This window comes from Enterobacter sp. PL_is511, assembly GCF_055816065.1.
This window is the reverse complement of sequence record NZ_JBVPGP010000024.1, coordinates 1,419,062-1,475,772: the sequence shown is the minus strand read 5'-3', so window position 1 is coordinate 1,475,772 and position 56,711 is coordinate 1,419,062. Positions and strand designations below refer to the sequence as shown.

The following is a 56,711-nucleotide window of genomic DNA, read 5'->3' as shown; positions in this document are numbered from 1 at the left end:
GCAGAAGTCGCGCAAACCGGACACGCACGTCAGGTAATTAACTGCCCTTGCGTTTTGGCAGGGTTTTCATCAGGTCGTCCGGACTGACGGATGCCACAATACTGCCGGGCTGCGGCATTTTGAAGATGTGGTTTTTCATCTTGCCAATCACATGCATTTCGCAAGGACGGCAGTCGAACTTAAGGGTCAGAACTTCGTCACCGTTTACCAGCTGCATTGGGGTGGCCTTCCAGCTCTTAATGTTCCCTTTCGCCTGCTTAGGACACAGGTTAAACGCAAAGCGGAGGCAGTGCTTGGTGATCATCACCGGCACATCGCCCTTCTCTTCATGCGCTTCATAGGCCGCGTCGATCAGCTGCACGCCGTGGCGATGATAGAATTCACGTGCTTTATGGTTGTAAACGTTGGCGAGGAAGGACAAATGGGTGTCCGGGTATACTGGCGCAGGGACGGCTTCGGCTTTACGGCTACCGCGCGGATATTGTGCCAGGCGCGCGGCATCCAGCATCTCTGCCGTTTCGCGGCGGAACTGGTTCAGCAGGCTGTTCGGCACGAACAGCGCGTCCGGCAGATTCACGTCGATAGCTCGGGCGTAGTAAATCGTCTGGCCCAGCTTCGCCACGCCATCCTTCAGGCTGTTAAGCGCTTTTTCCGCGTTGTTTGCCACCTCGAAAAGACCATCGAGCGTATGCGTCACGCTGATACCGTCTTCACAGGTCATGGTCAGAATCAGCTGCTCTTCCCAGCCGCCCAGCTCAATATCCACGGCGATACGGCGTTCGCTGGAGGTTTTCAGCAGCGCCTGCTGCCAGTTATGATCGAGGTTACGGTTAAGCGCCGCGTTCGGTCGCGCCTTGTAGAGATCGGCCGGCATTTCATTCGGCCATACGCGGTAGCGGTTCTCGCCGGTTTTCTCGACCGTATTCGCACGGAAGCCCACGACTTCGCGCTTAATCATCACGTTAAGGCCATCGCCGTTCGCCAGCGGCTCCGTCACTGCAACATCAAGGTGATCTTTCGCCACTTTCAGCACTTCGCCGACCGGTAAACCGATAAACTTCGGTGAGTCAAACGCGCCGATATCCCCTTTACGGGCATTCACGAAATAGTCCGTGCTGCCGCGGTGGAACGTTTTGTCCGTCGACGGAATAAAGAAATGCTCGGTGCGGCCGGCCGACGCGCGCGCCAGGTCACCGCGATCCTCAATAATGGCGTCCAGCATCTGGCGATAGTGCGCGGTGATGTTCTTCACGTAGCTCATATCTTTATAGCGCCCTTCAATCTTGAAGGAACGCACGCCCGCGTCGATCAGCGCGCCCAGGTTGGCAGTCTGATCGTTATCCTTCATAGAGAGCAGGTGTTTTTCGAACGCCACGACGCGGCCCTGATCGTCTTTCAGGGTATACGGCAGACGGCAGGCCTGAGAGCAGTCGCCGCGGTTGGCGCTGCGGCCCGTCTGGGCGTGGGAAATATTGCACTGACCGGAATAGGCCACGCACAGCGCGCCGTGGATAAAGAACTCGATCGTCGCGTCTGTCGCCTGATGAATATCGCGGATCTGATTCAGATTCAGCTCGCGCGCGAGGACGATCTGTGAAAAGCCGACGTCGGAGAGAAATTTCGCCTTCTCGACCGTACGGATATCACACTGGGTACTGGCATGCAGTTCAATGGGCGGAATATCCAGCTCAAGCACGCCCATATCCTGAACAATCAGGGCGTCCACCCCGGACTGGTAGAGATCGGTAATCAGACGTTGCGCAGGCTCCAGCTCATCATCATGAAGAATGGTGTTCAGGGTCACGAACACTTTCGCCCCGAAACGGTGGGCGAACGGCACCAGTTCAGCAATATCGCTCAGGCTGTTGCTGGCGTTATGTCGGGCACCGAAGCCAGGGCCGCCAATGTAGACGGCGTCAGCGCCATGAAGGATCGCTTCACGGGCTATGGCGGCGTCGCGGGCCGGGCTTAAAAGTTCAAGATGATGGGATTGCAGGCGCATACTTCGTCGTTATCCGTTATGGTCAAAATGGCGGCTATTGTAGTCAGAAGTATGCGTCAGCGAAACAGTTTTGCGTAGCCTCAGCGGGGATAATGAATCAGGGAGTGAAAATGCACCGTCCGGTCGCTGCTGTTGCGGTAGGCGTGCGGTTTATCGCCGGCAAAACGGACGCCCGAATCGGCAGAAATCGTCTGCCACTTGCCGTCAAGCTTCATCTCCAGCTCGCCGCTGACCACCACCACATGTTCAATCACTCCGGCCTCATGCGGCGTGGATTCACTCAGCGCGCCGGGTGCCAGGGTAATGGAGAAATAATCAAATCTGAGCGTCTCGTCCCACGGAAAAAGCGGCTTGACGACCATCGCCTGCTGCTGGGGGTCAAATACCGCCTGCTGGTCCGCCTCCGGCGTGATGAAGGCGGAAAACGGAACGTTCAGTCCCGTGGCAATTTTCCACAGCGTCGACACCGTCGGGCTGGATTCATTGCGCTCGATTTGCCCGAGCATGGCCTTTGACACGCCGGTCTCGTCTGCGAGCTTCGACAAACTCCAGCCGCGCGCCTGGCGCAGCGTTTTCAATGTGGTTGCAAGATGTCGTGTGATGTCCATGTTCCCTCCTGGTGACGACCAGCATACCACTTGTACGCTATAGCGCACAGTGCTACCTTATCCCGGACGCTATAACGCACAACGGAGTTTTCATGCGCCCTTCCTCTCACCTTGTTCCAGTCGCACTGGCTGGATTTGTCGCCGTGCTGGTCGGTTACGCCAGCTCTGCCGCCATCATCTGGCAGGCTGCCGCTGCGGCAGGCGCCAGCGCACAGCAGATTGCGGGCTGGATGACCGCGCTGGGAATTGGGATGGGCGTCAGCACGCTGGCGCTTTCCTGGTGGTACAAGGCGCCGGTCCTGACCGCCTGGTCGACGCCCGGCGCGGCGCTGCTCGCCACCAGCCTGCACGGCGTCACGCTGGCGGAAACCATCGGCGTGTTCATCTTTGCGAACGCGCTTATTTTGCTCTGCGGCATTACCGGGCTCTTCGCCCGTCTGATGAAGCTGATCCCCCATTCGCTTGCTGCCGCCATGCTGGCGGGGGTATTGCTGCAGTTTGGCCTGCACGCGTTTGCGCATCTCGAAGGGCACTTTCTGCTGTGCGGCAGCATGATTGCGGCGTGGCTGATCGCAAAAGCGCTGGCTCCTCGCTATGCCATCGTCGTTACGCTGCTGGTCGGCGGTATTGTGGCCTGGGCGGGAGGTGACGTTGTCACCGATAAGATCACGCTTTCTCTGGTGATGCCTGAGTTTATTGCACCCGCCTTCACCTTCACAAGCCTGGTGAGTATTGGCGTGCCCTTCTTCCTGGTGACCATGGCCTCGCAAAATGCGCCTGGTTTCGCCACGATGAAGGCCTCCGGTTACCCGCTGGCGGTCTCACCGCTCATCATCGTCACGGGTGGACTGGCGCTGCTGTTTTCTCCGTTTGGCGTCTTTTCTATCTGCATTGCGGCCATTACTGCCGCTATTTGTCAAAGCCCGGATGCGCACCCGGATGCCGATAAACGCTGGCTGGCGGCCATCGCAGCCGGAGGGTTTTATCTGCTGGCGGGGATTTTCGGCGGCTCCATTACCGGGCTGATGGCCGCGCTGCCGCTTAGCTGGATCCAGACGCTCGCCGGTCTGGCGCTGCTGGGCACCATCAGCGGGAGTTTATATCAGGCATTAAGCCACGAAGCGGAGCGCGATGCGGCCATCGTTACATTCCTGATGACCGCGAGCGGCGTCACAATCCTGGGCATCGGTTCGGCATTCTGGGGGCTGGTCTTGGGCGGGGTGTGCTACGCCCTGTTTTCACGCGCTCGCCGCGCGTAGCTGCGAAGGCGTCATGCCCGTCGCGCTGCGAAAGCGGTTGCTGAAGTGGCTGGCGGAGTTAAACCCGCAGGCAAGTGCAATCTCCGTCAGCGGCGTCGAGGTGTGCTGGACGAGGGCTTTCGCTTTATCCATTCGCCTCTGCATCACGTACTGATGCGGCGCCAGCCCCGTCGACTGGCGGAACATGCGTGCAAAATGGTATTCGCTGAGGGCAGCCTGCGCCGCCAGTTCGGCCAGCGTCAGGGGCTGCCCGAGATTCTCTTCGATAAAGGCGAGGACGTTGCGCAGCACAAACGGCGACAACCCTCCCGTGACAACCGGCAGCTTCCACTGCACGTTTGAGTAGTTTTGCAGCAGATGGGTCAGCAGCAGCGTGGAGGCCGTGCTCAGGGTGAGCTGGTTGGCGTGCTGCTGCCAGTCGCAGCCCAGTAAAAACTGGCGATACAGCGTGGTAATCTTCGGATCGCTACCAAAAATGCGCTCGTCCAGGGTCAGCGATAGCGGGCGCTTGTCCCAGATTTTTTCCCCTACGTCGCGCAGGTGTTCATCGGTGCAGTAGAGATGCACAAACGACAGGTCATCACGGATATCCCACGTCGATTCGCTCTCTTTGGGCATCAAACAGAAACGGTCCGGACCCCCGCCGTTCTTCCAGCCGCCCGGCGTTTTTTGATAGCTTTCGTAGCCGTCAGCTACGTACAGGCTGAGGGTATGATGGTTGCTTTTTACCGTTATCGTATCGTGCTTGTTGTACCACGCTGCCAGCTGAATACCCGAATTCAGCGAGACGGTTTCCCGCAGGACCGCATTCTGTTGGCAAAGCGTTTCAAAGGTATCGTAAGCGTGAGACATAACCGTTAGCGCGTGATTGACCGGAATCTCAGTCTAAGAAGAGTTGTCTCTCGTTGCCAGTCCCCTCGGAAGAAAAAAGCGCAAGATTTTGCAAGTCACCCGCAAGCCGGTGAAAGCCCGTTACGCATCTCAGCGCCATACTGCGTGCTTTCGGGGTTTGAGAAGAGAAAAATATGAACGCATTACTCTATGGACTGGTGGTGGTCATCTGGGGAACCACCTGGATTGCCATTTTCCTGCAGCAGGGTCCCGTGGCGGCACCCGTCTCTATTTTCTGGCGTTTCGCCGTCGCCAGCCTCACGATGATGATGGTGTTAATCGCCCTGCGCCGCCTGCGCACGCTGGCGCTGCGGGATCACCTATATTGCATACTCCAGGGATGCTGCGTTTTCTGCTTTAACTTCTGGTGTTTTTACACCGCAGCCTCGCATATCAACACCGGGCTGGAATCGGTGATCTTCTCTATGGCCGTGCTCTATAACGCCATTAACAGTTTTATTTTCTTCGGGCAGCGCCCGCCCGCGCGTTTCTGGACGGCGGCGGCACTGGGGCTGGTTGGGATCATCACCCTCTTCTGGGACGATCTGCTGGCCAGCGGCTGGAGCGCGTCACTCCTGACCGGGATTGGGCTTTCCGCACTCGGTACCTACGGCTTCTCGCTGGGCAATATGATCAGCATGCGTCATCAGCGCAGAGGCCTTGAAACCATGACCACCAACGCCTGGGCGATGCTCTACGGTACGCTGGTGATGGGCTGCATTGCCCTGTTCAGAGGCGATAGCTTTGTGCCGGAATGGACGGTGAGCTATCTCGGCGCGCTGGTGTATCTGGCTCTGTTTGGCTCGGTGATTGCTTTTGGTGCCTACTTCACGCTGGTGGGACGCATTGGACCGGGCAAAGCGGCCTATAGCACGCTGCTCTTCCCGCTGGTGGCGCTCTCCATCTCCACGGTGTATGAAGGCTACGTCTGGCATATCAACGGTATCGTGGGGTTAGTGCTGATTCTGGGAGGAAATATGGTGATGTTTACCAAACCGGAAACCTGGTTCAGACGCTTACGGATGGCGTAAATAAAAAGGCCTGCATTACGCAGGCCGTTTTATTTTATTTTGCAGTCTTTTTCACATCAAACATGGTGGCATCCGTCGCCATGTCATCAACAACCTGCTTCAGCGTTGCAAAGGTCATTGGTGTGCTTTCGTTATTCAGCTCTTTACCTTCGCCTTTACGAACCACTTTAATGACCGGCTTGCCGGTTTTCGCATCAATTAACTCACCTTCAAAGTACAGGTGGGTATCCATTGTACGGTGACCCGTCGCCATTTGCGTACCCGCTACAACCAGCGCAACAGGCACCACTTCATAGAATTGCAGACCTTCTTTCTTCGAGCTTACCCCGGTAATCGCACCGCGGAAAATCAGGCTGCGCGGCCCTGGCGTCGTGACGATAGGTTTACGCTGGCCAATCGCGGTTTTCATTTTGTTATTGGTATAACTCAGCAACTCATCCAGCGTTTTTTGACCAATCTGCGTAGTTGGTTTTGGAACGGGATAATACGTAATCGGATTCCAGACGATACTGTCATAATTGGCTTCGTTATATGACGGGTCAACCCAACGCAATGTTGGTTTGCCCGTTGCTGACGTGGTTTCCTTCAAGCCAGAATAGTTTTTTAAATAGCCTGAGTATTGTTCCGGGGCGGCGACTTTTGAAGAACAGCCCGCTAACGCCAACAGACCAGTAAGCACTGCAACTTTAAAAAAAGTTTGAGTACGCATGATAGTTTTCCATGTTATCTGCAAGTATGCATTTGAAGTTATAGCAAAAGACTGGCGGGTTTGTTGTGACAAAAAATGATGCGGTGAGCACAAATTGCAAAAAGACTGCCCGGAGGCGCGCCGGGCAGTGAAAAATTACTGATTTATATCCAGTTGCCAGAACAGATGTTTGCCAAACGGGTCGATTTCATAGCCCGTCACCTCCTTGCGCACCGGTTCGAAAATGGTTGAATGCGCAATCATCACCGCGGGCATCTGGTCATGCATAATCTGCTGAGCCTCTTTATACAGCGCCACGCGTTTATCGCGATCGGTCGTTGATTTTGCTTCCGCAATAATTTTATCAAAGGGTTTATAGCACCATTTCGCCGAATTTGAGCCGCCGTTTGCCGAGGTACAGGTAAACAGCGGACCAAAGAAGTTATCGGGATCGCCCGTTGCGGTCGTCCAGCCCATCAGCGCGGCCTGATGTTCTCCGCCCTTCACGCGCTTAAGGTATTCACCCCATTCGTAGGTGACGATTTTGGTCTGTACGCCAATTTTCGCCCAGTCCGCCTGAATCATCTCCGCCATGCGTTTCGCATTCGGATTGTACGGACGCTGCACCGGCATCGCCCACAGGTCGACGCTCACGCCACTGGCAAAACCGGCCTCTTTCAGCAGCGCTTTCGCCTTTTCAGGATCGTAGTCGTAATCCTTAAGCTCGCTGTCGGCGCTCCAGACGCCCGGCGGCAGCAGATTCTTCGCCACGGTTCCGGTACCGTGGAATACCGCATCAATAATCGCCGGTTTGTTGATGGCCATCGCCAGCGCCTGACGGACCTTCACGTTATCCAGCGGCGGCTTCTGCGTGTTGAACGCCAGGAAGCCGGTATTCAGCCCCGCCTTACTCATCAGATTAATGTCTTTGTTGGCCTTCATGCGCGGCAGATCGGCCGGATTCGGGAACGGCATCACCTGACATTCGTTCTTCTCAATTTTGGCAAAACGCACGGAGGCATCCGGGGTGATGCTGAACACCAGCCTGTCCAGCTTCGATTTCCCCTGCCAGTAGTCGGCAAACGCCGTGTACAGGATCCGGGAATCCTTCTGATACTGCGCCAGCTTAAACGGCCCGGTGCCGATGGGCTCCATATCCACCTTCTCCGGCGTGCCCGCTTTCAGCATCGCGTCGGCATACTCCGCTGAAAGGATTGAGGCAAAATACCAGGCCAGATCGGCGACAAACGGCGCTTCCGGGTGCGCCAGGGTAAAACGCACGGTATGGTCATCGACTTTATCAATGCTGGTTATCAGGCTGCCAAACTCCAGGCTTTCGAAGTTGGAGTAGCTGCCGTTAGAGACGTTGTGGTAGGGATGGTTCACGTCTTTCTGCCGCATAAACGAGAAAATCACGTCGTCGGCGTTAAAGTCGCGGGTCGGCGTAAAGGATTTATTGCTCTGGAACTTCACGCCTTTACGCAGATGGAAGGTATAAACCTTGCCGTCGTCGCTCACCTCCCAGCGCTCTGCCAGGCTCGGCACCAGCTCCGTGGTACCGGGTTTGAAATCGACCAGCCGGTTATAGACCGGCACGGCGCTGGCGTCCACGCTGGTTCCCGAGGTGTATAATTGAGGATTAAAGTTTTCCGGCGATCCTTCGGAGCAATACACCAGCGTTTTCGCGGCAACGGCGGAACTGACCGTGAGTGCAGCGAGTGCCAGCGCTATAGTTGTGAGTTTGCTTTTCATCATTTATTCCTGTCTTTTTAATTCGACGGCTAATTAATTCTTTTGCCATTTCATAAATAACATTAAAGTGATGTGGCAAACACCTGAAAAATAAATAAGGAATAAATCACTATGGGCTCGCCGCTTTCCAGACAATTAACGCACCGTTTTTTCCGCTATCTCGCGATCACCAGCCAGAGCGATCCCAGAGTCAAAACCCTGCCCTCAACGCCGGGCCAGCACGACATGGCGCGGGAGCTGGCGCAGGAGCTGGCACAAATGGGGTTAGACGATATTGTGATTGATGAATTCGCCACGGTGACGGCGGTTAAAAAAGGCAACGTGCCCGGTGCGCCGCGCATCGGCTTTATTACCCATATCGATACCGTCGACGTGGGACTGTCACCGGATATTCATCCACAAATATTAACCTTTACCGGTGAAGATCTCTGTCTGAATAAAGAGAAAGACATCTGGCTGCGGGTTAAAGAGCATCCTGAAATTCTGGCTTATCCAAATGAGGAGATTATTTTCAGCGACGGAACCAGCGTATTGGGCGCGGATAATAAATCGGCGGTCACGGTGGTCATGACGGTGCTGGAAAACCTGACGGCGGAGCATCGGCATGGCGATATCGTCGTGGCGTTTGTGCCTGACGAAGAGATCGGCCTGAACGGTGCCAAGGCGCTGGATCTTACGCGCTTTGACGTCGACTTTGCCTGGACCATCGACTGCTGCGAGCTGGGGGAAATTGTCTACGAGAACTTTAATGCGGCAGCCGCGGAAATCCGTTTTACCGGCGTGACGGCGCACCCGATGTCCGCCAAAGGCGTGCTGGTGAATCCCCTGCTGATGGCGACTGATTACATTAGCCATTTTGACCGCCAGCAAACGCCGGAGTGCACCGAGGGGCGTGAAGGCTATATCTGGTTTAACGGCATTCAGGCCGGACAGAACGAGGCCGTTCTTAAGGCCAATATCCGCGACTTTGACAAGGACAGCTTTGCCGCGCGCAAGCAGCAGATTGCCGACGTGGCCGCGCTGATTGCCGCCCAACATCCAACGGCCAGAGTGGACTATCGCATTGAAGATACCTACAGCAATATCAGCAATGCGATTGGCGAAGACCGGCGCGCCATCGATCTGATGTTCGAGGCAATGGAATCGCTCGGCATTACGCCAAAACCAACGCCGATGCGCGGCGGCACCGACGGCGCGGCGCTCTCGGCTAAAGGGCTACTCACCCCGAACTTCTTCACCGGGGCGCATAACTTCCACTCGAAGTTTGAATTCCTGCCGCTGTCGTCGTTCGAGGCGTCTTACAAGACTGCGCTGCAGATCTGCCTGCTGGCCGCCCGTTAAGCGGGCTTGCGCGCCAGCATTGTGGCAAAGCGCAGCTTGATGCGGTTGCCGTTTTCATCGGTACGGTGCAGTTCGCCAACGTCTTCGTTGTATTTGAGCAACTCCCAGCCTTCGTAGTAGTTGCTCAGCTCACCGCTTTTAAACGCAAACGGGAAGCCGACGGTGCACGGGTAATCCGCCGTATCCATGGCGGCAACGATCAGGTTGTAACCCCCCGGCGTCGTGCAGCGCTGCATGTTGGCAATAAGGCCCGGGATGGTTTTTGCCTCCAGGAACATCAGCACCACGGTGGAGAGAATAAAATCGTACTCGCCGTCAAAGCTCAGGTTGTTCAGATCCTTAATCGCGGTATGCAGATTAGCGATCCCTTCTTCCGCCTTGATGCGCTCGATAGTATCGATGCTCATCGGGTTTTTGTCCCATGCGGTCACGTCGTACCCGTTGGCCGCAAGGTACAGGCTGTTACGGCCGTTGCCGCAGCCCAGATCGAGCGTTTTACCGGGCTTCACAATCTCCGCGCTGTACAGCACCTCTGAATGGGTACGGGTTAAGCCATATTTCTCTGTGAAGTAATTCTCATCGACGGTCATTGTTTTTCCTGCGTTCGCATAAAGTTAAAGTGCATTTTACATGCCATTTTAAGGCGTTTACCGTCTGGTTGCCAGCCGTTCTAAAACCGAAAAATTTGCTACGTTTAGTGAAGACGCATACCAGAGATCAAACGATGAAAAAATACCGGCTCAGCGATGAAACCCGCCTCTGGCAATGGAAAAACGGCGAAACCACCCACTCTGTGACGTTGCGGCAGATCGTCGCGACGGCGGACTTTAACGACGTGACGGCCGGCACGAAAGGCGGCTGGATTGACGATGAGCACGCCCTCGCGCAGGACGGCGACTGCTGGATCTACGACGAAAACAGCGTGGTGTTCGCGGGTGCAACCGTGTCCGGCAACGCGCGCCTTACCCTTCCATGCATCATCAGCCATGACGCGCATATCGGCGACAGCTGCTGGCTGGACGGCGCGGAGGTCAGCCACGGGGCGCGCATAAGTGACAACGTCACCATTCAGCAGTCCTGCGTACGGGGCGAGTGTCATATCTACGGCGAAGCGCGCGTGCTGCATCACAGCGTGGTGATTGCTGCCAAAGGGCTGACGCCGGACCATGAACAGATCCTGCAAATCTACGACAAGGCGACGGTGAGCCAGTCGCGGATTGTGCACCAGGCGCAAATCTACGGCGAGGCGATGGTCAATTTTGCCTTTGTTGAACACCGGGCCGAGGTCTTTGACAACGCGATCCTCGAGGGTAACGATCTGAACAACGTCTGGGTGTGCGACTGCGCAAAAGTCTATGGTAACGCCCGCGTGATAGCCGGGTTTGACGACGATGCTATCCCCACGGTGCGCTACAGCTCGCAGATTGCGGAGAATGCCGTGGTCGAAGGCAACTGCGTCATCAAGCATCACGTCCTGATTGGCGGTCAGGCCTGGCTGCGCGGCGGGCCGATCATGCTGGATGATAAAGTGGTGATCCAGGGGCGCGCGCGCATCAGCGGAGATGTGCTTATCGAACACCGGGTTGAAATCACCGATAACGCGGTCATTGAAGCGTTTGCCGGCGAGAGCATTCACCTGCGCGGCGAAAAAGTGATTAACGGCGAACAGCGCATCACCCGCACGCCGCTGCTGGGGGCGTTATAGGGTACAGATCCTGCCGTAGATATTCACATCGTCAAAGCGGCCATTCAGGTATTCCGCTTCCCGCAGGCACCCTTCCAGCGTAAAACCGTTGCGCACGGCAACGCTGTTGCTGTGCTGATTCGCCACCCGACACTTGATCACAAAACGGCGGATCTCACCGCGTTCGACGTAGTAGCGCATAAATGCCTGCAGAGACCGGGAGAGAATGCCCTGCCCCTGGTGGGCTTCATCCAGCCAGTAGCCGATGTAGCCAGTTTTGTTGGTCGGTTCAATCGTGTTGAACGACAGCACGCCAACCAGCGCGCCATCCTTGAAGATCATAAACATTTTGGCGTAGCCGCGCTGGTGCAGCATCTGATTACTCTGCACGTTACGGCGGGTATCCTCTTCGCTGCCCACGTGCTGCGCCCAGTCAAAGGCGGTTTGCAGAAAGGTTTTGTTTTTGACGACGAGATTGTGCAGGTCGGTGGCGTAATGTTCTTCGACGGAACGCAGTTCGATGTGTTGTGAAACGGGAATGATTTCTGAAGACATGGTGCCTCTCAATTGCCGGGTGGCGCTAGCGCTTACCCGGCCTACAGTATCGAAACACAGGCCGGGTAAGGCGAAGCCGCCACCCGGCACAAGGGTTAACGCATCACCCTATCATCAACATACTGACGTTTATCCGGCGCTGGCGGGAAATACTGGTACAGCCAGGTTTCGCTGATAGCATCTCCCTGGCAGCGCAGGAACAGGCGCATATCCACCGGCTCCGTCGAATCCGACGTCGGGTACCAGTCAAACAGAATGCGATAGCCGTCAAACGGCTCAACGTAGAGGATCTCCACCTGCTTCGCTTCGCCGCTGGAGAGCGTAATCACCGGCTCGATGCCTTTTGGCGCAGCGGCCTTCAGGTCGCCGCCGACGAAGTCGATGGCAAAGCGACGGGCCCACACTTTCGGGTAGTTTTCGCCCGGTGCCCAGCCTTCCGGGAAACCGCCCATGCCGGTACGGGTGGCATAGACGTTGGCCAGCGGGGAGCGCACCGGCGGCATCGCGCTCCAGTAGAGGCGATATTTGAAGTCCAGCTCGTCGCCCGCTTTCACCGCTTTTTCCGGCTGCCAGAAGCAGACCACGTTATCCAGCGTTTCGCCGGTGGTCGGGATCTCCATCAGGCCAACCGCGCCTTTACCCCAGTCGTTACGCGGTTCAACCCACAGGCTTGGGCGTTTGTTATACCAGCCCATCACGTCCTGATAGTGCGAGAAATCGCGATCGAGCTGCAGCAGGCCGAACCCTTTCGGGTTTTTGTCCATATAGGCGTTGAACTGCAGCTTCTGCGGGTTGTTCAGCGGACGACAAATCCACTCCCCGTTGCCGCGCCACATCGCCAGGCGGTCGGAGTCATGGATTTGCGGGTGAATAGTGTCACACATGCGGCGTTCGTTATTGCCGCAGCTGAACATGCTGGTCATCGGTGCGATGCCGAGCTGCTTGATGTCCTTACGCGCGTAGAGGTGGTTTTCCACCTCCATGATCACCTGGCTCTTCTCGCAGTGGATCACGAATTTATAGGCACCGGTGATGCTCGGGCTATCCAGCAGCGTATAGACGGTAAAGGTCGTGTCGCCGGGCTTGACGGTCTCAAACCAGAAGGAGGTAAAGTCCGGGAACTCTTCCGGCGTGTCGGTAAAGGTATCTACCGCCAGGCCGCGGGCGGAAAGGCCGTACTGGTAAGTGTCATCCACTGCGCGGAAATAGCTCGCGCCCAGGAAAGAGACGATATCGCGACGCGCCAGTTCAGGGGCCTTAAAGGCGCGGAAGCCCGCAAAGCCGAGATCGCTTTGCCCTTCCAGCTGTTTGGTATCCACACCCGTTTCGCCGTAGCTGAACAGCTCCGGGCGGAAGTGGATCTCGCGCGCCATAGCGGTGGACTGGTCCAGCGAGAACATCCGCACGCGGCGACGGAACCCCATCCCCATATGGAAGAACTGCACGTCCAGCTGACGCCCTTCAATGTTGTTCCACAGTGACTGTTTTTCATCGTAGCGGATAGCGTTGTACGCCTGCGGCGTCATCGTCGCCAGCGTCTCCGGCAGCGGACGCGGCGCGCCACCCCACGGGGTTTTCGCCAGGTCATGCGCCATGGATTGCAGTACGGAGAAGTCAAAACGACGGCTCTGGCCGTCAGCAATGTCAGAGTCGGCAGCATATGCCGCTTTGGAAAACAGGGAAGCAAGGCCGGATGTGCCGCTCAGGGCTGCCACTGCCAGCGAGCCTTTTAGAAAACGTCTGCGATTCATGCCTGGAAAAACGTCCTTATGGTCGTGTGAATGTGTTCCGCGCTCGGCGAAATGACGGCAAGAAAGAACGCACAGCCTAAACAAAAATGGTTAAGAATCCAATTGTTGGCCGGTGATTATATGAACAAAGTGAGAAATATTTTCTGTCGACCAGAACGGCCCGAAAGTGGTGTAAAGAAAGCCTGGAAATGTGTATAAAAATGCCCCGTCAGGACATCAGCTGACGGGGCGAATGAGGCGGTTATTTTACGCTGACATCGATACCCGGGAAGTACTTATCAGCGAGTTTAGCGATCGTGCCGTCGGCACGAACTTTATCAATTGCGGCATCAAGCTGCTTTTTGGTAGCCTCGTCACCCTTACGCAACCCAAAGCCGATCCCACTGCCGAGGATAGTGTCGTCAGACACCGGTTTGCCGATGAAGCCAAACCCTTTTCCCTGCGGCTTGCTGAGGAAACCTGCCTGCCCGGCCGCGGACATGACCAGCGAGGCGTCGATACGGCCATTCAGCAGATCGCCCCAGGCCATATTCTGATCTTTATAAGACACCACGGTGACACCCTGCTTTTCCCAGTGCTCTTTGGCATAGGTTTCCTGAATGGAGCCCTGCAGCACGCCGATGGTTTTGCCCTTCAGCCCTTCGGGCGTCGCCTCAACCGCCGTACCGGCCTTGCCGACCAGCTGTGACGGAATACGATAAATTGGCTGGGTAAAATCAATGCTCTTGCGGCGCTGCTCGGTAATGTTCATCGCCGAGTTGATGGCGTCGAATTTCTTCGCCACCAGCCCCGGGATCAGCGCATCAAACGAGGTTTCCACCCAGCTGCACTTCAGCGCTGCCGCTTTGCAGATGGCATTCCCCAGCTCAACGTCAAACCCTTCCAGCTCGCCTGCCGCATTGCGGCTTTCAAACGGCGGATACTCTGCTTCCAGACCGTAACGCAGCTCGGACGCCGCGAAGGAGGAAAAGGTACACAGCAATCCCATGCCGACAACTAGCGCGCGTAATTTCATCTCATACTCCTTAGCGTGGTTTAACCCGACACAGGGCCTGGGCACCTGCCCGTAACGTCGCCTCATCTTTCGCAAAAGAGAGACGAATCAATTTATTATCCGTACCGTCCGCATAAAACGCCGACAGCGGAATGGTGGCAACACCGTACTCGACGATCAGCCGTTTCACCAGCTCGCTGTCGCGCTCGTCGCTGAACTGGCTGTAGTCCGCCAGCATGAAGAACGATCCGGCACTCGGCAGCAGCGTAAACGGCGAATCGGCCAGCAGGCTGTGCAGCAGATCGCGCTTACGCTGGTAAAACGCCGACAGCGACAGCCAGGTTTGCGGGTCGACCATATGCTCAGCAAACGCGTGCTGCATTGGCGTATCGGCAGAAAACATTAAAAATTGATGGACTTTACAAATCTCGTCCATCAGTACCGCCGGGGCAACACAGTAACCCACGCGCCACCCGGTGACGTGATAGGTTTTTCCGAAAGAGGAAATAATTACGCTACGCTCCGCCAGCTGCGGGTGCGTGGCCATCCCGTGGTGCGGTTCATTGTCAAAAACGACGTGTTCGTACACTTCGTCAGACAAAATAATGATGTCGGTATTGCGCGTCAGGGCCGCCAGCTGCTGCAGGTCATTGGCGGAGAAAACCTGACCGCTCGGGTTGTGCGGCGTATTGATGATAATCATGCGCGTGCGCGGGGTGATCGCGGCGCGAACCTCATCCCAGTTGACGGCAAAATCCGGCACGGTGAGCTTGATGGCAATCGGCGTTGCCCCCTGCAGACGGACAATCGGCGCGTAGCTATCAAATGACGGCTCAAAGTAGATCACCTCATCACCTGGATGCACCAGCCCGCTTATTGCCGAATAGAGCCCTTCGCTGGCGCTGGCGGTCACCAGCACCTCGCTGGCAGGGTCATACCGCGTGCCGTAGAGCGTGGCAATTTTATCGGCAATACGTTCTTTTAGCGGCTGCAGGCCGGTCATTGACGCATACTGGTTATGCCCCGCCTCCATTGCGCGGGTGACGCCCGCAATCAGCTTCGGGTCGCAGGAAAAATTCGGTGCGCCCTGAGAAAGGTTAATCGCGTTATGCTGCGCCGAGAGCTGGCCGATAACGGTAAAAATGGTGGTGCCCACATCGGGCAGTTTGGAGCGCGTTTGCACAGGCGTTCGTAAAGTCATCCTCTTTCCCTTCTCATGGACATTGCATAACTATTCAAACAACATCTGTGCTGTCGGGACAATCGAATTGTTGTCATAATAGCCATGAGAAAAATGCATAGCTGAGGATTTTCCATGTCGCGCCGTTCGCTCCCGCTTAACGCCATCGACGCATTTTTAGTCACCGCGCGTCACCTGAATCTGACCCATGCCGCCGCAGAACTGTGTCTGACGCAGGGGGCCGTGAGCCGCAAGATTGCCTCCCTTGAGGCGTGGTTTGGCTTTCCGCTTTTTGAACGCCACGCGCGCGGGCTGCGCCTCTCACCGCAGGGCAGCGCTCTGCTTCCGGAGCTGCAGTCCGCTTTCGAGCAGCTGCTGTCCGTGGCCGACCAGGCCCGCAGCCAGCACACCGTGATCCGGCTCAAGGCCCCCACCTGCGCCATGCGCTGGCTGGTGCCGCGCCTGCTGGAGGTGGAGCGCGAGCATCCGGATCTGCAAATTGCGCTGACCACCACCACCGATCACAACGTCAATTTCAAAACCGAATCTTACGACGCGGCCATCGTGTTCGGCACGCACATGAGCGCAGGCGATCTGCTGTTTGAGGAGGCGCTCACCCCGGTGATAAGCCCGGTGCGGGCAGGAGCAGCGCTGGGCTCGCTGACGTTCCTGCACCCCACAAGGGATAAGACAGACTGGTCGCTGTGGCTGACGAAACAGGAAGGTCCGGGCTTTGTCATGCACAAAAATCAACACTTCGACACGATGGATCTCGCCATTACGGCCGCCATTCAGGGGCTGGGCGTTGCCATCGCCGACGAAACGCTGGTGGAAGAAGATGTCCGCGCGGGAAGGCTGCTACGGCCCTATGAAACCAGCATAAAAACCGGCGCAAGCTACCGGCTGGTGCTGCGCGAAACGCCAGGCGAGGAAAATGGACTGGCGGCGTTTCGCGCCTGTTTGCTTAATCGAGGCTGACGTGGTGCTTCATCACCCGTTTGAAGAGGCTCATGCGGGCACGCATAAAGCGGTTTTCAAGCCTGAAAGCTGCATGTTTATTCACACCAATGCGTAACAGAACGTCCCGCCCTTTGCGACACGCGGGCCAGTGCGTCGGCCCGGGCAGGGTGTCGCGAAGCCCTGCGTATCGCGCGAAGCTCACCCAGTAATCCGCCACCTGGGCTGCAAACTGCAGATCCCGTTCGTTGACATACTGGCGTGAAGGCTCCACCTGGCCGAGGGTATCGAAGACGTAGGGCACTTCGTTGCCGTGCCAGGCGCCGTTGATATACGTGCCATGTTCCGCCTCGGCGACATAGTCAAACCAGTAACGCCAGCACAATCCACCCACGCGCTGCTGAGCCTGCATCACCACATAGCCCATCGTGGTGAACGCCATGTCGCGGCACACCTGTCTGCCCAACTCTTCATCCCCTTTCACGCCCGGATAGAGCAGCTTAATCAGCCCCAGCCCGAAGCGACGCTCCCGGCGAAGCTTCTGAATTTGCCCCGCGAGATCGATGCCAAACACCGCCATCACGCTGGCTTCATCGCTGTTGGAGCCAATCATCACCGGCACGGGATGCTGACGGGCGGCAAAAAAGACGTCCAGCATGGCTTCGGGCAGAACGCAATCCCCGACGATGGGCGCCGGGGCGACGTTCAGCGGTGCGGTTAACGGCCAGAACGCCTCCGGCGGAATGGCGCGCAGCTGCTCAGCAGTCGCCTTCTCCAGGCCAAAATGGGCGGCCAGCGCCTCCCCTTTTTGCAGCGCCTGTTCACGCGGCGTGTCCGGCAAGGTGTATCCGCTTTGCACTATCGCCTTATGGAATAATCCTGCTGCCAGCGGCGAGGCCAGCAGAGAGAGCACGCTGCGCGCGCCGGCAGATTCACCAAACAGGATCACATTGTCTGGATCGCCGCCAAACCCGGCGATGTTCTCCCGCACCCATTCGAGGGCGGCGATTTGATCCAGCAGGGCAAAATTATGCACCACGCGCCCTTCCTCGCCTTCCAGCGCGGGATGGGCGAAAAAGCCGAGATGACCGAGACGGTAGTTGATCGTCACGACAACCACGCCGCGCGTGGCCAGCGCTTTGCCGTTATACGGCGGCAGGCCTCCGGCACCAATCGTAAACCCACCCCCGTGCAGCCAGACCATAACCGGAAGCGCCCCGGTGCGCTCTTTGGGGGACCAGACGTTAAGGTAGAGACAATCTTCGGAAAACTGGCCCGGATCGCCGCCGCCTAACTCCTGACAATACTCGCTGCTTTGCCAGCTTGAGGGCGAGAAAGCCGTAGCCTCGCGCAGGCCATCCCAGCGTTCAGGCGGTCGAGGAGAGCGCCAGCGCCACTCCCCCACGGGCGGTGCGGCGTAGGGAATACCGTACCAGACGTGGACATTTTCATCGGTTAAACCAGACAGTGCGCCCTGGCGCGTTTCAACCACAGGGGCGGAAGGATTTTGCATAACGACCTTATTTTTTCCATCACACCCCAGCAGAGTAACGATTTCAGAACAAACCGCAACGCTGTTTGCTGCGGGTTTCAGCCTCCTGATAGAGCGCAAACTCGTCATACACCGGACAGCCCAGCGCGTCTTCAAACGCATCGCGGCTGGCGTTACCGTGGCTGCGGGCCTGGGTTTCGTTCCCGAGATTAGACTGGAAAATCCCCGCAGCGCTGACCGGGAGGAAATCTTCGTAGGTGATCGGCTGGGCAACCACCCATCCGCGCTCAATCAGCGGCTGCGGATCGTCTCCCGGCCGGAACGCGTGGCGATGCGCTTCACCCGCAGGCGTCAGACGGTAGCGGAAATACGCCAGCTCCTGACGGCGCATTAACAGCTCGCTGTCCGGGAAAGCGCCAAAGATCTCCCGCAAATGCAGCTGGTGCGTGAGGTTATCTTTGCCGGTACCGGCCTGGGCGAGAAGGCTATCGTACAGTTCCCGGCCTTTCGGCGTCAGCGCCACGCCGCGCTGCTCAATCTCACCGAAGCGCGCGGTGTGGGTGCCCTTATGTTCCCCGGCAAACAGCACCGGCTCTTCCAGTGCCTTAAAGCTGGTTTGACGCAGTAAGACGGGCACCTCGCGACGCGGCGGGCCTTCAATCAGAATTTTTGGCTCGATACCGTACTTCGGCATCAGCTCCTGCACCCGGTCAATATCCAGCGTGCGCGGCGTGAGGTGATTAATATGGCAGCCCGGGAAGCAGACCACGTCGGCAATCAGGCGATGCTCGTTGCTCAGGGCCAGATAGGTCTCCTGATCGACCGTCGCATGGCGGTGCCAGCGGAAGGTTTCCAACGCTTCCTGTACAAACTCGTGGGCCTGTGCGTCAGTAAAGTGCCCTTCCGACTCGTGGAGGTCGATCAGTTCCAGACAGCGGGGGGTAAAGATGTTCCGGTGAGAGAGGATCTCTGCGGCACGTTCGCGCAGCGCGACGTTTTCAATCAGCTCAAGGCGCAGCAGCGAGGTAAAGATACGAAACGGATTTCGACACAGCGCCGCATCATCGATCGGGCGAAACGCCGTTGAGTGGACCGGTACCCCCGCCTGAGAGAGATCGTAATAGCTGACCGGGTACATGCCCATAATGGCAAACATACGGCGCAGGGTTGAAAGTTCCTGTGCCGTGCCGACGCGGATCGCCCCGTGACGCTCAACGTTCAGGCGCGCAAGCTCATCGGCGTTAGCCAGTTGTTCATGTAATAGTGGATTATTTTCCAGAACCGCCAGGTTTACGTCCGCAACCAGTTCGAGCAAGGTGCCGTACTGCGGAACTTCCTGCTGGTACATCGCCGACATAGCCTGCGAAAAGTGTTCCCGAATGTCATCAGCCGTGATGGTGTTCGCCATGATGTCATGCCTCCAGTGAATATTACCTGGAGTGTAGAGAAACCCGTTCCTTCCGGGGGGAAGAATTTCTGATTTGTGATCTTAAGACGACAGTGGTCAAACCGTGTGCTACTGGCCCCCGAACGGAACCGCCCTTTCGACCTGAACGCTATTATCCAGGATTTTCCTTATAATTATTTAGGGTTCCGCTTTCTAGCTATAAAGGAGTATTTTTTGTTTTTCTCCTGACTGCAAATTAATCAATTTGAGCATGCCATTATTTTTATCCTCACCTTTCAAATTTTTAGCTCTAAGTTAGGATTAATCCGAATGGTCGTTTACAAGTCATTCCTGCCTATCCATATTTCCATTTTAAGCGAAGCGCAAATTTACAAATACTTAAAAATAACGCAACCGCAAATAGCAAAACGCATTTGACGGATGACGTACAGCGACTAGAGTTATTACTCGAACGACGAGTGATACGGAAATATTTTCGTATCGTACTGACATAACCAATATATGACTATGAGGTTTAATATGGCAGAGCATCGTGGTGGTTCCGGTAATTTCGCTGAAGACCGTGAAAAAGCATCAGAAGCTGGACGTAAAGGTGGCCAGCACAGCGGTGGTAATTTTAAAAACGATCCGCAACGCGCATCTGAAGCGGGTAAGAAAGGGGGACAGAACAGTCACGGCGGAGGCCGTAAATCTGATAACTCCTGATCTTATTTAAAACTCTTTTAATAAAACCAGAGAGCATGCTGCGGGCTGAAAAGCTCGCAGTACCCTTTCATTATTTTACCGGAGCGTAATTATTATGAATATGAAAAGTGTTGAGGATGTATTTATTCATCTTCTGTCGGATACCTACAGCGCAGAAAAGCAGCTTACCCGCGCGCTGAGCAAGCTCGCCCGCGCCGCGTCCAGCGAGAAGCTGAGCGCCGCTTTTACCGCACACCTTGAGGAAACGCAGGGTCAGATTGAACGTATTGACCAGATCGTCGAGCAGGAAGACGGTATTAAGATCAAACGCATGAAGTGCGTGGCGATGGAAGGCTTAATTGAAGAAGCCAACGAAGTCATCGAAAGCACGGAAAAAAACGAGGTGCGTGATGCCGCGTTAATTGCTGCTGCACAAAAAGTTGAGCATTACGAAATAGCCAGCTACGGTACCCTTGCCACATTAGCAGAACAACTGGGCTATAAAAAAGCCGTTAAACTTCTTGCCGAAACCCTGGAAGAAGAAAAAGAGACCGACCTTAAACTCACCGACCTGGCCGTTGGAAATATTAACCAAAAAGCGCAGAAATGACGCAATAATACAGGTTAAATAAAATGAGCATCAGTCCCAGGACAATTAAACGGTGCCATTTAACGGCAGCCATAATATGGTTCATTCTCGCCACCCCTTCCGTAATATGGTGGAAGAACAGCGTGCTGTGGGTCATTATCATCAGTATTTACGCCAATATTGTCGGCCATTTATCTGGCTACAGTGCCGCGCGTGCCGATCAGGCTGCTGAAAGTGAGACCAAATAAGCGAACCCTCCTAATGAGGATACAATGATGAATCACGTAGAACACTACCATGACTGGCTACGCGATGCCCATGCGATGGAAAAGCAAGCCGAATCTATGCTGGAATCCATGGCCAGCCGTATCGATAATTATCCTGATGTTCGCGCCAGAATTGAACAGCATATTAATGAGACAAAACGGCAAATCACATTGCTGGAGGAAATCCTCGACCGTAATGATATTTCTCGTTCGGTCTTAAAAGACTCGATGAGCAAAATGGCGGCGCTGGGGCAATCCATCGGCGGCATGTTCCCTTCAGACGAAATCGTGAAGGGCTCGATCAGCGGATATGTTTTCGAACAGTTTGAAATCGCCTGCTATACCTCCCTGCTGGCAGCGGCCAAAAAAGCCGGGGACACCGCTTCGATACCCGCTATTGAGACGATCCTCGCAGAAGAGCGCGAAATGGCCGACTGGCTGATTCGCCATATCCCGCAAACGACGGAACAGTTCCTGCTGCGCTCAGACGCATCGGGTGTCGAAGCGAAAAAATAATCCACAGGAGAGTGCCTATGTTTCGACACGTCAAACAGCTGCAATACACGGTTCGCGTCGCCGAACCCAACCCCGGCCTTGCCAACCTTTTACTGGAACAGTTTGGCGGACCGCAGGGTGAACTGGCCGCCGCCTGCCGCTACTTTACGCAAGGGTTGAGCGATGACGATCCGGGCCGCAAGGATATGCTGATGGATATCGCGACCGAGGAGTTAAGCCACCTCGAAATCATCGGTACCCTGGTCGGCATGCTGAATAAAGGTGCCAAGGGCGCGCTGGCGGAAGGGGTGGAAAATGAGGCCGAGCTGTATCGCTCCATGACCGAAAACGGGAATGACAGCCACATCACCTCCCTGCTCTATGGCGGCGGTACCCCGCTCACTAACTCTGCGGGCGTACCCTGGACCGCGGCCTACGTCGATACCATCGGGGAGCCGACGGCGGACCTGCGCTCAAACGTGGCGGCCGAGGCCAGAGCGAAAATCATCTATGAACGGCTGATCAACGTGACCGACGATCCCGGCGTAAAGGACGCGCTGGCGTTTCTGATGACGCGTGAGGCGGCGCATCAGCTCTCCTTTGAGAAGGCTCTGCAGTCCATCCGTAATAATTTCCCGCCGGGGAAACTGCCGCCAATCGAGGAATTCACCAACAAGTACTACAATATGTCTGAAGGTGGAGAGGTTCGCGGAAGCTGGAACAGCGATAAACACTTCGATTACGTTGAGTCCCCCCAGCCTGCGGTGGATGGCGGCGATGGCAGTGCCAGCGTCACGCTCACAACCGAGCAGGCAACCCTGGTCAAGGCGATGTCTGCCCGCACGAAATCCGATCCACATTCCGACCCGCTGACCGGTGCCGAGCTGGGTGCCGGTAAGACTAAACCGTAATCGGTTTGCCGGGCAGGCCTGAACTGCCCGGCAATTCGCGTGCCCCATCGTCTCAGAGGTACGGACCATGTTCGAACTCGATGCATTTCATCTGGCCAGAATTCAGTTCGCTTTTACCGTCTCGTTCCACATCCTGTTTCCCGCGATCACCATCGGCCTTGCCAGCTATCTGGTGGTGCTGGAGGGCATGTGGTTGCGCACCAAAAACGACGTCTGGCGATCGCTATACCATTTCTGGCTCAAGATATTTGCCGTTAACTTCGGCATGGGCGTCGTTTCCGGGCTGGTGATGGCGTACCAGTTTGGCACCAACTGGAGCGGGTTCTCGCAGTTCGCGGGCAGTATTACCGGCCCACTCCTGACCTATGAGGTCTTAACCGCCTTCTTCCTGGAGGCCGGATTCCTTGGCGTCATGATGTTCGGCTGGAACAAAGTCGGCCCCGGGCTGCACTTCTTTTCGACCTGCATGGTGGCGCTCGGCACGCTGATGTCGACCTTCTGGATCCTCGCCTCCAACAGCTGGATGCACACGCCACAGGGTTTTACTATCGAGAACGGCCAGGTGATCCCGCAGGACTGGCTGGCCATCGTCTTTAACCCCTCCTTCCCTTACCGTCTTATTCATATGGCTATCGCCGCGTTTCTCAGCAGCGCGCTATTTGTCGGGGCATCGGGGGCATGGCATCTGCTGCGCGGTAACGATACGCCTGCCGTCCGCACCATGTTTTCCATGGCGATGTGGATGGCGCTGCTGGTCGCACCCATTCAGGCGGTGGTGGGCGATATGCACGGCCTGAACACGCTTGAGCATCAGCCGGCAAAAATTGCCGCCATTGAGGGACACTGGGAAAATCCGCCCGGTGAGGCCACCCCGCTGCTGCTGTTTGGCCTGCCGGATATGGAGGAGGAGCGTACCAAATACGGACTGGAGATCCCCGCGCTCGGCAGCCTTATCCTGACGCACAGCCTGGACAAGCAGGTCCCCGCGCTGAAAGACTTTCCGAAAGAGGATCGCCCAAATTCGACCATCGTTTTCTGGTCGTTCCGCGTGATGGTCGGGATGGGGCTGCTGATGATAACTCTCGGCCTGTTTAGCGTCTGGCTACGCTATCGTCATCGGCTTTACCATTCGCGCCCGTTCCACTGGTTTGCCCTCTGCATGGGACCTGCCGGGCTGCTGGCGCTGCTCGCCGGCTGGGTGACCACCGAAGTGGGCCGACAGCCGTGGGTGGTCTATGGTTATCTGCGCACCATCGACGCGGTATCGCTGCACAGCACCCTACAGATGAGCATCAGCCTGCTGGCGTTCTTCGTTGTCTATTCTTCCGTGTTTGGCGTGGGCTATGTTTACCTCATCAGGCTGATTAAGAAAGGACCTCAGCCCGTCGATACGCTGACGTCAAACACCTCGGGCACGCCTGCCCGTCCGCTGTCTGCCGCTGAGTCTGTTCCGGAAGAGGAGAGAATCTGATGGGCGTCGATATCTCTGTTATCTGGTTTGCCATCATCGTCTTTGCCACGCTGATGTACATCATCATGGATGGCTTTGATTTGGGCATCGGTCTGCTGTTTAACTTTGTGGGCGATGCGAAAGAGCGCGATGTGATGGTCAACAGCGTCGCGCCCGTCTGGGACGGCAACGAGACCTGGCTGGTACTCGGCGGCGCGGGGCTGTTCGGCGCGTTTCCGCTGGCCTATGCGGTCATTATTGATGCGCTGACGATCCCCCTCACCGCGATGCTGATCGGTCTCATCTTTCGCGGCGTCGCCTTCGAGTTCCGCTTCAAAGCCACGCCGTCGCACCGCAAATTCTGGGACTACTCCTTTGCCGGCGGCTCCCTGCTTGCCACCTTCAGCCAGGGCGTGGTGGTGGGGGCCGTGATCAACGGCTTTGACGTGGAGGGCCGACGTTTTGTCGGCTCTGCGCTGGACTGGCTCACCCCCTTCAACCTCTTCTGCGGCATCGGACTGGTCGTCGCCTACACGCTGCTGGGCACCACCTGGCTCATTATGAAAAGCGAAGGCGCGCTGCAGGTCCGCATGCGCGAGCTAACCCGCCACGTGCTGCTGGCCCTGATGGTGGTTATCGCGGTAGTCAGCATCTGGACGCCGCTCGGCTGGCAGTACGTGGCCGACCGCTGGTTTACCTTGCCCAACTTCTTCTGGTTCCTGCCTGTTCCTCTGCTGGTCGGGCTTTTCAGCGTGCTGATCTGGCGCCTGACCCGCAATCCGGACAGCCACTCTCGCCCTTTCCTGCTGACGCTGGGGCTTATTTTCCTCGGGTTTAGCGGGCTGGGCATCAGCCTCTGGCCGAACATTATTCCGCCGCGCATCACCCTGTGGGAAGCCGCAGCCCCGCCTGCCAGCCAGCTGTTTATGCTGGTAGGAACATTACTGATTATTCCGGTGATCCTGGTGTACACCGCCTGGAGCTACTACGTCTTTCGGGGAAAAGTTTCGGATACTGAAGGCTATCACTGAGGAACGCTATGACGGACTGGCATACACGAGCCATTATTTATCAGATTGATACCGCGCTATTTTATGATTTGAACGGCGATGGCTGCGGGGACATCGCCGGGATCGCGGCCAAGCTGCGCTACATTCGCCGAATGGGGGCGACGGTCATCTGGATCACCCCGTTTTACCTGACCCCTTTTCTCGATGAAGGCTACGACGTCAGCGACCATCTTCAGGTGGACCCCCGCTTCGGAAAATTGGCCGATATCATCGCCTTTATCGAACAGGCCCGCGAGCTGGGCATGCAGGTCATTATCGAGCTGCTGATCCAGCACACGTCGGACGCACATCCCTGGTTCCAGCAGGCGCGCCGCAACCCGGCGTCACCCTATCGTGATTATTACCTCTGGTCGGATAACGACGAGGACGATACGCCCCCCATGTTCCCCGGCGTGGAGAAGAGCATCTGGAGCTGGGACGACGAGGCGGGACAGTATTACCGGCACATGTTTTATCACCACGAGCCGGATCTGAACCTCACCTCGCCCGCGGTGCTGAAAGAGATTGAGAATATCATCCTCTTCTGGCTCAAGCTGGGCGTGTCGGGGTTTCGCCTCGATGCCGCCTCCCACCTGACCACGCAGGCGGGAAACGGTGATGAAAAAAAGGGCCTGTGGATCCTCGAGCATATGCGCCGTCTTATCGAACAGCGGAATCCGGACGCGATCCTGCTCGGTGAGGTGGACGTCGAGGTAGAGGCCTATCAGGACTACTTTGGCAATAATGACCGCCTGAATCTGGTGCTGAATTTCTGGCTCAACAAGTATTTCTACGTCAGCCTGGCCCGCAAAAGCGCCCGCCCGCTGCGCAACACGGTGAAGAAGATGATCGTCCCGCCTGACGCCTGCTGTTTTGCCAACTGGCTGCGCAATCACGACGAGCTGGATCTTGAAGGTATCAGCCAGAAAGACAAACAGTTTGTCCTCGATACCTTCGCCCCTGATGAGGAGATGAACGTCTATCAGCGCGGGATCCGCCGCCGCCTGGCGCCGATGCTTAATGGCGATCGGAAGCGGCTGGCGTTCTGTCACGCGGTGCTGTTTTCCCTGCCGGGTGTCCCGGTGATGCGCTACGGCGACGAGATAGGTATGGGTGACGACCTGGAGCTGGAGGAGCGCTACGCCGTTCGCACCCCGATGCAGTGGGCGGGGTCACAAGGGGGCGGTTTCTCCGCGGCCGACCCTGAAAAATTTATCGCCCCAATTATCGACCATGGCCCTTACCGCTATCAGAAAGTCAACGTCGCCGATTCGCTGCTTCACCACAACTCGCTCCTGCACCGGATAATCGATATTGCCAATACCCGCTCGGAGTTCCCAGAAATTGCCGTTGCGCCTTTTCGACTTATCACAATCGATGATGACGCGGTGCTGGGGATCTATTACGAGACCGACGAGCGCAGCATCCTGACCTTCGTCAACTTTAGCGACCAGCCGGTGCAGTTCACCACAAAAGGGATCCACAACGCCACCTGGACCGCCTGTCTCGAGGACAAGCGCTACGATGACGCGCTGATTTGCGGCAAAACCGTTGAGCTCAGCCTTGGCGGCTACGGCTATCGCTGGTTCTGGACGCACCGTAGCGCTCTGCGCTGATTACGGTTTCCGGCGGGTTATCAGACGCGTCAGCACTATCCCTGCCACCGCGAGGGCGCCCAGCGCCATTTTACCCGGCATGCCGGAGGTGACGGACGGCGCGCGGGTTTTCGCCTCGTCAGTAAAGCGGCCATGGATTTTATGCAGATCGTTAACCGGCTGGTCTAGGTAGTCCCGGCGATCCGGCGCGTTCAGTTCGTCGGTCATCTGGCCTTCCCAGGCTTTCCTGACCATCAGCCGGTCCAGAAAACCCGGGAAGAGAAACTGCCCGACAATCGACTGGATGGTGCTGCTGCCTACCCACAGCTCGCGAACCGGTTTTTGCGCCACCCTGAAGATAGCGCTGGCGGCCACCTCAGGCTCAAAGACCGGCGGCACCGGCCGCATCGCCCAGGCGAACTTGTTCCTCGCCCATTCGAACTGCGGGGTATTGAGCCCCGGCATCTGCACCATCGAAAGCTGAACCCGGCTGTTCTCATGCATCAGTTCCGTACGCACCGCATCGGTAAACCCGCGGATCGCCGCTTTGGCACCACAGTAGGCTGACTGCAATGGAATGGAACGGTAGGCCAGCGCGGACCCCACCTGGATAATCACGCCCCTGTCGCGCGGAACCATCAGTTCGAGAGCGGCGCGGGTGCCGTTCACGTAGCCGAGGTACGTCACCTCAGTCACGCGACGAAACTCGGCCGGCGTAAGGGTGCGAAACGGTGCCAGCGCGGCCCCCATGGCGTTGTTCACCCAGACATCAATCGCGCCGAGGCGATACTCAATTTCGTTAGCCGCATCCACCACCGCCTGACTGTCGGCAACGTCAGCCTGCACGGCGTGCGCATTCACGCCGAAGCGGCGCAACTCTTCCTGGGTGGAGTGCAGGCTTGCCTCATCGCGGGCGATGAGGCCAACATCGTAACCTGCCTTTGCAAAGTGCAGCGCCGTGGCTTTTCCCACGCCCGCCGTCCCACCGGTAATCACTACGACCGCCATAGAACCTCCTCGTGAAATCAACCGTTATGCCCGTCCGACAATGCTGCCAGCAGCTCGGCCAGCGAGAAATGCACCGCTTTTTCCACCACGTCCTGACAGTCACCGGAGAAAAGCACGGTGCGAGTCTTCGTCTCGCCGCGGATGTTCCACGCAAAACAGACCGTCCCCGCCGCCGTGCCGTCGTCGCCCCCTTCCGGGCCTGCGTAGCCGCTGATGGCGATGCTGATATCCGCCTGGGCGAAGTCGCGAATACTGGCAGCCATCTCGGTCACCGTCTGTTCACTGACGGCGGTATACCGCGCAAGCGTTTCAGGGCGCACGCTGAGGATCCGCGTTTTGGCTTCGTCGCTGAACACGACCAGGCCGACGTCATAAAATTCGGCGGTGTTTTCCTCTGCGCAAAGCGCCACCGAGAGCTTGCCGCCCGTGCAGGATTCCGCGGTGGTTAAGCGAAGTCCGAGATCGGTTAATTTGCTTGCCAGCTTTTTTGTTAGTACATCCACGGTATAATTGTTGTCGTGAAAAAGATTGCTCATCTTTCCGCCTCTTATTTCTCGAAAGGAATGATCGAAATATGTCCATTGCGTTCAAGTATGGCATATTTAATATCGCTTATTTCCGTAATGCCATTATTTTGCCTGGCTGACACCAGAATATCATCGCAGGAGACATCCACTTTTTTCAGTTTGTCGGCTAACGGCACGCCGTTCTCAACCAGAATCACGGGAGTGCCATCCAGAATATTCTCAACCGGGGAAAAATATTTCTTCATCAGTCCAAATATAATATCTACCACCACCAGCGTGGTAATGGTAATCATCGCACCGGTGACGGAGAAATCTTGTCCGAGAAGCGCCTGCTGAGTAGCTTCACTAATTATCAGGAGCAGAATGAGATCAAAGCTGGTCATCTGCAACAGCGCGCGACGTCCGGCCACTTTAAATACCACCATGAGGAACAGATAAATCGCCAGCGCGCGAAAGACCATATCCATATCAGCCTCCTACGGGTAAATGAATTGCCAGATGTTAATCTCCGGCTCGCTGTTGACGCGGATGACTGTGTTCCATTTACCGGCTCTGGAAGGCGTGGTGAAGAGTAACACAGAGAAGCTGTCTGACTTTTTCAGATTGTTATAGACAAAATAGAGGGTCTTCCCTCGGCTGAACATGCTGTCAGGCTGCGGCCAGACGCTGCCAGGCTCGTAAACCTCGCTGCTCTCGCTGGTCATGCTGAGGACATACTTTCCCTCTGCCTGCACCGGGAACGCCAGCTCCATTCGCGTTTCTGTCTCCCGCCGTCCAAAGCGTTCATAGTTTATGGTCAGTGATTTAGCGGAATTCATTTTGACCGTGTCGCTGACCATTCCGCTGGAAAACAGACCGGCAATCGCCGCGACGATAATAGCCAACAGAACAATAAAACCGACCTGACGAAACGCGTATTCAAACGTCAGCAAACGATAACGCTCATCTATCCCGGGTAACTTTTCATTTTCACGCTTCATGGTCATCGTCACCGTTTCGCTTATTATCAGATAAGTTTGATTTTTCACGCGAATGTTTTTAGGACTTATCACATTTGCCACATAAAGGAATAGCAACAATACTTAATAAGTCAAGACACCCAAAATGAAGGATATCGGATGAAATTATCACTTATTTCCGCTTTATTGATATTTCTGGTTCCAACCGCATGGGCTGATAATAACGGCGGGTTACAAAAAGGTGAAGCCCCGCCGCCACCGCACGCGCTTGATAGCGGATATCGCGGAACCGACGATGCGCGTATTATGACCATCGATCAGGCAAAACAAATGCACGACGGTGCGACAATATCATTACGCGGTAATCTTATTGATGGTAGCGGCGATAAGTTTGTATTTCAGGATAAAACCGGAAAAATCGACGTTATTATTCCCCAGGCAGTTTTCGACGGCAGAACGGTAAAACCCGACCAGATGATCAGTATCAACGGTTCGCTCGATAAAAAATCATCTCCTGCCGTCGTCCGTGTTGATCGTTTGCAGAAATAATTCAGCGAAGCGTTAACGCTGCAGTTATCCATCAAATCTCACCCCTTGGCTTAAGGAGTCAGCTATGAGTGATACAAAACAACGTACGAACGCTTACCCGCAGCCCCCGTTCCCGGAACAGCCGCAAACGCCGCCGGGACTGGCATCCGAAATGCAGCCTGTACCCGACCACGGGGAAAAAAGCTATAAAGGACATGGCCGCCTTGCCGGCAAAAAAGCGCTGATTACCGGCGGAGACTCCGGTATTGGTCGCGCGGTTGCTATCGCCTATGCCCGTGAAGGTGCTGACGTTGCCATCAACTATCTGCCTGAAGAAGAAAAAGATGCCTCTGAGGTCATCGACCTGATCGAAGCGGAAGGTCGCAAGGCCGTCGCGCTGCCGGGGGATGTACGGGACGAAACCTTCTGTCAGAATCTGGTCGAAGAAGCCGTGTCGAAACTGGGCGGGCTGGACATTCTGGTCAATAACGCGGGGCGTCAGCAGTTCCGTGAATCGCTTGAAGACCTGACCACCGAGGATTTTGACGCGACGTTTAAAACCAACGTCTATGCCCCTTTCTGGATCACCAAAGCGGCCCTGCGCCACCTGAAAGCCTCCTCCGTTATCATTAATACCTCCTCCGTTCAGGCGGTGAAGCCCAGCCCCGTTTTGCTGGACTACGCCCAGACAAAAGCCTGTCTGGCGGTATTTACCAAATCCTTAGCCAAACAGCTGGGTCCAAAAGGCATTCGCGTCAACGCGGTTGCTCCTGGGCCTTACTGGACGGTACTGCAGTCCAGCGGCGGGCAACCGATGGAAAAAGTAAAGGAGTTTGGCGGAGATACACCGCTGGGGCGTCCAGGTCAGCCCGTCGAGATTGCCCCGCTGTACGTCACGCTGGCCTCGGATGAATGTTCATTTACGTCCGGCCAGGTGTGGTGTTCTGACGGCGGTGACGGCGTGATCTAACCGCTTAACCCTTTCCCCTCAGTAATGAGCGATAAATGAACAAGGACGTTCGCTCTTATTCCCCTGCCGAAAAACATGTTGTAACTCAAACAGATCAAATGTTAAAAATATTTTGCTATCAGGTTATCAAAATTAAACAACTTAACTTGTCACCCGCATCGCTCTGTTTTTAACATCGCCTATGGAAAAAAATGGTCTGTTCAGTCAGCGCATACGCTTGCGCCATTTGCATACATTTGTGGCCGTCGCTCAACAGGGAACGCTGGGGCGTGCGGCTGAAACTCTTAACCTGAGCCAGCCTGCGCTCTCGAAAACCCTCAACGAGCTGGAACAGCTGACCGGTGCCCGTCTTTTTGACCGCGGGCGGCTGGGCGCACAGCTTACCATCGTGGGCGAACAGTTCCTTACGCACGCCGTTAAAGTGCTGGATGCGCTCAATACCGCGGGCCAGTCCCTGCATCGAAAAGAAGCGCAATCCAGTGAGGTGGTGCGCGTGGGCGCCTTGCCTACCGCAGCGCTGGGTATTCTTCCGCCGGTTATCGGCCAGTTCCACAAGCAGCAGCGGCATACCACAATTCAGGTTGCCACCATGAATAACACCATGCTGCTCGCGGGGCTGAAATCAGGCGAGCTGGATATCGGTATCGGTCGCATGTCCGACCCTGAATTGATGGGCGGTCTCAATTACGAACTGTTATTCCTGGAGTCCCTGAAGCTGGTGGTTCGTCCCAATCATCCCCTGCTGCAGGACACGGTGACGCTAAGCCGGGTCATGGAGTGGCCGGTAGTGGTGTGCCCGAAAGGGACCGTCCCCCGCCAGACCGCAGAATCCTTGCTGCAGATGCAGGGATGTACGCTGCCTTCAGGGTGTATCGAAACGCTGTCGGCCTCGCTTTCACGCCAGCTCACCCTGGATTATGACTACGTCTGGTTCGTTCCCTCCGGCGCGGTAAAAGATGATCTACGCCAGGGAACGCTGATCGCCCTGCCGATTACCTCCCCAGGTGCCGGCGAACCCATCGGCATTTTGACCCGGGTGGATACCCCCCTTTCCACGGGCGCACAGACGCTGCTGAGCGCTATCCGTAAATCAATGCCGGTATAACACCTTTTTCACCCCTCACCCTAACCCTCTCCCCTTAGGGAGAGGGGACTAGCCCGTGCGTTAATCAATTAATGCGGAATAATTCATTAACAATTGCGTAAAACAATTTAACAGTTTTATCATAACGGTGAATTCACCAAATGGTTCGCAAATCATTTTATAAACCCGAATTCACTCGTATTAATCATTATTCCTCCCGCAATTATTACCCAACTGGTACATACCCGACGCTGCGGGGGATCGAAAGGAGAAAGACATGGCATTTGGCAGCGCGCCGCGCGGGATACCTCGTATTCTGCAGTGGCTTCTTGCCGGACTGATGATGCTCATCGGTCTGGCGGTCGGCGGGTTGGGCTTTAAGCTCGCCACCGTAGGCGGAAGTGGATACTTCCTGATCATGGGCGTGGTGATGGTGGTTGCCGCGATCCTGATTTTCCTCAACCGCACCAGCGGGATCCTGCTATACGGCATCGCGTTTATTGCCTCGCTGTTCTGGGCGGTAAGCGATGCAGGCTGGGATTTCTGGCCGCTCTTCTCCCGCCTGTTTACCTTTGCCGTGCTGGCGTTCCTCTGCGCCATCGTCTGGCCCTTCCTGCGCGCAGCAAACCACACTGCCCCGAACAAGGCGCCCGCCTTTGGCGTCGCGGCCCTGCTCGCGGTCGCCATGCTGGTCAGCCTGGGCTGGATGTTTAAGCCGCAAACCCTCGTGGCAGCGAACGAGCCCGTGCCGGTGAAACCCGTTGCACCCGGCGAGCAGCAAAAGAACTGGGAACACTGGGGCAACACCACCCACGGCGACCGTTTCGCCGCGCTGGACCAGATTAACAAGCAAAACGTCAGCTCGCTGAAAGTCGCGTGGGTTGCGCACACCGGCGATATTCCGCAGAGCAACGGCTCGGGCGCGGAAGATCAAAACACGCCTCTGCAGATTGGCGACACGCTGTATGTCTGTACGCCATACAGTAAAGTGCTGGCGCTGGACGTGGATTCCGGTAAAGAAAAATGGCGTTATGATTCGAAAGCGACCGCGCCGAACTGGCAGCGCTGCCGCGGTCTGGGCTACTTTGAAGATCACGCAAACGTGACGGCGTCACAGACCGGAACATCGCCAGCGGCATGCCCTCGCCGCCTGTTCCTGCCCACCACCGATGCCCGTCTGATTGCCATCAACGCGGATAATGGCAAGGTCTGCGACGACTTTGGCGACCATGGCATCGTGGATCTGAGCGTCGGCATGGGCGAGATTAAGCCCGGATATTATCAGCAAACCTCCACGCCGCTGGTTGCCGGGAACGTTGTCGTCGTTGGCGGTCGCGTCGCGGATAACTACTCTACCGGCGAACCGCCGGGCGTGGTGCGCGCCTACGACGTTCACACCGGTAAACTGGCCTGGGCGTGGGATCCGGGTAATCCGAACCTGACCGGCCTGCCGCCGGAAGGCCAGACCTACACCCGCGGCACGCCGAACGTCTGGTCAGCGATGTCTTATGATGCAAAACTCAATCTGATTTATTTGCCAACCGGCAACGCCACCCCGGATTTCTGGGCGGGCGAGCGTACCGCGCTGGACGATAAGTACAGCTCCTCCATCGTCGCCGTCGACGCGACCACCGGTCAGGTGCGCTGGCATTTCCAGACCACCCACCACGATCTGTGGGATTTCGACCTGCCTTCCCAGCCGCTGCTGTACGATCTGCCAGACGGTAAAGGCGGCACCACGCCTGTGCTGGTGCAGACCAGCAAGCAGGGCATGATCTTCATGCTTAACCGCGAAACCGGCAAGCCGGTGGCGAAGGTGGAAGAACGCCCCGTTCCGGCGGGTAACGTTGAGGGTGAACGCTACTCCCCAACCCAGCCGTACTCCGTTGGCATGCCGATGATTGGCAACCAGACGCTGACCGAGTCCGACATGTGGGGCGCGACGCCTGTCGACCTGCTGCTGTGCCGCATCCAGTTTAAAGAGATGCGTCATCAGGGCGTCTTCACTCCGCCGGGCCTCGACCGTTCCCTGCAGTTCCCTGGCTCACTCGGCGGGATGAACTGGGGCAGCGTCTCCGTTGACCCGAACAACAGCCTGATGTTCGTCAACGATATGCGCCTGGGCCTGGCAAACTACATGGTACCGCGCGCGAACGTGGCGAAAAACGCCAGCGGCATCGAGATGGGAATTGTTCCAATGGACGGCACGCCGTTCGGCGCGATGCGTGAACGCTTCCTGTCACCGCTGGGCATTCCGTGTCAGAAGCCGCCGTTTGGCACCATGTCAGCCGTTGACCTGAAAACCGGCAAACTGGTGTGGCAGGTTCCTGTCGGCACGGTGGAAGATACCGGCCCGCTGGGTATTCGCATGCGCATGCCGATCCCAATCGGTATGCCAACCCTGGGCGCGTCGCTCTCTACCCAGTCCGGCCTGCTGTTCTTTGCCGGTACCCAGGATTTCTACCTGCGCGCGTTTGATACCGCCACCGGGAAAGAGATCTGGAAAGACCGTCTGCCTGTCGGTAGCCAGTCCGGCCCGATGACCTACGTGTCGCCGAAAACCGGTAAGCAGTACATCATCATTAACGCCGGTGGCGCCCGCCAGTCGCCGGATCGCGGTGATTACGTTATCGCGTACGCGTTACCCGATAAGAAATAAGATGTGAAAAAGGGACCGAAAGGTCCCTTTTTTGTAGGTCAGTTTTTGTAGGTCGGGTAAGGCGAAGCCGCCACCCGACACAACACGCCACTCAGAACGTCTCCCAGTTATCCCCGGAAACCGTCGCCGCCGGGCGCAACGGTGCATTCTTCGCCACTGGCGCAGAGATCACCGCGCGGCCCGACTTTGCACCGTTCAACCGAAACGCGCCAACCGCCTCGGTCAGACGCGCGCCCTGTTCTTCCAGAGACGCCGCCGCCGCGGAGGCTTCTTCCACCAGCGAGGCGTTCTGCTGGGTCACTTTATCCATCTCAGAAATCGCCTGGCTCACCTGGACGATACCGCGACTCTGCTCATCGGACGCCGCGGCGATCTCCAGCATGATGTCGGTGACGCGTTTCACCGCTTCGACGATTTCATTCATGGTGTTACCGGCGGCAACAACCTCGCCGGAGCCCTGGTCGATCAGCGATACCGATTCGTTAATCAGGCTTTCGATCTCTTTTGCGGCATTCGCACTGCGGCTTGCCAGAGTGCGCACTTCACTTGCCACCACGGCAAATCCGCGCCCCTGTTCACCCGCACGTGCCGCTTCTACCGCCGCGTTAAGCGCCAGGATATTGGTCTGGAACGCAATGCTGTTAATCACTGCGGTAATCTCAGAGATCTTCTTCGAGCTGCTGGAGATATTGCCCATGGTTTTCACCACGCCGGAGACCATCTGGCCGCCGCGGCTGGCTTTACCGGAGGCATCTTCCGCCAGCTTGCTGGCATGATGGGCGTTATCGGCGTTCTGTTTCACCGTCGCGGTCAGCTGTTCCATGCTCGCGGCGGTCTGCTCAATGGCCGCAGCCTGCTGCTCAGTGCGCGAAGAGAGATCGGTGTTACCGGCTGAAATCTCGCTGGTGCCGCGGTAGATCTCCTCCGCCCCCTGACGTACGGTGCCCACGGTATTTTCAAGCGAGTGCTGCATGGTTTGCAGATCGCGCGTCAGGCGTCCAATTTCGCTGCGCCCCGCCACGTCGTCCGGCATCGTCAGGTCGCCCTTAGCGATATTCTCGATACGTTTCGCTGCACGCTGCAGCGGATTGATTACCGTGCGGCGCAGCACGACAAAGGTCATCGCCGTCAGCACCAGCGCCAGCGCAAACGCGCCTACCATAAACATCAGGCCCAGCTGCGTGCGGCTGTGCGCCTGCGCCGTCAGCGCATTCGCACGGTCGGTACGGATCTTAATCGCCTTCAGCAGAACGGCGTTGTAAGCGTCATCCAGCGGGCGCGCCGTTTCGTTTTCGTGATTGATGATCGCTTCGAACATGCCATTTTTGGCAAATTTCACCATCGGCTGCATGCCCGCGATATAGGCGTCGTACCGCGCCTTGAGATCCTCATCCAGCGCTGCGCCCTCAGCGGTACGCACGGCACGATTCATATAGGCGGTAAAGCTCTCCTGGGACTGCTTAATACGCTTTTCAGCCTCGCTGATGTTCTGCTTCATCGCATCCATCTCCGCGATACGGCTTGCCGCACCGGCGTGGATCAGGTTGATACGCGCGGTTCGCAGATGGTTTGAGCTGTTCGACAGCCCCATACGCACCTGAATTTCGGAAGTGACATCCTGCTGATCGCGATCGGCCTGCAGCAGGAAATAACCCGCCAGACCCGAGCTCAAGGCAAACAGAAGAATAATGCCACCGAGAATGGAGGAAAACAGCGGAACCAGCCTGATGTGATGCAAGAAGCTCAGCTTGCGCTGCGCCAGCATCGAAGTAGTGTTGTCCATGACCGTCGACTCTCTTGTAGGTAAGATGCGTAAAAACACGCCTGTTAAATAGTCATCGGCACGGCACAGATTAAGATTACGGCTAAAAACGCCGCACTGGTCACACTTTAGAGAAGATTATTAAAGAAATGCCAGCGGCTAAAAACCGCTGGCAGAAGAGTTACTTGTCGCCGAAATGGATAACGGTACGGATGGATTTTCCTTCGTGCATCAGATCGAACGCCTCGTTGATCTGCTCCAGCGGTAAACGGTGGGTAATGAACGGATCGAGCTGAATCTTGCCGACCATGGCATCTTCAACCATACCCGGAAGCTGGGTACGCCCCTTCACGCCGCCAAACGCGGAACCGCGCCATACGCGCCCGGTGACCAGCTGGAATGGACGGGTTTTAATCTCCTGACCCGCTCCGGCCACGCCAATGATGATGCTCTCGCCCCAGCCTTTGTGGCAGCACTCCAGCGCGGAACGCATCACGTTCACGTTGCCGATACACTCGAAGCTGAAGTCCACGCCGCCGTCGGTCATCTCGACGATGACGTCCTGAATCGGCTTCTCGTGATCTTTCGGGTTCACGAAATCGGTCGCGCCCATTTCACCCGCCAGCCTGAATTTCTCCGGGTTGGTGTCGACCGCGATGATACGACCGGCCTTCGCCTGCACCGCGCCCTGAATCACCGCCAGACCAATGCCGCCGAGACCGAACACCGCCACGGTATCGCCCTCTTTGACTTTTGCCGTGTTATGCACCGCGCCAATACCGGTGGTCACGCCGCAGCCCAGCAGGCAGACTTTATCCAGCGGCGCCTGCGGGTTTACCTTCGCCAGCGAGATCTCCGCGCAAACGGTGTATTCGCTGAAGGTGCTGGTGCCCATGTAGTGATAAACAGGCTCGCCGTTATAAGAGAAACGGGTAGTGCCGTCCGGCATCAGCCCTTTCCCCTGGGTGGCGCGCACCGCCTGGCAGAGGTTAGTTTTGCCGGATTTACAGAACTTGCATTCGCCGCATTCCGCGGTGTACAGCGGGATCACGTGATCGCCCGGCTTCAGGCTGGTCACGCCTTCGCCCACTTCCACCACAATCCCGCCGCCTTCATGACCGAGCACTGCCGGGAAGACGCCTTCCGGGTCATCGCCCGAGAGCGTAAACGCATCGGTATGGCACACGCCGGTATGGGTGATTTTGATCAGCACTTCGCCTTTCTTCGGCGGTGCCACGTCAATTTCAACGATTTTGAGCGGCTGGCCGGGGCCAAATGCAACTGCAGCGCGAGATTTCATATGCCTTCCCTTTTTTGTCAGGTATGTGGATTTATTTTAGATAAGAGCGCAGTAAATGGCCGACTTCCGCCATGCGTACGGCTCGCTGATCCGGCGTGGTGTCCCCCGCTACCAGCTCATCTTTGAGGTGAATTTCAACCATTTCGCCCATCAGGCCATTGGCAGCCCCGCGCACGGCGGCTATTTGCTGCAGGATGGCCAGGCAGGGGTCGCCCGACTCCAGCGCGCGTTCAAGGGCATCAACCTGACCCCGAATGCGACGGACGCGGGTAAGAATACGTTTTTTATCTTCGGGTGAATGCGGCATACGCCCTCCTGATACTATAGGGGGGTATGGTATTTAACTTTCCTGTCGATGTAAACCTTCTGTTTTCGTTGCAACAGCAGCGTATCTACTGCATATCATCAACCAGGCAAATGAAACATCAAAAAGGTATAAGACACTGAAATATATAATTTTTTAATGACATTATTTGCCTAACCGGATTGTTGCTTCCGTTGTTTAGTGACGATTTCATATACAACAGGAGTTAACACATGGCATGGAACAAACACGCAGCAGCCCTGCACGCACGCCAGAATGCGGGAACTTCATCGCAAAGACGCTGTGGAGAATTTACGCGTAAGGCAATACGTGCAGGTGGCGTGGATATTGGCAATGCACCTAACGCAAAGGACTATGGCAGTAACCTTGAACGAGCAGGTTTTCGAGTTTTAGGGCAAGGTGAAACATTACAGGAAGGCGATGTGGTAGTTACTCAACCCTATGATGGCGGTAATCCTGCGGGTCACATGGCAATTTATGACGGCACTACCTGGTACTCTGACTTCAGACAAAGAGATATGTGGGGTGGCCCCGGATATCGCTCCGCACGCCCCGCTTACAAAATTTACAGGAAAAGCTGATGCGTTACGTTCTCTTGATGTGCCTGTTTCTTACGGGATGTTCAACACAAATGGATGCGCCGGAAAAACGTACTCATGACTTTTACAAGTTTTACCTCACTGCTTTCGTTACAGACAGCAAAGAAGATAATCTCGATTCACCAAAAATGCGTGACTATATTGCGCAAGACACACTCTCCCGACTGCAGAAAATTTCCTCTCTCTATGAACAAGAAATTATCGGTTCCGACTATTTTACCTATACGCAGGACTATGCGGCTGAGTGGATCCCTGACCTAAGCGTAAGCAATGCGATTAACTCTGCGTCCGGGAAAGTTGTTAACGTTCAGTTGGGTGTGGGTAATGAGCGGAAACTGCTGCTAAAAGTGTATCTGCGCATAGAAGACGGTAAATGGAAAATTTATCGCGTCACCGATGCGAGCCATCATTTCGAACAGTATATTTTTGACGACAGGGCGATTGCTGCCGCACAACGGTATGCTGCCAGTATAACTTCTCCATAATTAGCAAGATCGGTCAGGATTCTGGCCGTTCGCTGAGGCAAAGTGGGTCATCAGGAGGATGCAATGAACGATGCAATCAAAACGGCTTACCGCGAGCGCTTCACGATGGTGTGCGACTATATCGCCCGCCATCTCGATGAACCGCTCACGCTGGAGAAGCTCAGCGCGTTAGCCTGCTGTTCGCCTTATCATTTTCACCGGCAGTTTCTGGCATTTAGCGGTCAGCCTCTGTATCGCTATATCCAGTGGCTACGCCTGCGTCATGCGTCCTGGCGACTGGCGTTTAACCCTCAGGATAAGGTGATTGATATTGCGCTCAATGCCGGGTTCCAGAGCCCTGAATCGTTCAGTCGCGCCTTCAGAAATGCGTTTGGAAAAAGCCCGCGTCAGTTTCGGCAACAGCCGGACTGGCTGAACTGGCACCAGCGCGTACCGAAAATGACCTTTCAGGAGCAAAAAACGATGGAAGTTAAGATTGTCGATTTCCCACAGACCCGAGTGGCAATGCTGCAGCACCGTGGCAGCCCGGATCGGGTTAATGACAGCGCGGCGAAATTTATCGCCTGGCGTAAAACCACGGGCTTATCGCCAGTGCACAAAAGCAGCACGTTTGGCATTGCCTGGGATGACCCGGCAACCACGCCAGCAGACGCCTTTCGTTTCGATATCTGCGGCAGTATCGCTGAAGCGATACCAGAGAATGAATTTGGGGTTTCCAATGGTGAAATCGACGGCGGACGTTACGCCGTCGGCCGTCACACGGGTTCTCTGGATACCATTTCCGCCACGGTGTGGGCGATGTTTCGCGACTGGCTGCCGGCCAGCGGCGAAACGCTGCGCGATGCCCCGGTATTTTTCCACTACCTCAACTTTATTCACGAGGTGCCAGAACATGCGCTGCAAACGGATATCTACCTGCCGTTAAATTGACGATCCCTTGTTTACCACCTTATTTCCGTTTTATCACAAGCGCTGTTATATGCCTGACTCAGGAACCGCACGCATTACATAAATTATATTAGGATCCGTTACTTATGGGCCACCCGCGCCTGCCGATTGCTTGCGGCAGGCGCTACCCCGCGGCTGCGCGACCTGTGCAAAAAATCAAACACACCTTTAGATAAATGCCACTTACTCTGACGTATGTTCCCAGCTAGTATTCAGAAACATGACGAATTAAAGTCGCGACTTAATCGTCGCAGCACCTCTAATGCAGATAAGCCAACACGCGGAGATAAAATGCTGTTCATTTTCACAATGTTTATATTTTCACTGACGCTTTCATTTTCTCCTGGCCCCGTTAATATGGTAATTATATCGTCTGGGGCCGCTCACGGTTTTAGAAAGACCTTCTCATTTATCTCCGGTGCAACGATAGGGTTTACGTTATTACTTATCTTTATTTGTTTCGGTTTTTACGCTGCAATCGAAAAATATCCTGTGTTTTTTCGGTATCTTAATATTGTCGGCTCTTTATTTATTATGTATTTGGGCTATAAGATAGCGTCTTCCCGGCCCGATATGTCATTAACAAAAACGGATGCACCCGGTTTTGTTCAGGGTTTTGTTATGCAATGGATCAACCCCAAAGCATGGACAGCGTGCGCCTCAGGGGCAGCGATGTTTTCCGAACCCTCAAACCCTGCGGCAGCATTCATCTTTATAGCGGTCTATTTTTTAGTCTGTTATGTGTCGCTTTCTGCCTGGGCAATGATGGGAGAAAAAGTGTCGGTGCTGCTCAGGAGCACACATCAGATCCGTACGTTTAACGTGTTGATGGGCGGACTGTTGCTTATTACGGCGTGTTACATGCTCTCTTTAGCATTTTAAACTCGTTATAACGTATGGGACTCAATCGCGTTATAAATATCATTAATCAATTTGTAGGCAATACTGCTGGTCGACATATTAGAAGGCCATACGGCATAGACTTTCAGCGGTTCTAATGACCAGTCAGGGAGTATTTCCTGCATGTCTCCACGCTTAACGTCCTCTTCGCTTAAATAACGGGGAGGTGCTGCGAGACCAATTTGTTGCCTGGCAAGCGCATAAGCGGCTTCGACATTATCTACATACACGCCAGGCGTATACGTTACGACCGCCAATCCCCCATTTTTATGGCGAAATTCCCGGCTATTCTGCCGCATATTGAGTCCTATCCATGGCAGTTGCGCCAGGTCATCAGGATGCGTAATCGTCGGATAATGGCTGAGCAAATCACGGGAAGCAACAACCTGGCGCGGCAGCACAAAAAGATGGCGCGCTTTCAGTGAACTGTCCGGCAGTTCGCCGATTCTAAATGCAACATCAATGCCGTCGGCAATAATATCTCTGCGCGTATCACTGTAAGAGATATTCAGTAAAATGCCCGGATGTCGCTTTATAAAATCGGCCAGATGCCGGGTAAACGCACTCTTCAAAAAAACGGCAGGAAGTGAAACAGTAAGCTTATTCGCCGTTGATATCGAACGCTGCTTAAATTCAATAACCCCTTGCTCATACAGCGCCAGCATCGATTTGGCCGTTTCCAGCAAATTTGCACCATCGTGAGTCAGAGAAAGTTTGCGGGTGTTTCTGTAGAGCAGCGCGCAGCCAAGATTTTTTTCCAGCTTTGATAAATGCGTGCTTGCCGTTGCGGTTGTAAGCCCTAACGCTTCTGCCCCACCTGAAATGGATCCAGCTTCAGCAATCTTTGCAAACACTATCAGGTAACGGATGTCATCAATCATTTATCGTCCTGTCGCGACGGCGTTCCTGCGAACTCCTCATTCAATCATAGAGTTACGATATCGTACTTTCCTCCACGGCCGCATCTCTTTTTGTAGTGAGAGCTTTAGCGCCCTACCAATTTTAGTGTAAAACAATAAATGTTTATTGTTAAACGATAAACTCCAGGCTAGCCTGCACGCACTTCAACTTACTTTTTGCCTGGAGAGGCATCGAATGAAAAGAAGTCTGCTGTATGGCGTTTTGCTCGCGGGGATCGTGCTTTGCGCCCCCTTACACGGTGCGGAGCTGTCCGGTTACGCGGGTCTGGGCGTCGCGGTCAGTCCCGTTTATTCGGGATCGCGGCATTACGCACCCGGACCGCTACTGAAGGGCGGCCTGAGTCTGAAGAGTAAAGACTGGGGGCAATGGGATCTCTCCACGGAGGGGCTGGCATGGACATATCACCCCGACGCCCCGTTTGCCGTGAGCCTGCTGCTGGCCTCTGATGAGGGGCGAAAAGAGACGGTTAACTATCCCTTCTCCGCTCGAAAAAACCGTGATCTCCAGGGAATGGGTGATATGGCCGACATGCTGATGGCGGGCGCGGAAATGCGTTATCAACGCGAGGACTGGATGATATGGCTGCGCGCGTTAAGTGCAACGCAAAAACACCGGTACGGTGGCGAGACGCAGCAGCTGGCGAGGACCGTGAATAGCGGCGTAAAGTCCACCCTCTGGCGCGGGCAGGACGTCGAATTTTCGGTCGCAGGTGACATCACTTGGGCGAACAGCGGCTATCAGCAGCGCCATTATGGCGTCACCGCGAGCCAGTCTCAGCGCACCGGGTTTGAGGCGTATTCCCCATCTTCGGGTTTACAGGAAGCTGGAGTCGATAGCGAACTGGTCTGGCACATCAGTGAAAATCTGGCGGCTGGGGTGACCGGTCGCGCAGCCTGCCTGCTTGATGAAGCGGGTAAAAGCCCGCTGGTTAACAGCCGCATGCAGTACACCCTGTCATCAATGATCCAGTACGAGTTCTGAGGCGCAGACCATGAATAAACAGTATGTATACAGCCGCAGGCGAGTGTTAGCCGCAGGGGTGGTTTTTGTGTCGCTGATTGCCGCAGGCATCTACCTGCAGCCGGGCGTCAGCACGCCGTCCCCGCGCCAGACGGGTGATGCAACCATCGTCTCGTTCCTGACGCCACTCCTCAGCGGGGCGCGTGGCAGCGTTGCCGTCGCACTTATCACGCCAAAAGGCGTGCAGTACGCCCTGTGGGACAGCGATTTTACAAAACAGTATGAAATCGCCAGCCTGACCAAAACCATGACCAGCAGCCTGTTGATTGAGGCGCAGCGACGCGGCGAGGCGACTCCGCAAACCCGCGTCGGTGAACTTATTCCGGAGATCGCAGGCCCGGCGAGCGATATTACCCTGGCGCAGCTGGCTTCGCATCGCTCCGGCCTGCCGCCGCTGGCGACGTCGTTACCCGAGAAAGTTCAGGTTATTAAGTCCATCATCCTGCGAGACAATTTCTGGGACTTCGATGAGGAGACATTAATAGACATGGTGAATAAAGCCAGCGTCGAACGCCCGACCGGATTTGACTATTCCAACACCGGCTATGCGCTGCTGGGACTGGCGCTGGCGCGTGCGTCGCATCAATCTTTTGCTGACCTCCTGCAAACGCGCGTATTCGCTCAGGCGCACATGACAGGTTCTGTCGTCGCCAGTGATACAACGCCCGCCTCTTCCACGTTCAGCCGGGGTCGATCCGCTTCCGGCCTGAGCGAAGCGCCGTGGAAAATGCACGCATTTACCCCCGCCGGAGGCGTGCGTTCAACCATTGTCGACATGGCCCATTACGCTCAGTCGCTGCTGGCAGGACCGCTCGCATGGCGCGACGCAATGACGCCGCAGTTTGCAACTGACGATCCCGATTCACGCGTGGGCTATGGCTGGTTCACCACACGCATTCAGGGGCGCGATATCACCTGGCATGATGGTGAATCGTCGGGGTTCGCTTCCGCTATCGCCTTCGACCGACAGCGTAAAAGCGCCGTGGTGATCCTCTCCGACACCGCGTGGCCGGTGGTTGTCCCGGCCATGCGGCTGCTATTAACCCCGCCATCTCATACAGCAGAGGCGCATCATGAACTGGATTGATATTCTCTGGGCGATACTGACCTTCGTCTCGGCCCTGCTGTTTGGGTGCGGAACGTGGGCCGCGCAGTATAAACTTCGGCTGATGAACACAATGCTGACCGTTGGGCTCATTCTTTATTGCATGGAAATGATGCAGACCATCACCCATCTGAGCAGTTCAGGCTACCTGTTCAGAATGCTCACCTGGGTGATTCAGGCGTCTTATCTCGCCTTTTGCGTCTATCATGTGTGGCCAAAACCCTGGATGAAACGCGCCGCTAACTGGCTGAACGGCGGTAAGATTGCCATCGCGCTAATGCTTATGTCATGCTTGTGCGTGCTGGTCTTAAAATAATATGAAACACTCAGGAAGGTTCGATGTGAATGGTGCGAGGGGTAAACTCAGTCTGGTGTTCATCGCAGGGGTGCTGCCGCTATTTCTCATCCTGGCATTAATCACCCCTTTGTGGATTTATTTCACCGGCGAGTCGTTTTTTATTTCCACTCTGCTAAAGCTCGCCGAGGTTCAGAAAGACGATCTGGCTGTTGCAACGGTTTCGTCGCTGCGCCAGATACTCCTGCTGGCGATCCTTTATCTTCCGGCGGGGCTGTTTGCCTTTGCTGTCTGGCAGGGAATGAGCGTCACGCGTCAGGTTCGTCAAAAACAGATCCTCTCCCGGGCTCTGGCAAACAGCGTTCGCAAGATTGCCATCGCGATGTTAAGCCTTGGGATCGCACTGCCGGTCTGTCGCTTTTTGATCCCGCTGACGATCGCGTGGCCGGGACATTACTACCAGGTCACCCTTTTGCTTGGGGATTTTGTTCTGCTATTAACAGGCGGTTTGCTGCTGGTAACCTTTCACTCCCTGGTCGAAGGGATCAAAGCGGAAGAAGAAAATAAGGAGTTCATCTAATTATGGCTGTCGTGGTTCATCTGGACAAAATGCTGGTAGAGAAGAAAATGACGTCCAGAGCACTGGCAGCCTTTGTGGGGATCACTGAGCAAAACCTGTCGCTGCTCAAGTCCGGCAAGGTGAAAGGGATACGTTTTGATACGCTGGCGAAAATATGCGAGGCACTGCAGTGTCAACCGGGCGATATCCTCTCCTGGGAGCCGGACAGCCCGGAATGACGCGCCAACCCCCACTCTCTGTGGGAGTCCCCCGCACAGAGATATATCCGAAAACCACCCTGTTGGGTGCTGAAATTAACCTTTCGTCTCTCACATCCGCAAAGAACGGCTATCCTTTAATTATCAACAAAAGGAGGCAAAAATGTCTGATATCGGTACTGATAAAAACACCCAGTTTGCTGAAGACAAAGCAAAAAATAAACTTGATGAACTTGCAGGTTCGGCACAGCAGCAGTTTGGTGAGTTCGTTGATTCACCAAAGCATCAGGTAAAAGGTGCGGCAAAAAAATATGCCGCGCAGGCCAGCGATGCTGTTTCCGATGTTACTGAAGCGGTCAGAAATAACCCCCTCACCGGCCTCGTCGCAGCGGGTGCGGTCGGTATTGTTCTCGGCCTGCTGCTGGGTCGAAAATAATAAAAGGCCCTTCGGGGCTTTATTTTTGTTAACTGAACAACCTAACCATGCGGTCTAACTCTTCCTCTTTCACAGCACGCGATAAATAATAACCCTGAAAGTTTTTGACGCCCAGCGCGACTAATTTCTCGAATTTCTCTTCACTATCAACCCCCTCTGCAATGCAGTCTGCCCCGGTCATGTCGCTATAAATCTGTATCGCTTTAATCAAGTTATAGTCATTGTCGTTTGCCACAAAATGCTCGACGATGTCCCGATCCAATTTGAGTCCGTCAAAATGGACCTGGCGCACCGGGAACATGGTTTGGTGGTTAGAGAAACAGTCATCCAGAAACAATCGACACCCCGTATTGCGTAAATGCCGCATGGTTTCAGGGATCCTTTTGTCCTTCGTCACGTCAATATCTTCTGCAAATTCAAAGACCAGCTTTTCGGCCCACTGCGGTTTGAGCAGCATGCCGATGGCTTTTCTCGCCATATCTGGCAAGGCATTGCCGGAAGCCAGACGAGGCGGGATATTCACTGAAAAATAGTATTTCCCGTTATACTTATTAATTCCTGATACGGCGGCATGGATGACTAGCGCCGTTATTTTTAGCCATATCTCATAGCTAGAAATATCCGTAAGAAAACTGGTTGGCTTGACAATCTTACCATTCTTATTCCAGCGAATGAGTATCTCAAAACCTACCCCTTTTTTATCACGATCGGTAATGATCTGATAGGCAGGAAATATCTCTTTGTTATGCAACGCATTGAAGATTCCTGCTTCCTTATCCGTAAATTCCGTTTTTTGACTTCGCCGCTTAATACTTCCCTCCACTTTTAAATTGTGCGGATCGTGTAGCCATTGCTTAATTAACCTTAATTTCAGCACACCTTCCTTGCGGTGGGTGTAAACCGTTTTATTAGAGAGCCCCATTCTATCGCACATTTCTTTTACGGACATGCCGCGGTAGAAATTTAACAATACATCAATCTCTCTTTTTGTAAGCCATTTAATATTTTCATGCGGAGAAATATCCGTACTGCGTTCGAGTAATAACCGTGAGCGGTCCTTAAACCCGTTATGGTGGGTGTGAAAACAGGTTATTACATCTGAAACATGGGCTATACGAATTAATGACAATTGATAGCGGTTATTTAAAAGACTGCTAAGGGTGCGATACAACCAGCCATCCGGTATGTCACCATACAGGGTGACGCGTCGAATAACGGGGAGTGCATTGAGCACGAATGCCAGTCGCTTCAGGCTCTCCAGAAGATCGACAATACCTTTGCCGAGAAAAGCTACAATATGAGCATTCTGATTTATAAGGATATTTTGCAATTCCTGTTGGGAGACCTCATCCCCCTCAAAGTGAATATGCGTGGCCTGTACTCCGTACCTGCTAAGGATCTCACGATATCCCTGGAATGTGAACGCGCAGGCTGAAACGACAAATTTTTGTTCATCGCACGCCCCATTTCTGAGAGAAACTTTGTGGATCATAACCAGCTCCTGGGCACCAAAAGCGCCGTTTCCATTTGTGAATAAATTAAATTTATTGCACACGTTGAGAACAGTAATTTTATCCTGGAGCCTCAGGGTAAGATACAGTTATCAACCTGATTCACTGGAACATCTTTGCGTTAATCACCAGTTCGCAAATATACTTTTCTTTGCAAATAACAACGGCAAATATCTCATTCTCAGGGTATAATGAGAATTCCGAAAAAGAAGACTGAACACTTCATCTATCGGCTCATTAAAATACGAGAAAAATGCTATGGATAATCACATCTCATCCAGGGCCTTGCTACATCGAAGGGATGTTATAAAGAACAATCCGCGATTCGGTGAGGCAATATTAGAGCACTACACAATTAATGACACCATCTATAAAAAACAACCTCTTTTCTACAAGACAATGCTGCAGGAATCACGATTTAACATTATCCTCTCTATGTGTTGTTTTATTTTTGGAAATCAGGCGGAGTCAGTTTCAGAGATTAAAGATTTATGTTCTCGCTATAAGATAGCCAGCCCCAACAGCGTTATTGCGATCATTACGATACTGAGAACCACCGGGCGTATCAAGACCTGGCGCTGCACGGAAGACCGACGCAAAACGAGAATCGCTCCTACTGAAAAAGGCCTGAATGAACTTAAGCGTTATATGTCCGGCGCATTTTTGCCCGTCAGTATTCTTTACCCGACATTCAATATTAACGTAAACCTGCTGGACAATGATATTTTGAGAAATAACTTCTTCCGCCGCGCGGCAGAATATCTTTTTCGGGGATTAACGTTCAGGAAGGTGTTGCCTGAAGTGGGATTATTTATCGATAAAGATGGCGGACGTATGATTATGCTTTATCTTTACCTGCAGGCTATGAAAAATAAATCTGCCCATGGTGCCGTCATCGACTATTCAGCCAGCACGCTCGCAAAAGAATTTTTCGTTTCGCGTATCCACGTCAACCGGATTATCAAATCGGCTCAGGAGGCAGGCTACCTGAAAGATCGGGGTGATGGTCGGCTATCGATATACCCGGCGTTTATCGAACTCGTCGAAAATTATGCCGGGTTATATTTTGCCTATGTTACGCATTACATCAACGTAGTACCCAAAGAGCGACGCCACGCTAGCAACGCGACGTCAACCGTATAATCCTCCAGGCGTTCGGTCTCCCGAACGCCCTTCACCTATCGTTCCCGCAGCGCCTCTTTTGCCTTATTCAGCGGTTTCAACAGATAATCCAGAATGGTTTTGCTGCCGGTTTTAATATCAACGGTAGCAATCATGCCCGGAAAGACCGGAAATTCCTGCCCTTGCTTATTGGTCAGATGGTTACTGTCGGTACGAATATAGACGCGATAGTAGTAGACATCCCTTTTCACCTCATCCTGCAGGGTGTCCGGGGAAATCATGGTCACTTCCCCTTCCAGCCCGCCGTAAATGGAGTAGTCATAGGCCGTCACTTTCACCAGCGCCTTCTGGCCGGGATGGATAAACGCCACATCGCGCGGCGATATTTTCGCTTCGACCACCATCTGATCGTCAAGCGGGACCAGGCTCATCAGCTTGCCGTTCGGCGGGATAACACCTCCCACGGTCGTGACGTCAATGTCCTTCACGATCCCACGAACCGGCGCATTGAAGGTCAGCCGGGTCAGGGAGTCCTCACGCCCTTTCATCACCGAACGCTGGGCTTCAATCTCCGCGTTGGCTTTCGCCAGCTCTTCACGGGCGCGAACGTAATACTGGTTTTTCATCTCGGTGATTTTATTCTCAAGCTCATTCTTTTGACGCTCAAGACGCAACACCTCAACCTTGCTGGCCGCCCCCTGGGTCACCAGCGGCCGGGTTAACGACAGCTCGCGCTGCACCAGCTCGGCACCCTGACGCAACCCGGCCAGCCCTTTTTCGAGGCTTTCACGACGGGACTGGTAGAGTGCCGTTTCCTGCTTGACCAGCTCAACGTCGTCATCCAGCTCACCCGGAAACGCCAGTTCCGTGTCGTTCACCTCGGCCTTCAGGCGCGCAGCCGTGGCCATCGCCGCATTCAGACGAGACTCACTCTCCAGCACGCTCGACTCGGTTTTCGTCCGGTCTAGCTGCGCAAGCTGCTGGCCGCGTTCCACAATGTCGCCTTCGCGCACCATCAGGCTGTGGATAATGCCGCCTTCCAGGGACTGGATGACCTGCTCATGCGAAGACGGTATCACCTTGCCGCTGCCGGTCGTCACCTCATCAAGATGGAACAGGCTCGCCCAGGCGATAAACGCCGCCAGCAGGGCGAACAGGGACCATGCCACCAGGGTAGAGCGCGGAAGGCGAGGCTCCTTCAGTCGGCTATTGAAACGGGAGAAATCATTCATGCCGCGCCCTCCTCAGCAACCGCCGCCGTCTTCATGGTCACGGTGCGCTGTGCTGTCTTTTGCGGCGCCATACCGTGCTGGTGCAGGATGGCGTCGCGCGGGCCGTCCATCACCACCTTGCCGTTTTCCAGCACGATGATGCGGTCGACCAGGTCCAGGATCGGCAGGCGATGCGTCGCCACCACCAGCGTCCGGCGTTTACCCAGCCATGTGTGAAGATGCTGAATAAACTGCTTCTCGCTCATTTCGTCCAGCCAGGCCGTTGGCTCGTCCAGCAGCAGGATAGTCGGCGAGGTGATCAGGGCACGCGTCAGCAGCAGCGCCTGACGCTGTCCGCCGGAGAGGCCAGCCCCGCCCTCGTTGATGATATAGTTCAGCCCCATTTTCTGTTTGCGCACAAACTCCAGCGCGCCGCTGTTGACCAGCGCCTGATGAATTTCGTCATCGGTGGCTAACGGGTTCCCCATCAGGATGTTGTCCCGCACGGAGCCAAAGAACAGACGGGCCTGCTGGCTCAGCAGCTGCATGTCGCGACGCACGTCGGCCGGGTCGAGGTGATTGAGGGCAATATCGTCCAGCAGAATACTGCCCTGCTGCGGCTCCTGCATGCCCGCCAGAAGCTGTAACAGCGTGCTTTTGCCCGAGCCATTACGTCCGAGCACCGCCACGCGCTCTCCGGCGCGGATCTGCAGCTTGCTGATGTTAAGTACGGTAAGTTTCTCTTCCTCGTCGTAATAAAACCCGACGTCCTCAAGCGCGTAGTCGCCGCGCAGGTGGGCTTTGTGCACCTTCTTGCCGTGCTGCGGATCGTCAATCGGCCGCTGCATCAGATCGTCCAGCCCCTTGCGGGCCACTTTTGCCGACTGCCAGCGCGAGAGCACGCCTGAGATCTGCGACAGCGGCGCAATGGTCCGTGACGCCAGAATCGAGGTTCCGACCAGCGCACCGGTGGTCATGTCACCGCTGATGACCAGGTAACAGCCCACCAGCAGTACCACCGCATAGACGATAGACTGCACCTCCTGCGTCCAGGTGAGCAGCAGGCCCGTCAGCCAGCGCTGCTTCATGCCGACGCTGGCGGCGACGTCGTTGGTGTTATTCCACTGGTTCTGGAAACGCTGCTCTGCGCGCATCAGCTTGATGTCTTCAATGCCCTGCACCGCTTCCACCAGCGTGGCGTTACGGATGGCGGATTCACGCATCCCTTCGCTGGAGAGTTTCCCCAGCGGGCGCTGCACCAGCAGGCCGGGGATGAGCAGCAGCGGCACGGCGAGCAGCACCACCAGCACCAGCGGGCCGCCAATCATCCACAGAATAAAGACGAACAGCAGGAAGAACGGCAGATCGGAGATAGCCGCAATGGTGGTGGAGGTGATGAGCTCCCGCACCGACTCCAGCTCGCGGATCTGCGCGATAAACGATCCGGTTGATTTGGATCGCGCGCCGTTTTTAATCCGCAGCGCGTGGGCAAACACGCGTTCAGAGATACGCAGGTCGGCGCGTTTCCCCACCACGTCAGAAATGTGTACGCGCAGCATGCGCATGATGAATTCGAACACGATGGCAATCATCACGCCGCCAAACAGCACCCACAGCGTGGCTTCTGACTGCGACGGTACCACCCTGTCGTAGACCTGCATGGAGAAGACCATGCCGGAAAGCGCCAGCACGTTGGCGACCAGCGCCACCAGCATAATGTCGCTGTAGCGTCGCCAGTCCTTCAGCGCCAGCTGCCAGAACCAGTTTTTCTCATACGGTTTGATGTAGTCATCCACGCGGGCATCCGGCGTGGACTCGAGCGGGCGCAGCACCATCAGGCCCTTTAATCGCGACCCGAGCGCCTCGCGCGTTAGCGTCGTCTCCAGGCCGCCGTCGCCGCTGAACTGCATGCTGACGTTGCCGTCGTTGTCCATGCGGTTGATCACCGCAATCTGCCCGCCGGTGAATTCCGCCAGCAGCGGCAGACGCCACGGATCGAGGGAGACCGCTTCCGCCGCCACCACACGCATCCCCAGCCCAAGCTGGCGCGCCATCTCCTCCAGCACCAGCTGGCGCGGCGACTGGCTTTCATGGTTAATCGTGACCCGAACGTGCTCCACCGAAAAGTCCAGCCGGTAGTGCTTCGCGATGATGAGCATGCCCTGCAGCCAGGGTTCGTACTGTGGATGTGTCTTCATAATCTCCGGGTTAACGCAATTCGTGTAAAGAAACGCCAAAAGGCCGCGGGGATCGCTCCCCGCGGCGTTGTTTTACGCAATTAACAGTTGATGGTTCGCCAACAGCGTCGCCAGATCCGTCTGCACGCCGTTCAGCGTCACCAGGGTGGTTGGCGAGAACTGACCGCCGGTACCGTCCAGGTCAACCTGGATCTCGGTATTGCTGCCGTTCTGCACCACGCGGATGTAATCGCTGATATTGCCCGCGCTGCTGTCCAGCGTGGCCACGCCGTTCACATAGCTCGCCGAGCCCGTGCCGGTATAGCCGCTGCCGGAGAGCAGATCGCGCAGGTCAATCCGATCCGTGTCCGCCGTCCCTTCCCAGGTGCCGACCGTAAAGCCGTTCACCACGTCGTGACCGTTACCGCCCGTGGCATCCGAGGCGTTGATCAGCTTGTAGAGCAGCGTATCGTGGCCGCCGCTGCCGATGTTGAAGGTGTCGTTTCCGCCGCGGCCTTCGAACCGGTTATCACCGCTGTTGCCGGTGATGACGTCGTCGTAATCCGAGCCGTTAATCCCTTCAATGTTCAGCAGACGCGTGGTGCCGAAGCCGGTGTCCTGCGCGGTTGAGAGGCGCAGGTCCACGGTCACGCCGGAGGTCGCATTGCGGTAATCCACCACGTCCATCCCACCGGTGTTGCTCCAGGTGTCATGGTCGGAATGGGTAGTCCAGCCGCCGGAACCGTTGTAGGTATAGGTGCCATCCTCTGCGATAAAGGTGTCGTTATACCCGGTTCCGGTAATGGTTCCGCTGTGGCCGCCGGTGGCCGCTTCGGCCGTCAGGACGTAGCCCTCCTTGCCGTTGCCCGCCTCCAGGCCGCTCCAGGTGACGTTATCCGACACGCCGTTGGTGATCTTCAGGATCTCGGCCGAGTAGGTTTCATTCGGATCCAGCCCGTAGAAGCTCACCAGCGCAGAGGTATCGTTCGAACCGATACCGGACTGGGCGTTGATGATCTGCGAGGCCACCAGTACGCCCGCGGCGTTGTACAGATTGACCGTATTGCCGTAGTAGGCGTTGATGCCCTCGCTGTCGACAATGTGCAGGTGCATCGCGGTGCCGTCAGCAATGGTTTTGCTGTTTTGTACCAGCACCACCTTGCCGTTCTGCTGAGAGACCAGCAGATCCTGCGCACCGTCCCAGTTGTAGTCCACTGCCGCCACGCCGGTGACGTTCGCCAGTCCGGAAGCCAGCTGGCTTGCAGTCCAGGTCGAGCCGTAACCGTTGTTGGTGAACAGCGTCGCCGTCTGCGAGCCGCCATAGCTGCTGAGCTTGACGATGTCCATCTGCCCGTCACCGTTCCAGTCCACCGCCACCGACAGATACCCCGCCGTGGCGTTAGAGGCCTCGACCGCGCTCTTGGTGGTTGAGAGCTTCCCGGTACCGTCGTTGTAGTAGATCACCCCGCCGTTGTTGTTGTAGCTACTGCCCAGGTACAGATCCATGTAGCCATCGCCGTTGAAGTCCGCCCACGTCATGGACGCCGCCGTGGTGGTATTCGAGGCGTTGGCCACGAACACGTTCGTCAGGTTCTGACCGATAGAGAGCGTGCCGTTACCGTTGTTGTTGATCACGGTTAACGAGTACGCGCCGCTGCGGTTGGTGTGCTGAACCACATCCACGGTGCCGTCATTGTTAATATCGACGCCGGAGATTTCACGCATGGTGGTGAACTGTCCCCAGAACCCCGCGCCGCCGTAAGTGCCGTCAGGCGAGAGTACCCCGTTGTTGTTGATCAGATAGGTAATGGAGTCCGCGCCGGAGTCGCCGTACGCCAGATCCAGATAGCCATCCCCGGTTTTGTCGTACGCAATCACGCCGCCGTACCAGATGGTGGTCCCCATCGCCAGCTGGCTGGCGTTATAGGTGCTGCCATCGTAGGTCCACATCACCTGCGTGGATCCTGAGTAGGTGGTCTCCGTGGCGAAAATATCCTGCGTGCCGTTACGGTCAAAGTCGGCGGCGGTCTGGCTCACCACGTAATAGCCGCGGGTGTTGGTCAGGGTATTCCCGGCGTAGGTCGAGCTATCGCTGCTGGAATAAGACTGGCCGTTAGCAATGATGTTCCACAGACCGCTGCTGTTCATGCCGAGGGTCATGGTGGAGTTGTTGCTGTTCCCCGCCGTGGTCGCCCAGTCGGTATTCACCGAAGTGGTGTCAATCACCAGGCTGCCGGTTGCCGTACCGGTGGTATTGCCGTTACCCGCGCTGCTCTTCACCTGCGCCGTCACGCTGTAGCTCGACACGCTCAGCGCATCGCCGTCCGGGATCTGCAGATACCAGGTGTTGTGATCCGGATCGACCACCACCGCGCCGCCGGTCTGGGAGGTGTAGGTTTTGCCGTTCACCGTTACCACCAGGTATTCACCGTTCACCAGGTCAGCGGAGACGGTACCGGTGACGATCGGCGTAGTATCCGACGTGGTCTGCGCGGTAATCGCCGCCGTAGTGGTCGGGATGCTGGTATCAACGTTCAGCACAAAGCCGTCAGACTCGGTGTAGTTACCGGCCCTGTCGGTGACGCGCACAATGTAGGTGTGATTTCCGTCGCTCAGGCCGTTGTCCTGGAAGGACCAGCTTGCACTGCCGTTCATGGTCACCTGACCGAGCAGGACCCCGTCACGATAGAGCTGCACAATTTCACCGTCGTCCGGGGCGCGGTTAAGCGTACCGTTGATCAGCGGCGAGTTATCGTCCGTTGCCACCGCGCTGCCAAAGGTGCCCTGACGCTCGCCTTCACCGTCGGTATAGCTCACGACCGTACCCACCGTGGTTGGCGGCGTGGTGTCCACCGTCACCACCTGAGAGGCGGTGGAGCCGACGTTGCCCGCCTGGTCGATAATCCGCACCTGGTAGGTGTAGTCTCCGTCAGGCAGATCGCGGGTATCGGTGTAGCTCCAGCGCTGGTTGGTGACCGTGGTATCGAGCCAGGTGTTCCCGCCGTCCAGGCTTATCTGTACGCGCTCGTCGCTTGCCAGCGCGCTGCCCAGCGAACCGTTGATGGTCAGCGTGGTGTCCATGGTGATGAAATCACTCCCGGACTGGCCCGTATCTTCGCTGATGCTGTCGATGGTGACGCCGTACTGCGGCGCGTGGGTATCCACCGTCACCGCCTGCGCGGTGGTGGCCCCAACGTTCCCCGCCTGGTCAACGACCCGCACCTGGTAGTTATGGCTGCCGTCGGTCAGGGTACGCGTGTCGCTGTAGCTCCACTGCGTCCCGCTGACGGTGGCGTACACCCAGGTGCTGCCGCCGTCCATGCTCACCTGCACGTACTCACCCGCCCCTAACGCTGCGCCGAGCGTTCCGTGCAGCGTGTACGAGGTCGAACTGGTCAGGAAGTCGTTATTGTCGAATCCGGTATCCACGGTGATGTTATCCACGGTCACCGTAATCGCCGCATCCGGGGCGACCGTATCGACGGTCACCTGCTGATGGGCGCTGGCACCCACGTTGCCCGCCGCATCCACCACGCGAACGTAGTAGTCATAGGTCTGGTTACCCAGCGTGCGGTCATCGACGTAGTACCAGCTGTTGCCGGTGACGATGACGTTCTGCCAGGTCACGCCGCCGTCGATGCTGATCTGGGCATACTCGCCGTCGGCCAGCGTCGCGCCGAGCGAGCCGTGCAGCGTCAGGGACGTATCGTTGGTGATAAAGTCGCTGCTGCTCAGACCGGTATCGTCACTGATGCTGTCGATGGCGATGGTTTTGCTCGCGTCCGGCGCAACCGTATCAATGGTCACCACCTGGCTGGCGGTGGCACTGATATTGCCCGCGTCGTCAATCACGCGCAGCTGGTAGTTGTAATCCCCGTCGGCCAGCGTGCGGCCATCAACATACGTCCAGCTCAGGCCGCTGACGCTGACGTCGGTCCAGGTGACGCCCCCGTCAAGGCTGATCTGCGCGTGGTCGCCGCTGCCCAGCGCCGCACCCAGCGTCCCTTTCAGGCTGATCTGGTTGTCGCTGGTGATAAAGTCGCTGCCGGACAGGCCGGTATCCTGCGTAATGGAATCCACGGTAATGGTGGTTGCCGCAGGCTTCGTCAGGTCAATCACCACGTCCTGGCTGTCCGTGGCCCCCACGTTGCCCGCGTTATCAATCACGCGGACCTGGTACTGATACGTCCCGTCCGTCAGAGTGCGGCCATCGGCGTAGCGCCAGGTGGTGCCGGTCACGGTCAGGTCAATCCAGGTGACGCCGCCGTCGAGGCTGATCTGCGCCTTCTCGTTATTGCCGAGCTGCGCGGTCAGCGAGCCGTTGACGACGACCTGGCTGTCGTTGGTGATGAAATCCGTTGCGCTCAGGCCGGTGTCGTTTTGCAGCGAATCAATAGCGATCCCCATCGACGGCGCGGTCAGATCGACCGTGACGGTATGGTTATCGCTGGCGCTGTTGCCGATGGTATTGCTGACCTGCGCGTTAATCACGTACGAGCCGCCGTCTGCCAGCGCGGCCACGTCAGCGCTTCCCACCGTGTAGCTCCAGGTACCGTCATTCTGGACGGTAGCCGCATAAGTTTTACCGTTCAGCGTGATGGTCACCGTCTGGCCTGCCGGCGCATCGGTGGTGCCGCTGATAACCAGCGGCGTGCCATGCTCGGCGGCGTTGACGATATCGTCCTGCGCAAAGGTGTTAATGGTGATGGTTGGGACATCGCCGTTCAGCGTCACGTCGTGCGTTGCGCTGCCCGGGTTGCCCGCCCTGTCGCTTACCGAAGCGGTGATGGTGTACTCCCCGTCGCTCAGGCCGAGGAAATCACGGCCCGGCACGAAGACCGACCACGATCCGTCTGCCCCGACGGTCGCCTGATAGCTGTGCCCGTTGAAGGAGACGGTCACCGTCTGGCCCTGTTCCGCCGTGGTGGTGCCGCGGATGGTCTGGCCCGCCCGCTGCTCCGCGTTGTTGACGATATCGTCATCGGCCACGGTGCTGATGGTCACGGTTGGTGCGACGGTATCCACCGTTAAGGTGTGCGTGGTCTGGCCGCTATTACCCGCTTTATCGTTGACCGAGGCGGTGACCGTCAGCGCGCCCTGGCTCAGGGCCGCCAGGTCGGCTGCCGGCACGTCGAGCGTCCAGGTGCCGTCGCTGCCGACAAGCGCAGCGTAGGTTTTGCCGCCCAGCGTCACGGTAACGGTCTGACCCGCCTCCGCGCTGGAAGAACCGTGCACGGTCAGCGGCTGCTGCGCTTCCGCGGCGTTCAGCATGTCGTCAACCGACAGCGTCCCAATGCTCACCACCGGCGCAGTGGTATCCACGCTGATGCCGTGCGTTGCCGACGCGCTGTTACCCGCGCTGTCCTGTGCCGATACGGACACCTGATAGCGTGCGCCATCGGCCAGGGCGCCCACGTCGGCGGCCGGTACGGTGGTCGTCCAGGTGCCGT

The 56,711-nt window shown here is 56.1% G+C and carries 53 protein-coding genes (2 of these 53 running past the window's edge); 29 read left to right on the top strand and 24 right to left on the bottom strand.

Annotation, left to right across the window (positions count from 1 at the left end; all coding sequences use genetic code 11):
* A protein-coding gene (locus AC0TN7_RS22620) for a DUF2554 family protein (protein ID WP_024908433.1) crosses the window boundary here: on the top strand, positions 1 to 37 show its end. Its footprint begins 194 nt before the window's first position; only the last 37 of its 231 coding nucleotides appear in the window; its start codon lies beyond the left edge, outside the window; its stop codon occupies positions 35 to 37.
* Here AC0TN7_RS22620 and AC0TN7_RS22615 read toward each other — a convergent pair whose 3' ends face one another.
* Both AC0TN7_RS22615 and AC0TN7_RS22610 read right to left on the bottom strand, forming a co-directional pair.
* Entirely contained in the window at positions 38 to 2,002 is a 1,965-nt protein-coding gene (locus AC0TN7_RS22615) for a peptidase U32 family protein (protein ID WP_061715162.1), read from the bottom strand. It lies immediately after the preceding gene.
* Between the two features lie 80 nt (positions 2,003 to 2,082).
* Positions 2,083 to 2,610: a helix-turn-helix domain-containing protein gene (locus AC0TN7_RS22610; protein ID WP_048991135.1), complete on the bottom strand. Its 528-nt coding sequence runs from the start codon at positions 2,608 to 2,610 to the stop codon at positions 2,083 to 2,085.
* Positions 2,611 to 2,681: 71 nt separating this feature from the next.
* Between AC0TN7_RS22610 and AC0TN7_RS22605 the strand changes: the two genes are divergently transcribed.
* On the top strand, positions 2,682 to 3,869 hold the full coding sequence (locus AC0TN7_RS22605; RefSeq protein WP_473702530.1) for a benzoate/H(+) symporter BenE family transporter: 1,188 nt from the start codon (positions 2,682 to 2,684) through the stop codon (positions 3,867 to 3,869).
* Here the strand turns inward: AC0TN7_RS22605 and AC0TN7_RS22600 are convergent.
* Positions 3,849 to 4,721, bottom strand: a complete 873-nt coding sequence (locus AC0TN7_RS22600; protein ID WP_024908429.1) for a helix-turn-helix transcriptional regulator — start codon at positions 4,719 to 4,721, stop codon at positions 3,849 to 3,851. The genes AC0TN7_RS22605 and AC0TN7_RS22600 overlap by 21 nt on opposite strands.
* Before the next feature lie 173 nt (positions 4,722 to 4,894).
* On the opposite strand from AC0TN7_RS22600, the gene AC0TN7_RS22595 reads away from it, so the two are divergent.
* On the top strand, positions 4,895 to 5,791 hold the full coding sequence (locus tag AC0TN7_RS22595) for a DMT family transporter (RefSeq protein WP_032647160.1): 897 nt from the start codon (positions 4,895 to 4,897) through the stop codon (positions 5,789 to 5,791).
* Positions 5,792 to 5,825: 34 nt separating this feature from the next.
* Here AC0TN7_RS22595 and AC0TN7_RS22590 read toward each other — a convergent pair whose 3' ends face one another.
* A complete protein-coding gene (locus AC0TN7_RS22590; protein ID WP_024908427.1) occupies positions 5,826 to 6,500 on the bottom strand; it encodes a DUF3313 domain-containing protein in 675 nt (224 codons plus the stop codon).
* 135 nt (positions 6,501 to 6,635) lie between these two features.
* Positions 6,636 to 8,231, bottom strand: a complete 1,596-nt coding sequence (locus AC0TN7_RS22585; RefSeq protein WP_370884114.1) for an ABC transporter substrate-binding protein — start codon at positions 8,229 to 8,231, stop codon at positions 6,636 to 6,638.
* A 111-nt stretch (positions 8,232 to 8,342) separates the two neighbouring features.
* Here AC0TN7_RS22585 and pepT point away from each other — a divergent pair, with 111 nt between their 5' ends.
* Positions 8,343 to 9,572 (top strand): peptidase T, encoded by a 1,230-nt coding sequence (gene pepT, locus AC0TN7_RS22580; RefSeq protein WP_267216487.1) that lies wholly within the window; start codon positions 8,343 to 8,345, stop codon positions 9,570 to 9,572.
* On the opposite strand, the gene tehB is transcribed toward pepT, so the two are convergent.
* Positions 9,569 to 10,162: a tellurite resistance methyltransferase TehB gene (tehB, locus tag AC0TN7_RS22575; protein WP_024908424.1), complete on the bottom strand. Its 594-nt coding sequence runs from the start codon at positions 10,160 to 10,162 to the stop codon at positions 9,569 to 9,571. The two genes, pepT and tehB, sit on opposite strands and share 4 nt — an antisense overlap.
* Before the next feature lie 134 nt (positions 10,163 to 10,296).
* Here tehB and ydcK point away from each other — a divergent pair, with 134 nt between their 5' ends.
* A complete protein-coding gene (gene ydcK / locus AC0TN7_RS22570; RefSeq protein WP_473702480.1) occupies positions 10,297 to 11,277 on the top strand; it encodes a YdcK family protein in 981 nt (326 codons plus the stop codon).
* Here ydcK and rimL read toward each other — a convergent pair.
* The 4 genes from rimL to AC0TN7_RS22550 form a co-directional block, all read right to left on the bottom strand.
* Complete coding sequence (rimL, locus tag AC0TN7_RS22565; RefSeq protein WP_024908422.1) at positions 11,272 to 11,811, bottom strand: 50S ribosomal protein L7/L12-serine acetyltransferase; 540 nt, start codon at positions 11,809 to 11,811, stop codon at positions 11,272 to 11,274. The two genes, ydcK and rimL, sit on opposite strands and share 6 nt — an antisense overlap.
* 95 nt (positions 11,812 to 11,906) lie before the next feature.
* Positions 11,907 to 13,562: a glucan biosynthesis protein D gene (locus AC0TN7_RS22560; RefSeq protein ID WP_126533895.1), complete on the bottom strand. Its 1,656-nt coding sequence runs from the start codon at positions 13,560 to 13,562 to the stop codon at positions 11,907 to 11,909.
* A gap of 241 nt (positions 13,563 to 13,803) precedes the next feature.
* On the bottom strand, positions 13,804 to 14,577 hold the full coding sequence (locus AC0TN7_RS22555) for a transporter substrate-binding domain-containing protein (protein ID WP_021242531.1): 774 nt from the start codon (positions 14,575 to 14,577) through the stop codon (positions 13,804 to 13,806).
* Positions 14,578 to 14,587: 10 nt separating this feature from the next.
* A complete protein-coding gene (locus AC0TN7_RS22550) occupies positions 14,588 to 15,757 on the bottom strand; it encodes a pyridoxal phosphate-dependent aminotransferase (RefSeq protein ID WP_417927369.1) in 1,170 nt (389 codons plus the stop codon).
* Between the two features lie 114 nt (positions 15,758 to 15,871).
* Here AC0TN7_RS22550 and AC0TN7_RS22545 point away from each other — a divergent pair, with 114 nt between their 5' ends.
* Positions 15,872 to 16,714: a LysR family transcriptional regulator gene (locus AC0TN7_RS22545; RefSeq protein ID WP_024908419.1), complete on the top strand. Its 843-nt coding sequence runs from the start codon at positions 15,872 to 15,874 to the stop codon at positions 16,712 to 16,714.
* Here the strand turns inward: AC0TN7_RS22545 and AC0TN7_RS22540 are convergent.
* Together AC0TN7_RS22540 and hglS are read right to left on the bottom strand one after the other, a co-directional pair.
* Positions 16,701 to 18,206 (bottom strand): carboxylesterase/lipase family protein, encoded by a 1,506-nt coding sequence (locus AC0TN7_RS22540; protein ID WP_473702479.1) that lies wholly within the window; start codon positions 18,204 to 18,206, stop codon positions 16,701 to 16,703. The two genes, AC0TN7_RS22545 and AC0TN7_RS22540, sit on opposite strands and share 14 nt — an antisense overlap.
* Positions 18,207 to 18,249: 43 nt before the next feature.
* Positions 18,250 to 19,593 carry a 2-oxoadipate dioxygenase/decarboxylase HglS gene (hglS, locus tag AC0TN7_RS22535; RefSeq protein WP_473702478.1) on the bottom strand — a complete coding sequence of 448 codons (1,344 nt, stop codon included), beginning with the start codon at positions 19,591 to 19,593 and terminating at the stop codon, positions 18,250 to 18,252.
* 519 nt (positions 19,594 to 20,112) lie between these two features.
* Here hglS and AC0TN7_RS22530 point away from each other — a divergent pair.
* From AC0TN7_RS22530 to AC0TN7_RS22495, 8 genes are all read left to right on the top strand, one after another.
* Positions 20,113 to 20,298, top strand: a complete 186-nt coding sequence (locus tag AC0TN7_RS22530; protein WP_004150795.1) for a con-10 family general stress protein — start codon at positions 20,113 to 20,115, stop codon at positions 20,296 to 20,298.
* 94 nt (positions 20,299 to 20,392) lie between these two features.
* Positions 20,393 to 20,887, top strand: a complete 495-nt coding sequence (locus tag AC0TN7_RS22525; protein ID WP_023311678.1) for a YciE/YciF ferroxidase family protein — start codon at positions 20,393 to 20,395, stop codon at positions 20,885 to 20,887.
* 23 nt (positions 20,888 to 20,910) lie between these two features.
* A complete protein-coding gene (locus AC0TN7_RS22520) occupies positions 20,911 to 21,114 on the top strand; it encodes a hypothetical protein (protein ID WP_414670216.1) in 204 nt (67 codons plus the stop codon).
* Positions 21,115 to 21,141: 27 nt separating this feature from the next.
* The gene (locus AC0TN7_RS22515) at positions 21,142 to 21,648 is read left to right on the top strand and encodes a ferritin-like domain-containing protein (protein ID WP_014883791.1); all 507 of its coding nucleotides are present in this window, start codon (positions 21,142 to 21,144) and stop codon (positions 21,646 to 21,648) included.
* 17 nt (positions 21,649 to 21,665) lie between these two features.
* Complete coding sequence (locus AC0TN7_RS22510; protein WP_008502274.1) at positions 21,666 to 22,538, top strand: manganese catalase family protein; 873 nt, start codon at positions 21,666 to 21,668, stop codon at positions 22,536 to 22,538.
* Positions 22,539 to 22,605: 67 nt separating this feature from the next.
* The gene (locus AC0TN7_RS22505; protein ID WP_370883669.1) at positions 22,606 to 24,009 is read left to right on the top strand and encodes a cytochrome ubiquinol oxidase subunit I; all 1,404 of its coding nucleotides are present in this window, start codon (positions 22,606 to 22,608) and stop codon (positions 24,007 to 24,009) included.
* Positions 24,009 to 25,019: a cytochrome d ubiquinol oxidase subunit II gene (gene cydB / locus AC0TN7_RS22500; protein WP_048991113.1), complete on the top strand. Its 1,011-nt coding sequence runs from the start codon at positions 24,009 to 24,011 to the stop codon at positions 25,017 to 25,019. Before AC0TN7_RS22505 ends, cydB begins: the two co-directional genes overlap by 1 nt.
* Before the next feature lie 8 nt (positions 25,020 to 25,027).
* The gene (locus AC0TN7_RS22495; RefSeq protein WP_417927365.1) at positions 25,028 to 26,653 is read left to right on the top strand and encodes an alpha-amylase family protein; all 1,626 of its coding nucleotides are present in this window, start codon (positions 25,028 to 25,030) and stop codon (positions 26,651 to 26,653) included.
* Here the strand turns inward: AC0TN7_RS22495 and AC0TN7_RS22490 are convergent, their stop codons facing one another.
* From AC0TN7_RS22490 to AC0TN7_RS22475, 4 genes are read right to left on the bottom strand one after another with little or no spacing between them, the layout of a single operon-like run.
* Positions 26,654 to 27,640 (bottom strand): SDR family oxidoreductase, encoded by a 987-nt coding sequence (locus tag AC0TN7_RS22490; RefSeq protein ID WP_417927364.1) that lies wholly within the window; start codon positions 27,638 to 27,640, stop codon positions 26,654 to 26,656. It abuts the gene before it with no gap.
* Positions 27,641 to 27,657: 17 nt separating this feature from the next.
* Entirely contained in the window at positions 27,658 to 28,176 is a 519-nt protein-coding gene (locus AC0TN7_RS22485) for a 2-oxo-tetronate isomerase (protein ID WP_417927363.1), read from the bottom strand.
* Positions 28,177 to 28,187: 11 nt separating this feature from the next.
* The gene (locus tag AC0TN7_RS22480; protein ID WP_023335661.1) at positions 28,188 to 28,634 is read right to left on the bottom strand and encodes a DUF421 domain-containing protein; all 447 of its coding nucleotides are present in this window, start codon (positions 28,632 to 28,634) and stop codon (positions 28,188 to 28,190) included.
* Positions 28,635 to 28,643: 9 nt separating this feature from the next.
* Positions 28,644 to 29,147, bottom strand: a complete 504-nt coding sequence (locus AC0TN7_RS22475; protein ID WP_473702529.1) for a hypothetical protein — start codon at positions 29,145 to 29,147, stop codon at positions 28,644 to 28,646.
* A 138-nt stretch (positions 29,148 to 29,285) separates the two neighbouring features.
* Here AC0TN7_RS22475 and AC0TN7_RS22470 point away from each other — a divergent pair, with 138 nt between their 5' ends.
* From AC0TN7_RS22470 to AC0TN7_RS22455, 4 genes are all read left to right on the top strand, one after another.
* Positions 29,286 to 29,675: a YdeI family stress tolerance OB fold protein gene (locus AC0TN7_RS22470; protein WP_024908408.1), complete on the top strand. Its 390-nt coding sequence runs from the start codon at positions 29,286 to 29,288 to the stop codon at positions 29,673 to 29,675.
* A 64-nt stretch (positions 29,676 to 29,739) separates the two neighbouring features.
* On the top strand, positions 29,740 to 30,624 hold the full coding sequence (locus AC0TN7_RS22465; RefSeq protein ID WP_048991107.1) for an SDR family oxidoreductase: 885 nt from the start codon (positions 29,740 to 29,742) through the stop codon (positions 30,622 to 30,624).
* Between the two features lie 181 nt (positions 30,625 to 30,805).
* A complete protein-coding gene (locus AC0TN7_RS22460) occupies positions 30,806 to 31,729 on the top strand; it encodes a LysR substrate-binding domain-containing protein (RefSeq protein WP_024908406.1) in 924 nt (307 codons plus the stop codon).
* A gap of 256 nt (positions 31,730 to 31,985) precedes the next feature.
* On the top strand, positions 31,986 to 34,367 hold the full coding sequence (locus AC0TN7_RS22455; RefSeq protein WP_463726683.1) for a glucose/quinate/shikimate family membrane-bound PQQ-dependent dehydrogenase: 2,382 nt from the start codon (positions 31,986 to 31,988) through the stop codon (positions 34,365 to 34,367).
* A gap of 91 nt (positions 34,368 to 34,458) precedes the next feature.
* Here the strand turns inward: AC0TN7_RS22455 and AC0TN7_RS22450 are convergent, their stop codons facing one another.
* The 3 genes from AC0TN7_RS22450 to AC0TN7_RS22440 all read right to left on the bottom strand — a co-directional run bounded on the left by AC0TN7_RS22450 (position 34,459) and on the right by AC0TN7_RS22440 (position 37,736).
* The gene (locus AC0TN7_RS22450; protein WP_463726682.1) at positions 34,459 to 36,150 is read right to left on the bottom strand and encodes a methyl-accepting chemotaxis protein; all 1,692 of its coding nucleotides are present in this window, start codon (positions 36,148 to 36,150) and stop codon (positions 34,459 to 34,461) included.
* Positions 36,151 to 36,310: 160 nt separating this feature from the next.
* A complete protein-coding gene (locus tag AC0TN7_RS22445; protein ID WP_021242543.1) occupies positions 36,311 to 37,429 on the bottom strand; it encodes an S-(hydroxymethyl)glutathione dehydrogenase/class III alcohol dehydrogenase in 1,119 nt (372 codons plus the stop codon).
* Between the two features lie 31 nt (positions 37,430 to 37,460).
* Positions 37,461 to 37,736 (bottom strand): metal/formaldehyde-sensitive transcriptional repressor, encoded by a 276-nt coding sequence (locus tag AC0TN7_RS22440; RefSeq protein WP_008502288.1) that lies wholly within the window; start codon positions 37,734 to 37,736, stop codon positions 37,461 to 37,463.
* 230 nt (positions 37,737 to 37,966) lie between these two features.
* On the opposite strand from AC0TN7_RS22440, the gene AC0TN7_RS22435 reads away from it, so the two are divergent.
* From AC0TN7_RS22435 to AC0TN7_RS22420, 4 genes are all read left to right on the top strand, one after another.
* Positions 37,967 to 38,335, top strand: coding sequence for an NlpC/P60 family protein (locus AC0TN7_RS22435; RefSeq protein WP_157189152.1), 369 nt, complete (start codon positions 37,967 to 37,969; stop codon positions 38,333 to 38,335).
* Entirely contained in the window at positions 38,335 to 38,838 is a 504-nt protein-coding gene (locus AC0TN7_RS22430) for a YqhG/Tai3 family protein (RefSeq protein ID WP_407820807.1), read from the top strand. The genes AC0TN7_RS22435 and AC0TN7_RS22430 overlap by 1 nt, the downstream gene beginning before the upstream one ends.
* 63 nt (positions 38,839 to 38,901) lie before the next feature.
* On the top strand, positions 38,902 to 39,768 hold the full coding sequence (locus AC0TN7_RS22425; RefSeq protein WP_473702477.1) for an AraC family transcriptional regulator: 867 nt from the start codon (positions 38,902 to 38,904) through the stop codon (positions 39,766 to 39,768).
* Positions 39,769 to 40,077: 309 nt separating this feature from the next.
* The gene (locus tag AC0TN7_RS22420; RefSeq protein WP_473702476.1) at positions 40,078 to 40,668 is read left to right on the top strand and encodes a LysE family translocator; all 591 of its coding nucleotides are present in this window, start codon (positions 40,078 to 40,080) and stop codon (positions 40,666 to 40,668) included.
* Positions 40,669 to 40,673: 5 nt separating this feature from the next.
* On the opposite strand, the gene AC0TN7_RS22415 is transcribed toward AC0TN7_RS22420, so the two are convergent.
* On the bottom strand, positions 40,674 to 41,567 hold the full coding sequence (locus AC0TN7_RS22415) for a LysR family transcriptional regulator (RefSeq protein WP_473702475.1): 894 nt from the start codon (positions 41,565 to 41,567) through the stop codon (positions 40,674 to 40,676).
* A gap of 214 nt (positions 41,568 to 41,781) precedes the next feature.
* Here AC0TN7_RS22415 and AC0TN7_RS22410 point away from each other — a divergent pair, with 214 nt between their 5' ends.
* From AC0TN7_RS22410 to AC0TN7_RS22385, 6 genes are all read left to right on the top strand, one after another.
* On the top strand, positions 41,782 to 42,588 hold the full coding sequence (locus tag AC0TN7_RS22410; RefSeq protein ID WP_417927357.1) for a MipA/OmpV family protein: 807 nt from the start codon (positions 41,782 to 41,784) through the stop codon (positions 42,586 to 42,588).
* Positions 42,589 to 42,598: 10 nt separating this feature from the next.
* Complete coding sequence (locus AC0TN7_RS22405) at positions 42,599 to 43,714, top strand: serine hydrolase domain-containing protein (protein WP_090417034.1); 1,116 nt, start codon at positions 42,599 to 42,601, stop codon at positions 43,712 to 43,714.
* The gene (locus AC0TN7_RS22400; RefSeq protein ID WP_090417036.1) at positions 43,701 to 44,048 is read left to right on the top strand and encodes a hypothetical protein; all 348 of its coding nucleotides are present in this window, start codon (positions 43,701 to 43,703) and stop codon (positions 44,046 to 44,048) included. The genes AC0TN7_RS22405 and AC0TN7_RS22400 overlap by 14 nt, the downstream gene beginning before the upstream one ends.
* A 25-nt stretch (positions 44,049 to 44,073) precedes the next feature.
* Positions 44,074 to 44,607, top strand: a complete 534-nt coding sequence (locus tag AC0TN7_RS22395; protein ID WP_024908394.1) for a DUF2975 domain-containing protein — start codon at positions 44,074 to 44,076, stop codon at positions 44,605 to 44,607.
* Positions 44,608 to 44,609: 2 nt separating this feature from the next.
* Positions 44,610 to 44,825, top strand: coding sequence for a helix-turn-helix domain-containing protein (locus tag AC0TN7_RS22390; protein ID WP_024908393.1), 216 nt, complete (start codon positions 44,610 to 44,612; stop codon positions 44,823 to 44,825).
* Between the two features lie 142 nt (positions 44,826 to 44,967).
* The gene (locus AC0TN7_RS22385; protein ID WP_024908392.1) at positions 44,968 to 45,240 is read left to right on the top strand and encodes an ElaB/YgaM/YqjD family protein; all 273 of its coding nucleotides are present in this window, start codon (positions 44,968 to 44,970) and stop codon (positions 45,238 to 45,240) included.
* A gap of 28 nt (positions 45,241 to 45,268) precedes the next feature.
* On the opposite strand, the gene AC0TN7_RS22380 is transcribed toward AC0TN7_RS22385, so the two are convergent.
* Positions 45,269 to 46,732 (bottom strand): EAL domain-containing protein, encoded by a 1,464-nt coding sequence (locus AC0TN7_RS22380; RefSeq protein ID WP_024908391.1) that lies wholly within the window; start codon positions 46,730 to 46,732, stop codon positions 45,269 to 45,271.
* Between the two features lie 277 nt (positions 46,733 to 47,009).
* Between AC0TN7_RS22380 and AC0TN7_RS22375 the strand changes: the two genes are divergently transcribed.
* Positions 47,010 to 47,894, top strand: coding sequence for a MarR family transcriptional regulator (locus tag AC0TN7_RS22375; protein WP_473702474.1), 885 nt, complete (start codon positions 47,010 to 47,012; stop codon positions 47,892 to 47,894).
* Positions 47,895 to 47,929: 35 nt separating this feature from the next.
* Here the strand turns inward: AC0TN7_RS22375 and AC0TN7_RS22370 are convergent, their stop codons facing one another.
* The 3 genes from AC0TN7_RS22370 to AC0TN7_RS22360 all read right to left on the bottom strand — a co-directional run.
* Entirely contained in the window at positions 47,930 to 49,105 is a 1,176-nt protein-coding gene (locus AC0TN7_RS22370) for an HlyD family type I secretion periplasmic adaptor subunit (protein ID WP_024908389.1), read from the bottom strand.
* Positions 49,102 to 51,282, bottom strand: coding sequence for a type I secretion system permease/ATPase (locus AC0TN7_RS22365; RefSeq protein ID WP_473702473.1), 2,181 nt, complete (start codon positions 51,280 to 51,282; stop codon positions 49,102 to 49,104). Before AC0TN7_RS22365 ends, AC0TN7_RS22370 begins: the two co-directional genes overlap by 4 nt.
* A gap of 72 nt (positions 51,283 to 51,354) precedes the next feature.
* On the bottom strand, positions 51,355 to 56,711 hold the 3' portion of the coding sequence (locus AC0TN7_RS22360) for an Ig-like domain-containing protein (RefSeq protein WP_473702472.1). 12,649 nt of this gene lie beyond the right edge of the window; the window shows 5,357 of its 18,006 coding nt (coding positions 12,650-18,006); its start codon lies off the right edge, out of view; the stop codon is at positions 51,355 to 51,357.

Bases quoted from the DNA above. Each gene is read 5' to 3' on its own strand.
- AC0TN7_RS22390 (WP_024908393.1), top strand. From the start codon at position 44,610: ATGGCTGTCGTGGTTCATCTGGACAAAATGCTGGTAGAGAAGAAAATG.
- AC0TN7_RS22470 (WP_024908408.1), top strand. From the start codon at position 29,286: ATGAAATTATCACTTATTTCCGCTTTATTGATATTTCTGGTTCCAACC.
- AC0TN7_RS22545 (WP_024908419.1), top strand. From the start codon at position 15,872: ATGTCGCGCCGTTCGCTCCCGCTTAACGCCATCGACGCATTTTTAGTC.
- AC0TN7_RS22515 (WP_014883791.1), top strand. From the start codon at position 21,142: ATGAATCACGTAGAACACTACCATGACTGGCTACGCGATGCCCATGCG.
- AC0TN7_RS22485 (WP_417927363.1), bottom strand. From the start codon at position 28,176: ATGAGCAATCTTTTTCACGACAACAATTATACCGTGGATGTACTAACA.
- AC0TN7_RS22540 (WP_473702479.1), bottom strand. From the start codon at position 18,206: ATGCAAAATCCTTCCGCCCCTGTGGTTGAAACGCGCCAGGGCGCACTG.
- AC0TN7_RS22445 (WP_021242543.1), bottom strand. From the start codon at position 37,429: ATGAAATCTCGCGCTGCAGTTGCATTTGGCCCCGGCCAGCCGCTCAAA.
- AC0TN7_RS22410 (WP_417927357.1), top strand. From the start codon at position 41,782: ATGAAAAGAAGTCTGCTGTATGGCGTTTTGCTCGCGGGGATCGTGCTT.
- AC0TN7_RS22505 (WP_370883669.1), top strand. From the start codon at position 22,606: ATGTTCGAACTCGATGCATTTCATCTGGCCAGAATTCAGTTCGCTTTT.
- AC0TN7_RS22495 (WP_417927365.1), top strand. From the start codon at position 25,028: ATGACGGACTGGCATACACGAGCCATTATTTATCAGATTGATACCGCG.
- AC0TN7_RS22375 (WP_473702474.1), top strand. From the start codon at position 47,010: ATGGATAATCACATCTCATCCAGGGCCTTGCTACATCGAAGGGATGTT.
- cydB (WP_048991113.1), top strand. From the start codon at position 24,009: ATGGGCGTCGATATCTCTGTTATCTGGTTTGCCATCATCGTCTTTGCC.
- AC0TN7_RS22425 (WP_473702477.1), top strand. From the start codon at position 38,902: ATGAACGATGCAATCAAAACGGCTTACCGCGAGCGCTTCACGATGGTG.
- AC0TN7_RS22450 (WP_463726682.1), bottom strand. From the start codon at position 36,150: ATGGACAACACTACTTCGATGCTGGCGCAGCGCAAGCTGAGCTTCTTG.
- AC0TN7_RS22550 (WP_417927369.1), bottom strand. From the start codon at position 15,757: ATGACTTTACGAACGCCTGTGCAAACGCGCTCCAAACTGCCCGATGTG.
- AC0TN7_RS22465 (WP_048991107.1), top strand. From the start codon at position 29,740: ATGAGTGATACAAAACAACGTACGAACGCTTACCCGCAGCCCCCGTTC.
- AC0TN7_RS22435 (WP_157189152.1), top strand. From the start codon at position 37,967: ATGGCATGGAACAAACACGCAGCAGCCCTGCACGCACGCCAGAATGCG.
- AC0TN7_RS22400 (WP_090417036.1), top strand. From the start codon at position 43,701: ATGAACTGGATTGATATTCTCTGGGCGATACTGACCTTCGTCTCGGCC.
- AC0TN7_RS22385 (WP_024908392.1), top strand. From the start codon at position 44,968: ATGTCTGATATCGGTACTGATAAAAACACCCAGTTTGCTGAAGACAAA.
- AC0TN7_RS22455 (WP_463726683.1), top strand. From the start codon at position 31,986: ATGGCATTTGGCAGCGCGCCGCGCGGGATACCTCGTATTCTGCAGTGG.
- pepT (WP_267216487.1), top strand. From the start codon at position 8,343: ATGGGCTCGCCGCTTTCCAGACAATTAACGCACCGTTTTTTCCGCTAT.
- AC0TN7_RS22420 (WP_473702476.1), top strand. From the start codon at position 40,078: ATGCTGTTCATTTTCACAATGTTTATATTTTCACTGACGCTTTCATTT.
- AC0TN7_RS22610 (WP_048991135.1), bottom strand. From the start codon at position 2,610: ATGGACATCACACGACATCTTGCAACCACATTGAAAACGCTGCGCCAG.
- AC0TN7_RS22600 (WP_024908429.1), bottom strand. From the start codon at position 4,721: ATGTCTCACGCTTACGATACCTTTGAAACGCTTTGCCAACAGAATGCG.
- AC0TN7_RS22520 (WP_414670216.1), top strand. From the start codon at position 20,911: ATGAGCATCAGTCCCAGGACAATTAAACGGTGCCATTTAACGGCAGCC.
- tehB (WP_024908424.1), bottom strand. From the start codon at position 10,162: ATGACCGTCGATGAGAATTACTTCACAGAGAAATATGGCTTAACCCGT.
- AC0TN7_RS22440 (WP_008502288.1), bottom strand. From the start codon at position 37,736: ATGCCGCATTCACCCGAAGATAAAAAACGTATTCTTACCCGCGTCCGT.
- AC0TN7_RS22460 (WP_024908406.1), top strand. From the start codon at position 30,806: ATGGAAAAAAATGGTCTGTTCAGTCAGCGCATACGCTTGCGCCATTTG.
- AC0TN7_RS22490 (WP_417927364.1), bottom strand. From the start codon at position 27,640: ATGGCGGTCGTAGTGATTACCGGTGGGACGGCGGGCGTGGGAAAAGCC.
- AC0TN7_RS22595 (WP_032647160.1), top strand. From the start codon at position 4,895: ATGAACGCATTACTCTATGGACTGGTGGTGGTCATCTGGGGAACCACC.
- AC0TN7_RS22370 (WP_024908389.1), bottom strand. From the start codon at position 49,105: ATGAATGATTTCTCCCGTTTCAATAGCCGACTGAAGGAGCCTCGCCTT.
- AC0TN7_RS22380 (WP_024908391.1), bottom strand. From the start codon at position 46,732: ATGATCCACAAAGTTTCTCTCAGAAATGGGGCGTGCGATGAACAAAAA.
- AC0TN7_RS22590 (WP_024908427.1), bottom strand. From the start codon at position 6,500: ATGCGTACTCAAACTTTTTTTAAAGTTGCAGTGCTTACTGGTCTGTTG.
- AC0TN7_RS22480 (WP_023335661.1), bottom strand. From the start codon at position 28,634: ATGGATATGGTCTTTCGCGCGCTGGCGATTTATCTGTTCCTCATGGTG.
- AC0TN7_RS22585 (WP_370884114.1), bottom strand. From the start codon at position 8,231: ATGAAAAGCAAACTCACAACTATAGCGCTGGCACTCGCTGCACTCACG.
- AC0TN7_RS22365 (WP_473702473.1), bottom strand. From the start codon at position 51,282: ATGAAGACACATCCACAGTACGAACCCTGGCTGCAGGGCATGCTCATC.
- rimL (WP_024908422.1), bottom strand. From the start codon at position 11,811: ATGTCTTCAGAAATCATTCCCGTTTCACAACACATCGAACTGCGTTCC.
- AC0TN7_RS22530 (WP_004150795.1), top strand. From the start codon at position 20,113: ATGGCAGAGCATCGTGGTGGTTCCGGTAATTTCGCTGAAGACCGTGAA.
- AC0TN7_RS22555 (WP_021242531.1), bottom strand. From the start codon at position 14,577: ATGAAATTACGCGCGCTAGTTGTCGGCATGGGATTGCTGTGTACCTTT.
- ydcK (WP_473702480.1), top strand. From the start codon at position 10,297: ATGAAAAAATACCGGCTCAGCGATGAAACCCGCCTCTGGCAATGGAAA.
- AC0TN7_RS22415 (WP_473702475.1), bottom strand. From the start codon at position 41,567: ATGATTGATGACATCCGTTACCTGATAGTGTTTGCAAAGATTGCTGAA.
- AC0TN7_RS22430 (WP_407820807.1), top strand. From the start codon at position 38,335: ATGCGTTACGTTCTCTTGATGTGCCTGTTTCTTACGGGATGTTCAACA.
- AC0TN7_RS22405 (WP_090417034.1), top strand. From the start codon at position 42,599: ATGAATAAACAGTATGTATACAGCCGCAGGCGAGTGTTAGCCGCAGGG.
- AC0TN7_RS22475 (WP_473702529.1), bottom strand. From the start codon at position 29,147: ATGAAGCGTGAAAATGAAAAGTTACCCGGGATAGATGAGCGTTATCGT.
- AC0TN7_RS22615 (WP_061715162.1), bottom strand. From the start codon at position 2,002: ATGCGCCTGCAATCCCATCATCTTGAACTTTTAAGCCCGGCCCGCGAC.
- AC0TN7_RS22525 (WP_023311678.1), top strand. From the start codon at position 20,393: ATGAATATGAAAAGTGTTGAGGATGTATTTATTCATCTTCTGTCGGAT.
- AC0TN7_RS22560 (WP_126533895.1), bottom strand. From the start codon at position 13,562: ATGAATCGCAGACGTTTTCTAAAAGGCTCGCTGGCAGTGGCAGCCCTG.
- AC0TN7_RS22510 (WP_008502274.1), top strand. From the start codon at position 21,666: ATGTTTCGACACGTCAAACAGCTGCAATACACGGTTCGCGTCGCCGAA.
- hglS (WP_473702478.1), bottom strand. From the start codon at position 19,593: ATGGCGAACACCATCACGGCTGATGACATTCGGGAACACTTTTCGCAG.